The sequence below is a fragment of the Listeria immobilis genome, assembly GCF_014322845.1.
In the GTDB taxonomy this organism is placed as follows: Bacteria; Bacillota; Bacilli; order Lactobacillales; family Listeriaceae; genus Listeria; species Listeria immobilis.
The window spans coordinates 57,672-101,787 of record NZ_JAASUA010000010.1; the positions used below are offsets into that span (position 1 = coordinate 57,672).

The 44,116-nt window shown below is 36.4% G+C and carries 54 protein-coding genes, 2 pseudogenes and 1 riboswitch; of the genes and pseudogenes, 6 read left to right on the plus strand and 50 right to left on the minus strand.

Annotation, left to right across the window (positions count from 1 at the left end):
• Window positions 1-55: 55 nt before the first annotated feature.
• The 20 genes from HCJ45_RS12025 to pduA (HCJ45_RS12120) form a co-directional block, all read right to left on the minus strand.
• On the minus strand, window positions 56-931 hold the full coding sequence (locus HCJ45_RS12025; RefSeq protein ID WP_187124957.1) for a GHMP family kinase ATP-binding protein: 876 nt from the start codon (window positions 929-931) through the stop codon (window positions 56-58).
• A complete protein-coding gene (cobD, locus tag HCJ45_RS12030) occupies window positions 921-2,006 on the minus strand; it encodes a threonine-phosphate decarboxylase CobD (protein WP_187124958.1) in 1,086 nt (361 codons plus the stop codon). Before cobD ends, HCJ45_RS12025 begins: the two co-directional genes overlap by 11 nt.
• 12 nt (window positions 2,007-2,018) lie before the next feature.
• Entirely contained in the window at window positions 2,019-3,212 is a 1,194-nt protein-coding gene (locus HCJ45_RS12035; protein WP_187124959.1) for an acetate/propionate family kinase, read from the minus strand.
• A 67-nt stretch (window positions 3,213-3,279) separates the two neighbouring features.
• Window positions 3,280-3,984, minus strand: a complete 705-nt coding sequence (locus HCJ45_RS12040; protein WP_185347557.1) for an MIP/aquaporin family protein — start codon at window positions 3,982-3,984, stop codon at window positions 3,280-3,282.
• A gap of 26 nt (window positions 3,985-4,010) precedes the next feature.
• Window positions 4,011-5,129, minus strand: coding sequence for a 1-propanol dehydrogenase PduQ (locus HCJ45_RS12045; RefSeq protein ID WP_185347555.1), 1,119 nt, complete (start codon window positions 5,127-5,129; stop codon window positions 4,011-4,013).
• A 16-nt stretch (window positions 5,130-5,145) separates the two neighbouring features.
• Entirely contained in the window at window positions 5,146-6,549 is a 1,404-nt protein-coding gene (locus HCJ45_RS12050; protein ID WP_187124960.1) for an aldehyde dehydrogenase family protein, read from the minus strand.
• Window positions 6,550-6,555: 6 nt separating this feature from the next.
• Complete coding sequence (locus HCJ45_RS12055) at window positions 6,556-7,551, minus strand: cob(I)yrinic acid a,c-diamide adenosyltransferase (protein ID WP_187124961.1); 996 nt, start codon at window positions 7,549-7,551, stop codon at window positions 6,556-6,558.
• A gap of 14 nt (window positions 7,552-7,565) precedes the next feature.
• Window positions 7,566-7,829 (minus strand): EutN/CcmL family microcompartment protein, encoded by a 264-nt coding sequence (locus HCJ45_RS12060; RefSeq protein ID WP_185347550.1) that lies wholly within the window; start codon window positions 7,827-7,829, stop codon window positions 7,566-7,568.
• A gap of 4 nt (window positions 7,830-7,833) precedes the next feature.
• The gene (gene pduM, locus HCJ45_RS12065) at window positions 7,834-8,313 is read right to left on the minus strand and encodes a PduM family microcompartment protein (RefSeq protein ID WP_187124962.1); all 480 of its coding nucleotides are present in this window, start codon (window positions 8,311-8,313) and stop codon (window positions 7,834-7,836) included.
• Window positions 8,310-9,149: an ethanolamine utilization protein EutJ gene (gene eutJ, locus HCJ45_RS12070; RefSeq protein ID WP_187124963.1), complete on the minus strand. Its 840-nt coding sequence runs from the start codon at window positions 9,147-9,149 to the stop codon at window positions 8,310-8,312. Before eutJ ends, pduM begins: the two co-directional genes overlap by 4 nt.
• Window positions 9,150-9,168: 19 nt before the next feature.
• Window positions 9,169-9,804 carry a phosphate propanoyltransferase gene (locus tag HCJ45_RS12075; RefSeq protein WP_187124964.1) on the minus strand — a complete coding sequence of 212 codons (636 nt, stop codon included), beginning with the start codon at window positions 9,802-9,804 and terminating at the stop codon, window positions 9,169-9,171.
• A gap of 3 nt (window positions 9,805-9,807) precedes the next feature.
• Entirely contained in the window at window positions 9,808-10,083 is a 276-nt protein-coding gene (gene pduA, locus HCJ45_RS12080) for a propanediol utilization microcompartment protein PduA (protein ID WP_003719364.1), read from the minus strand.
• 24 nt (window positions 10,084-10,107) lie between these two features.
• The gene (locus HCJ45_RS12085) at window positions 10,108-10,554 is read right to left on the minus strand and encodes a BMC domain-containing protein (RefSeq protein ID WP_187124965.1); all 447 of its coding nucleotides are present in this window, start codon (window positions 10,552-10,554) and stop codon (window positions 10,108-10,110) included.
• Between the two features lie 12 nt (window positions 10,555-10,566).
• Complete coding sequence (locus HCJ45_RS12090; protein WP_185347540.1) at window positions 10,567-10,914, minus strand: glycerol dehydratase reactivase beta/small subunit family protein; 348 nt, start codon at window positions 10,912-10,914, stop codon at window positions 10,567-10,569.
• Window positions 10,911-12,737, minus strand: a complete 1,827-nt coding sequence (locus HCJ45_RS12095) for a diol dehydratase reactivase subunit alpha (RefSeq protein WP_187124966.1) — start codon at window positions 12,735-12,737, stop codon at window positions 10,911-10,913. Before HCJ45_RS12095 ends, HCJ45_RS12090 begins: the two co-directional genes overlap by 4 nt.
• 41 nt (window positions 12,738-12,778) lie before the next feature.
• The gene (locus HCJ45_RS12100; RefSeq protein ID WP_185347536.1) at window positions 12,779-13,291 is read right to left on the minus strand and encodes a diol dehydratase small subunit; all 513 of its coding nucleotides are present in this window, start codon (window positions 13,289-13,291) and stop codon (window positions 12,779-12,781) included.
• 16 nt (window positions 13,292-13,307) lie between these two features.
• Entirely contained in the window at window positions 13,308-13,967 is a 660-nt protein-coding gene (locus tag HCJ45_RS12105) for a propanediol/glycerol family dehydratase medium subunit (protein ID WP_185398321.1), read from the minus strand.
• A 37-nt stretch (window positions 13,968-14,004) separates the two neighbouring features.
• On the minus strand, window positions 14,005-15,669 hold the full coding sequence (locus tag HCJ45_RS12110; protein ID WP_185347532.1) for a propanediol/glycerol family dehydratase large subunit: 1,665 nt from the start codon (window positions 15,667-15,669) through the stop codon (window positions 14,005-14,007).
• Between the two features lie 18 nt (window positions 15,670-15,687).
• A complete protein-coding gene (pduB, locus tag HCJ45_RS12115; protein WP_185398322.1) occupies window positions 15,688-16,491 on the minus strand; it encodes a propanediol utilization microcompartment protein PduB in 804 nt (267 codons plus the stop codon).
• The gene (gene pduA / locus HCJ45_RS12120) at window positions 16,484-16,771 is read right to left on the minus strand and encodes a propanediol utilization microcompartment protein PduA (protein WP_185347527.1); all 288 of its coding nucleotides are present in this window, start codon (window positions 16,769-16,771) and stop codon (window positions 16,484-16,486) included. The genes pduB and pduA (HCJ45_RS12120) overlap by 8 nt, the downstream gene beginning before the upstream one ends.
• 302 nt (window positions 16,772-17,073) lie before the next feature.
• Here pduA (HCJ45_RS12120) and HCJ45_RS12125 point away from each other — a divergent pair, with 302 nt between their 5' ends.
• Entirely contained in the window at window positions 17,074-17,958 is an 885-nt protein-coding gene (locus HCJ45_RS12125; protein WP_187124967.1) for a PocR ligand-binding domain-containing protein, read from the plus strand.
• A gap of 156 nt (window positions 17,959-18,114) precedes the next feature.
• Window positions 18,115-18,307, minus strand: a riboswitch (cobalamin riboswitch).
• 64 nt (window positions 18,308-18,371) lie between these two features.
• Here the strand turns inward: HCJ45_RS12125 and cobC are convergent.
• The 9 genes from cobC to HCJ45_RS12170 all read right to left on the minus strand — a co-directional run bounded on the left by cobC (window position 18,372) and on the right by HCJ45_RS12170 (window position 24,526).
• Entirely contained in the window at window positions 18,372-18,947 is a 576-nt protein-coding gene (gene cobC / locus HCJ45_RS12130) for an alpha-ribazole phosphatase (protein WP_187124968.1), read from the minus strand.
• On the minus strand, window positions 18,948-19,694 hold the full coding sequence (gene cobS / locus HCJ45_RS12135) for an adenosylcobinamide-GDP ribazoletransferase (protein ID WP_187124969.1): 747 nt from the start codon (window positions 19,692-19,694) through the stop codon (window positions 18,948-18,950).
• A 1-nt stretch (window position 19,695) separates the two neighbouring features.
• Window positions 19,696-20,253: a bifunctional adenosylcobinamide kinase/adenosylcobinamide-phosphate guanylyltransferase gene (gene cobU, locus HCJ45_RS12140; protein WP_187124970.1), complete on the minus strand. Its 558-nt coding sequence runs from the start codon at window positions 20,251-20,253 to the stop codon at window positions 19,696-19,698.
• Window positions 20,241-20,999 (minus strand): alpha-ribazole kinase, encoded by a 759-nt coding sequence (cblS, locus tag HCJ45_RS12145; protein ID WP_187124971.1) that lies wholly within the window; start codon window positions 20,997-20,999, stop codon window positions 20,241-20,243. Before cblS ends, cobU begins: the two co-directional genes overlap by 13 nt.
• Window positions 21,000-21,024: 25 nt before the next feature.
• A complete protein-coding gene (locus tag HCJ45_RS12150; protein WP_185347516.1) occupies window positions 21,025-21,456 on the minus strand; it encodes a EutP/PduV family microcompartment system protein in 432 nt (143 codons plus the stop codon).
• A gap of 5 nt (window positions 21,457-21,461) precedes the next feature.
• A complete protein-coding gene (gene eutS / locus HCJ45_RS12155; protein WP_185347514.1) occupies window positions 21,462-21,812 on the minus strand; it encodes an ethanolamine utilization microcompartment protein EutS in 351 nt (116 codons plus the stop codon).
• A gap of 148 nt (window positions 21,813-21,960) precedes the next feature.
• Window positions 21,961-22,515 (minus strand): BMC domain-containing protein, encoded by a 555-nt coding sequence (locus HCJ45_RS12160; protein WP_185347512.1) that lies wholly within the window; start codon window positions 22,513-22,515, stop codon window positions 21,961-21,963.
• The gene (locus tag HCJ45_RS12165; protein ID WP_187124972.1) at window positions 22,512-23,867 is read right to left on the minus strand and encodes a 4Fe-4S dicluster domain-containing protein; all 1,356 of its coding nucleotides are present in this window, start codon (window positions 23,865-23,867) and stop codon (window positions 22,512-22,514) included. The genes HCJ45_RS12160 and HCJ45_RS12165 overlap by 4 nt, the downstream gene beginning before the upstream one ends.
• 188 nt (window positions 23,868-24,055) lie before the next feature.
• Complete coding sequence (locus tag HCJ45_RS12170; protein ID WP_187124973.1) at window positions 24,056-24,526, minus strand: precorrin-2 dehydrogenase/sirohydrochlorin ferrochelatase family protein; 471 nt, start codon at window positions 24,524-24,526, stop codon at window positions 24,056-24,058.
• 91 nt (window positions 24,527-24,617) lie between these two features.
• On the opposite strand from HCJ45_RS12170, the gene HCJ45_RS12175 reads away from it, so the two are divergent.
• From HCJ45_RS12175 to HCJ45_RS12185, 3 genes are all read left to right on the plus strand, one after another.
• Window positions 24,618-25,025: a VOC family protein gene (locus HCJ45_RS12175; RefSeq protein ID WP_185347506.1), complete on the plus strand. Its 408-nt coding sequence runs from the start codon at window positions 24,618-24,620 to the stop codon at window positions 25,023-25,025.
• A 137-nt stretch (window positions 25,026-25,162) separates the two neighbouring features.
• On the plus strand, window positions 25,163-25,735 hold the full coding sequence (locus HCJ45_RS12180) for an ATP-dependent Clp protease proteolytic subunit (RefSeq protein ID WP_187124974.1): 573 nt from the start codon (window positions 25,163-25,165) through the stop codon (window positions 25,733-25,735).
• Window positions 25,736-25,795: 60 nt separating this feature from the next.
• The gene (locus HCJ45_RS12185) at window positions 25,796-26,143 is read left to right on the plus strand and encodes a nuclear transport factor 2 family protein (protein ID WP_187124975.1); all 348 of its coding nucleotides are present in this window, start codon (window positions 25,796-25,798) and stop codon (window positions 26,141-26,143) included.
• Window positions 26,144-26,192: 49 nt separating this feature from the next.
• Here the strand turns inward: HCJ45_RS12185 and HCJ45_RS12190 are convergent, their stop codons facing one another.
• From HCJ45_RS12190 to HCJ45_RS12205, 4 genes are read right to left on the minus strand one after another with little or no spacing between them, the layout of a single operon-like run.
• Window positions 26,193-26,645 (minus strand): GNAT family N-acetyltransferase, encoded by a 453-nt coding sequence (locus HCJ45_RS12190; protein WP_187124976.1) that lies wholly within the window; start codon window positions 26,643-26,645, stop codon window positions 26,193-26,195.
• Window positions 26,646-26,664: 19 nt separating this feature from the next.
• Window positions 26,665-28,887 (minus strand): glycoside hydrolase family 3 protein, encoded by a 2,223-nt coding sequence (locus HCJ45_RS12195; protein WP_187124977.1) that lies wholly within the window; start codon window positions 28,885-28,887, stop codon window positions 26,665-26,667.
• A gap of 17 nt (window positions 28,888-28,904) precedes the next feature.
• Window positions 28,905-29,240, minus strand: a complete 336-nt coding sequence (locus HCJ45_RS12200) for an inorganic pyrophosphatase (protein WP_185347497.1) — start codon at window positions 29,238-29,240, stop codon at window positions 28,905-28,907.
• Window positions 29,241-29,246: 6 nt separating this feature from the next.
• Window positions 29,247-29,594 carry a MerR family transcriptional regulator gene (locus HCJ45_RS12205; protein ID WP_187124978.1) on the minus strand — a complete coding sequence of 116 codons (348 nt, stop codon included), beginning with the start codon at window positions 29,592-29,594 and terminating at the stop codon, window positions 29,247-29,249.
• A 68-nt stretch (window positions 29,595-29,662) separates the two neighbouring features.
• Here HCJ45_RS12205 and HCJ45_RS12210 point away from each other — a divergent pair, with 68 nt between their 5' ends.
• Entirely contained in the window at window positions 29,663-29,971 is a 309-nt protein-coding gene (locus tag HCJ45_RS12210; protein WP_187124979.1) for a putative quinol monooxygenase, read from the plus strand.
• Window positions 29,972-30,039: 68 nt separating this feature from the next.
• On the opposite strand, the gene HCJ45_RS12215 is transcribed toward HCJ45_RS12210, so the two are convergent.
• From HCJ45_RS12215 to HCJ45_RS12230, 4 genes are all read right to left on the minus strand, one after another.
• Complete coding sequence (locus tag HCJ45_RS12215; protein WP_187124980.1) at window positions 30,040-30,504, minus strand: hypothetical protein; 465 nt, start codon at window positions 30,502-30,504, stop codon at window positions 30,040-30,042.
• Window positions 30,505-30,528: 24 nt separating this feature from the next.
• Window positions 30,529-32,919: a WG repeat-containing protein gene (locus tag HCJ45_RS12220; RefSeq protein ID WP_187124981.1), complete on the minus strand. Its 2,391-nt coding sequence runs from the start codon at window positions 32,917-32,919 to the stop codon at window positions 30,529-30,531.
• A 245-nt stretch (window positions 32,920-33,164) separates the two neighbouring features.
• On the minus strand, window positions 33,165-34,811 hold the full coding sequence (locus HCJ45_RS12225; RefSeq protein WP_187124982.1) for an amino acid ABC transporter ATP-binding/permease protein: 1,647 nt from the start codon (window positions 34,809-34,811) through the stop codon (window positions 33,165-33,167).
• A 1-nt stretch (window position 34,812) separates the two neighbouring features.
• Window positions 34,813-36,528 (minus strand): ABC transporter ATP-binding protein/permease, encoded by a 1,716-nt coding sequence (locus HCJ45_RS12230; protein WP_187124983.1) that lies wholly within the window; start codon window positions 36,526-36,528, stop codon window positions 34,813-34,815.
• Between the two features lie 259 nt (window positions 36,529-36,787).
• Between HCJ45_RS12230 and HCJ45_RS12235 the strand changes: the two genes are divergently transcribed.
• Window positions 36,788-37,183: a GNAT family N-acetyltransferase gene (locus HCJ45_RS12235; protein WP_187124984.1), complete on the plus strand. Its 396-nt coding sequence runs from the start codon at window positions 36,788-36,790 to the stop codon at window positions 37,181-37,183.
• Window positions 37,184-37,218: 35 nt separating this feature from the next.
• On the opposite strand, the gene HCJ45_RS12240 is transcribed toward HCJ45_RS12235, so the two are convergent.
• The 13 genes and pseudogenes from HCJ45_RS12240 to HCJ45_RS12290 all read right to left on the minus strand — a co-directional run bounded on the left by HCJ45_RS12240 (window position 37,219) and on the right by HCJ45_RS12290 (window position 43,875).
• Window positions 37,219-37,746, minus strand: coding sequence for a DUF4303 domain-containing protein (locus tag HCJ45_RS12240; RefSeq protein ID WP_187124985.1), 528 nt, complete (start codon window positions 37,744-37,746; stop codon window positions 37,219-37,221).
• 1 nt (window position 37,747) lies between these two features.
• Window positions 37,748-38,197, minus strand: a complete 450-nt coding sequence (locus HCJ45_RS12245) for a MepB family protein (protein WP_187124986.1) — start codon at window positions 38,195-38,197, stop codon at window positions 37,748-37,750.
• Window positions 38,198-38,393: 196 nt separating this feature from the next.
• On the minus strand, window positions 38,394-38,924 hold the full coding sequence (locus HCJ45_RS12250) for a hypothetical protein (protein ID WP_187124987.1): 531 nt from the start codon (window positions 38,922-38,924) through the stop codon (window positions 38,394-38,396).
• A 73-nt stretch (window positions 38,925-38,997) separates the two neighbouring features.
• Window positions 38,998-39,087 (minus strand): annotated as a pseudogene (locus tag HCJ45_RS15010) (hypothetical protein); the annotation flags it as partial.
• Window positions 39,088-39,273: 186 nt separating this feature from the next.
• Entirely contained in the window at window positions 39,274-39,576 is a 303-nt protein-coding gene (locus HCJ45_RS12255) for a hypothetical protein (protein ID WP_187124988.1), read from the minus strand.
• Between the two features lie 113 nt (window positions 39,577-39,689).
• Window positions 39,690-40,193 (minus strand): DUF4274 domain-containing protein, encoded by a 504-nt coding sequence (locus HCJ45_RS12260; protein ID WP_187124989.1) that lies wholly within the window; start codon window positions 40,191-40,193, stop codon window positions 39,690-39,692.
• Between the two features lie 304 nt (window positions 40,194-40,497).
• Window positions 40,498-40,926: a hypothetical protein gene (locus HCJ45_RS12265; RefSeq protein WP_187124990.1), complete on the minus strand. Its 429-nt coding sequence runs from the start codon at window positions 40,924-40,926 to the stop codon at window positions 40,498-40,500.
• An 87-nt stretch (window positions 40,927-41,013) separates the two neighbouring features.
• Window positions 41,014-41,433, minus strand: a complete 420-nt coding sequence (locus HCJ45_RS12270) for a hypothetical protein (protein ID WP_187124991.1) — start codon at window positions 41,431-41,433, stop codon at window positions 41,014-41,016.
• A gap of 35 nt (window positions 41,434-41,468) precedes the next feature.
• Window positions 41,469-41,837, minus strand: a complete 369-nt coding sequence (locus HCJ45_RS12275) for a hypothetical protein (protein WP_185413834.1) — start codon at window positions 41,835-41,837, stop codon at window positions 41,469-41,471.
• A gap of 11 nt (window positions 41,838-41,848) precedes the next feature.
• On the minus strand, window positions 41,849-42,289 hold the full coding sequence (locus tag HCJ45_RS15015) for a hypothetical protein (RefSeq protein WP_270994026.1): 441 nt from the start codon (window positions 42,287-42,289) through the stop codon (window positions 41,849-41,851).
• A gap of 384 nt (window positions 42,290-42,673) precedes the next feature.
• Window positions 42,674-43,237 (minus strand): annotated as a pseudogene (locus HCJ45_RS15020) (T7SS effector LXG polymorphic toxin); the annotation flags it as partial.
• A complete protein-coding gene (locus HCJ45_RS12285) occupies window positions 43,234-43,590 on the minus strand; it encodes a hypothetical protein (RefSeq protein ID WP_187124993.1) in 357 nt (118 codons plus the stop codon). The gene HCJ45_RS12285 and the pseudogene HCJ45_RS15020, both read right to left, overlap by 4 nt.
• On the minus strand, window positions 43,591-43,875 hold the full coding sequence (locus HCJ45_RS12290) for a DUF3130 family protein (RefSeq protein ID WP_187124994.1): 285 nt from the start codon (window positions 43,873-43,875) through the stop codon (window positions 43,591-43,593).
• Window positions 43,876-44,116: the final 241 nt, after the last annotated feature.

Sequence of the window (44,116 nt, forward strand, 5' to 3'; positions counted from 1 at the left end):
TCATTTACCACCGTTATTATAGCACAAATACATTGCTATGCAAGAAAATTTTGCTTCAACTACTTATTTGAACTCCGCCAGTCGTCCATTCCCGAAAATAATATCTGCTGTAAAAAGTAGTGATATAGCGCCGTTCTAGTTCAAATAAAATTTCGAGCGGATTGATTTTCTGCTGTTCATAAAATATACCAACAACGGTTCCACTATGAGAAACATTAACACCTGGTAAATCAAGCTGTTCGATAACTTCAAGTATTTCTTTAAAAAAAGGTTTAGCTAAAATAGTTTGATTACATGTTGCGCTAATGGTGGCCGCTTCTCCAAGTAAGGAAATCGAGTGTTGCTCTACTGCTTGTTCAAAAAGCGCGAATCCGTACGCCAACTTCTCCTCATTTTGTAACAATTGCTTTTGATGACTTTCCTGCCTAAAAATGGCTGTTTCGAGAATAGTAAGTGGCTCTAAAACTACCACACCTAACTTTGGTAACCAATTAGTGGAATGAATCGTAGTCCCTTCTAAATGGTCAAATAGTGTGAGAGTTGAAAAAATAGTGCTATCAGTTGGTTCGAGTTGTAGACATAGTTTAGCAATTTCAGTATCTGTTACCGGTTGCTTTAACCAGCTAGCTGTTGCGCCAATTGTAGCAGCAATATCCGCTGTAGAGCTTGCCATTCCTTTAGCGACAGGAATGGTTGATTTTACTTGAAGTGAAACATTTGGTCGCTCATTTTCAGGCACACCAAAATGCTCACAAGTTAGATGAAATGCGCGCCATGCTTTCGTTTCACCTGTACTAGGAGCAACTATTTTATCGGATAAAGTGACTTCGGAAAACCAATTGATTGGATAGGAAATTAATTTTTCGCCACCTTGTATCCAACCCTGCAAAAGCTCGCCACATGAAGCTGGACATTTTGCTTTAACTTCCACTGAAAATCACCTCAAGCGCTTGTAAAAGTTGCTGATTATCGTTGCGGTTTTTGACTGCTACGCGGTAATAACGCTCGGATAAACCACGATAGTTAGCACAACTGCGGATAAAGATTTTTTTAAGTAATAATTCTGTTCGCAAGTCACACTTTTCCTCTAGATGAAAGAAAATGTAATTAACACTTGGTTTATATACCGTTAGTTCTGGAAATTTTTTTAGCCCATCATATAAGTATGCTCGCTCTTTTGAAAGCCAGCGATAAGTTTGCTCTATGTATTTTTCATCATCCAATAAACATTGTCCCGCGATGTCCGCAAACGTATTTATCGACCATGGTTCGCGAATTTGGAGCAATGCCTCCTGAATCATTTGATTTTTGGTTAGTAGATAACCTAGGCGTAACCCAGGTATTGCAAAAAATTTCGTAAAAGCACGAATTATAACTAAATGCGAAAATTCCGCTAAATAATGTACCATCGAAACATGCTCACTTGCTTCTAAAAAATCTATAAAAGCTTCATCAATAATTAGATAAATGTTTCTTTCTTCACATAATTTGGCAATCTGTATCATTTCTTTTTGACTGATTAACTGCCCTGTCGGATTATTAGGATTACAAAGACAAACGGCCTCTAAATCTGCTTCACGTTTAATTATTTCAAATACGGTTTCAAATGCAGCAAAATGGTTTTCTTTGGAAAGTTCGGCATAAATAATTTCCGCACCACAAAATGCACGTTCATATTCCGCAAAAGTAGGCGCAAGTATTAGAACTTTTTGCGCCTGTGTTACTTTTGCTATACCAAAAATTAATTCTGTCGCCCCGTTTCCAGGGATAACATTAGAGATTTCAAGTTGATGAAATGACGCAATACGCGCACGGAGCGCCAAATAATCAGGTTCTGGATACTCAGTTAACATATCCAGATTTTCTGTTATCTTTGTTTTTAAACTAGCGGGAACGCCTAATGGATTAATATTTGCGCTAAAATCAAGCACCATTTCTTTTGTTAATCCATGTTGTTTTGCCAGTTCACCGTAGTTCCCTCCGTGTGCAGCTGTCGTCATTTTCACCAAAAATCGCTCCTATCTTGTCGGTTGTTTCGCATAATTTTCCACATCACGGGCGATCATTAATTCCTCGTTAGTTGGAATGATACAAACTTTTACCGCTTGATTATTTTCGCTAATTATCATATCACCCGCATTATTTTTTGTCACATCACAAGTTACACCAAGATAGCTTAGTTGTTCTGTAACCATCTTACGGATTAATGGAGAATTTTCACCCACACCAGCTGTAAATAGTAGCGCATCACAGCCATTCATTGCTGAAGCATAGGCGCCAATATAATTACAAATTTGACCAGTGAACATTCTAAGTGTTAATAAAGCTCGGGAATTTCCTTCTCCAGCAGCAATTTCAATATCTCTAAAATCACTAGAAATGCCAGATACGCCAAGAACACCAGATTCAGTGGACATCATTTGGACAACTTCATCCAAGCTATAGCCTAGTTCATCCACTAAATACGGTATGATTGTCGCGTCAATTGTACCAGAACGTGTTCCCATCATCAACCCTGCATTGGGCGTGAATCCCATTGACGTATTCACAGATTTCCCACCTTCAATCGCACAAACACTAGCCCCATTGCCTAAATGACAAGAGATGATTTTTAATTTTTCTAAAGGCTTATCAAGAACTTCTGCTGCTTTTCCGGCAACATATTGATGACTTGTCCCATGAAAACCATATTTTCGAATGTGATGTTTCTCATAAAGTGCATAAGGAAGTGCATATAAGAAATTTTCTTCTGGAATTGTTTGGTGAAAAGCGGTATCAAATACAGCTACAGATATAGCATCTGGAAGCAACTCGCGGAATGTTTTAATCCCAATAATATTAGCTGGATTATGCAAAGGAGCAAGACTTGCAACTGACTCAATTCCTTTTACTACTTCATCTGTTACGATACAAGATGAAACAAATTCTTCCCCACCGTGAGCAACACGATGACCGACTCCAGCGATTTCTGAAAGATCTTTTATTACTTGGTGTTTTTTTAGTTGGTCAAGTAAAATTTCTACTGCTTCTCCGTGGTTCTCGATTTTACAAACTTCTTTCATTTTTTCATTTTGAAAGGACATGTTGAATATGGCACCTGGTAATCCAATTCTTTCAATTAAACCCTTCACTATCACTTCTTCTCCCGGCATTTCAAAAATCTGGAATTTCAGTGAAGAACTCCCTGCATTTATCGCCATAATTTTTTGCATAATGATCCGTCCTTTCTAATCTTTAAAGGAGTAAACAACGAATTGGTCGTTTACTCCATTGTTTTTTTTATAGTAAAATGTTATAAAGTCCAATGGCTAGTAAACCACCGATAATTGGTCCTACAATTGGAATCCAAGCATAGCGCCAGTCAGATCCACTTTTATTTGGAACTGGTAATAAGAAGTACGCCAGTCTTGGCCCGAAATCACGTGCTGGGTTGATTGCATAGCCTGTTGTTGGTCCAAAACTCATTCCGATTGCTACTACAAGAAAACCAAGAATAAGCGGGTTTAATCCATCAGTGAAATTATTTGCACCAATCATTAGTAAACCAAAAATAAACGCAAAAGTCGCAATGATTTCACTAATTAAGTTGAATGGTGTATTTCGAATGGCAGGTCCAGTAGAAAAAATACCATGTGTATCAATTTCTTTTGGCGTTGCTTTGAAGTGTGGATAGTAATGTAAAATAACGATGGATGCACCTACAAAAGCACCCGCAATTTGAGCAATAATATAAGGTACTACATCTGCCCAAGGAAAACCTCCGCCTACTGCAAGCGCAATAGTTACTGCAGGATTTAAATGAGCACCACTATATGCTCCTGCTATATAGATCCCAATCATTACTGCGAAGCCCCAACCAAATGTTACAACAACCCAATTGGCACCTTGTGATAAAGATTTATTCAAGTTCAGTCCTGCTAAAAGTCCATTCCCAAACATAATCAAAACCATCGTACCAATAAATTCCGCCAAATATGCTGACATAGTTTATCCTCCTTTTTTATCTTTCTTTAAATAATTTGTTCTAAAATCTCTTTTAGTTCTTGATGCGATGGTGTTGTAGGACTGGTTGGCAAACAAGCATCTTTAAGCGCATTGGTCGCAATTTCATCCATTTTCGCAAATACTTTTTCTTTTGCTACACCCGCCTCTGTTAATGTTCGTGGCATTTGCATATGCTCCATCATTTGACCGATTCGTTCTCGCAATAATCTAACAGCCGTTTCATTTGAGTCAGATCTAGAAGCAATGCTACAAATACGTGCCATTTCTGCATATTTTTGCTCAGTTTCTCGATTTTTAAATGCATTAAAACGAATAACGGCATCTAATAAAATCGCATTGGCTAAACCATGTGGAACATGAAATTGAGCACCTAATTGATGCGCAATGCTATGATTTAAGCCAAGATTAGCGCAATTAAAAGCCATTCCAGCCATTGTGGAAGCATTGTGCATTTTCTCACGGTTAAGTAAATTACGACCATCATCATAACAACTGGTTAAATATCGCAATGTTAGTTGAACACTTTTTTCACCTAGAGCATCTGTGTAATCACTAGCTGCTTTTGAAACATAGGCTTCAATAGCATGAGTTAATACGTCCATTCCTGTATTTGCAGTAATTGCCGGTGGTACAGTGACAACTAATTGCGCATCTAGAATAGCCATATCTGGAATTAATTCATCAAGGAACAATGGATATTTAATTTTCGTAGTCGGATCAGTAATTACTGTTGCGGCTGTTACTTCAGAACCAGTTCCACTCGTTGTAGGAATAGCGATAAATGTTTCAATATTGATTTTTTCTAATCGTTTGGCAAAATAATAAATCCCTTTTGCTGTATCAATGGCGGAACCACCACCAAAAGCAATCATCACTTGTGGCTGAAGTTTACCAGCTTCACTCACCCCACTCGCAACTTTCGAAATGGGAGGATCCGGAACAACATCTGTAAAAATATGCACATTATTAGTTGTATCAAGCTTACCAATTAAACCTTGCAAGCCCTCACCATCTGCTAAAAAACGGTCACAAATTATCCAAACATTTTTATTTTTAATTTCTGTTAAAACTTGTAAACTATTTGTGCCAAAAGCCACTTTTGTCTTGATTTGAAAGCTATTCATTTACTTTTGCCTCCTCTTACCGAATCGAAAAACCATCTGTTAAAACACAACGGCGACGTCTAGCAAAATGACGAGCAGTTGTTGTGCCTTCCCCAGTAGGTGTCGCGATAGTGAAAGTTGCGCTACCTTCTCCACCAAAGCCAAGACCTGCAAACGATGGTCCATTTTTCACGAAAATAGATGTTTGCATATCGCGCGCTGCTTTGTTTAATCTAGAAATATTTTGCGAATGCATGGTTGCTGTATGATGCAATCCTTGCTCTAATTCGATTGCTACTTCTAAAGCTTGATCAAAGTCTTTTACTCTTACAACTGGAACAATTGGCATTAAAAGTTCTACGGTCGCAAATGGATGTGATTTATCTGTTTCAACAATAATTAATCTTGGTGTAAAATCACAAGCTATTCCTGCTTCTTTTAGAATCTCCGTTGCACTTTTTCCGACTAATTTTTTATTGGTAGCTCCTTTTTCAGTAACAGCTACTTTTTCTAATTTTTGAATATCACTTGGATTAGTCACATGTAGTGCGCCATTTTTTTCCATTTGGAATAATAAGAAATCTGTAATACTATCGACTGCTACGACGCTTTTTTCAGCAATACATAAAATATTATGATCAAAAGAAGCTCCTGCTACAATATCCGCTGCGGCTTTTTCAATGTTTGCTGTTTCATCTACTATAGATGGTGGATTTCCAGCGCCTGCTCCAATCACTTTTTTCCCAGATTGCATTGCTTGAAGAACTACTCCTGGTCCACCTGTAATGACAAGTAGTGGGACTTTCGGATGGTTCATCATTTCTTGCGCTGCTTGAATGGAAGGTTTTTCTACTGTAACGACTAAATTATCAATGCCACAACTTTCGCGAACAATTGTATTTAATTTTTCGATTAACCATAAAGAAATATTTTTGGCACCTGGATGTGGGCTATAAAATACAGCATTACCCGCAGCAAGCATCCCAATTGTATTACAAATTAATGTTTCTGTTGGATTCGTACTTGGTGCAACTGCTCCAATAACACCATATGGAGAAAGTTCATAAAGCGTCATGCCATTATCTCCAGTTGCTACTTCTGTATAAAGATCTTCTACTCCTGGGGTTTTTTCAATTGCTAAAGTGTTTTTCAAGATTTTGTCTGCTACATTACCCATACCTGTCTCTGCAACAGCTCGTGTAGCTATATTTTCGATTTCTGGATAAAGTGCTGTGCGAATTGCTTGTACAACATTTCTACGCTCTTCCAGCGATTTTTCTTTAAAACAGTTTTGTGCGATTACTGCCGCTTGAACGGCTTCATCAACCGTGTCAAAAATACCACTTTTTGCTCCTGTTTTTATTGCTGGTTCTTCATTTTGACTGGTTAATTTCTCTAAAAGAACTTTTTTTACCAGTTGTTCAAGTTCTAATGCTTCCATACTGAATTACCCCTTCTCTATCATTGATAATGCTTTTTTGGCAATGCGTATATCTTGCTCCACAGATCCACCACTTATTCCAATTCCACCAATTATCGTTCCATTTGACGTATAAATTGGAACCCCTCCGCCAAACGTTACAATATCTCCGTTCGTCAAAGTTTCTAATTGATAAAGCTCGGCACCTGGCTGAACTGCTTCTGCTAAATTTTCTGTACTTGTTTTCATCGCTACTGCCGAATAGGCTTTTTTTGTTGCAAGTTCCGCACTTACTAGGAGAGCATGCTCCATACGATAATTAAACCTTGAATTACCGTGCGCATCAACTACTGCCAACGTGACTGGAACACCTTCTTCTTCAGAGATAGCACAAACATGACGCATTAATTTTTCACAAAAGGAAAAGGATAGTTCTGTCGTTTTGGACGGTTCTTTTTCAGTTTGCTTTAAGTATCTCTCAACAATTAATTTAGTTGCTTTATCGAGCATTTGTCTAAAATCTTCTTCTCTGGCAAGGATGTATAAGCAATCTGATAAACGATTGACATATTTTAATATTTCCATTCTAACTGGAGTTTGTTCTGCAAAACGAACTAATAATCGTTCCGCGCGTCTTGCTATTGTGCGAGCACTATGTAAAAATGCTCCTGCTGTACTAGAACCTGGTAAAACAAAACTGTCTACTTTGGGTAATTTGGTCGAATAATTGTCGATGATTTTTTCCAAATGACTAATGTCATCTTGTGTGATTATAATTTTGTCATTAAGTGCTGCTTCATTTTCTGTTGCAAGTTCTGCGCAAAGATAAAATAATTGTCGTTCGATATTTCGAAGTAACGTTTTATTTTCAGCAGAAGTTACAAATTTTTCAGCAACACTAATTTCGGCATTTAATTCATCAAAAGAGCCATATGTCTCCACACGATCATCATATTTTTTCACACGACTTCCATCAAATAGCGCAGTAGTGCCTTTATCGCCAGTTTTTGTATAAATACTCATGAGTTTATCACTCCTTACTTATCAAAACTATCAACAATTGCAATAATTGCCGAGTCAATTGCACTATTTGGTTCCATAAAGACACTTCTAGCAGCGTTTCCTCGAGCGACAAGGACATACTCACCAATACCAGCACCAACAGAATCACATGCAACTTCTTCAGAACGAACATTTTCTCCATTTGCATCTACTGGTTGGACAATCATTAATTTTTTCCCAACAAGCGAGTCTTCTTTTTTAGTAGAAACTACACTTCCAGTAATTTTTGCCATGTACATTCCATCACTGCCTTTCCCGCACTGCAATATTATTTTTCACTAAAAATTCATTTGCAAGCGGTGTAATAAGCTGCTTTTTATATTTGCAAAGTGTACTTCCGCTTGGGATTATTGCGCTATCACTATAACAAATAACGCCACCTTCTGAATGAACCAACAGCTCACCCGTAACACTAAAAATTGGAAACGGAATAGACGTGAGCATCTGATAATCAAGCCAAGGTTCCCCGTTATCAAATAGTTCTAGTTCTAGAGAAATCTCATAATCTACTGCTTTTTTTAACCAGCAAGATAAGAGCTCCGAGCGATTTCCACTAAGCAATCGTTCTAGAAAATGCTGGTTTACTTGTGTTAACCGAACTGTTCCGCTTTTCATAAAAATCGCAACTGGATCACGTGGCATTTTCGAAACAGGAATACTAGTTTGGTTAGCTGCTCGCATTTTCAAGCGTTCGACAATGATTTTTACTAATTCTTCTATCATAGATTTCCGCTCCCTGAACTCATTGCAATACCAAGCGGCGTAACATATTGTGGATAATTTGGTTGAAAAACAGGCATTTTCAAATAGCTTTCAAATGTGCCTTTAAATTGGCTATATGCCGAAGCCCCGCCAACAATATAAAGTGGTTCTGAAGGAGATTTTTCGAGATGAACTCGGGTGATTTCTGCCATTTTTTCAACTACAGGGCGCATCACAGAGTAGTGTTCGCTTGAATCTTTTTGTTTTCTTTTATTCTGTTCAGCTTCTTCTACGGTAACTCCATAGTAACCTGCTAAAACAAGTGTCATATGTGTTCCCCCAGTTGGTTCATCAGCGGTATAAATCACTTCCCCATCCTGAAAAACACTAATACCGGTTGTACCACCTCCGACATCCACTACTGCTCCATTGTTTAAACCAAGCACTGCAGCGGCGGCGGTTGGTTCATCAATCGTATAAAGTGCTTCCATTCCTGCACTTTCGATTACGTTAGCAACGACTTTTTTATTATTACCGATTGTGCCGGGTGGGATTGCTCCTGAAGCATGTGTTAGTGTTATCCCGAGGCATTTCTCTGCCCGTTCTTTAAGACGTGTTACCACTTCCACTGACTCGCGGTAATTAACAACCAGTCCATCCCTTACTGCATCAGCAAATTCAAATGCACCAAAAAGTGGCACATCGTCCTCATCTAATACAACAAATACAATGGAGGATGTACCTAAATCGACGCCAACTTTCACATTTGCTTCGTTAGCAATAGATTGTTTTTTGTCTTTATTCATTAATGCCGCAAGTTGTTCCATCCGCTCATTTGCTACTTGTAAAATGTCCATTTCTCCACCTCCTTATTAGTTACGGCTTGATTATTTTTGCAAAAGCATTGCCAGCAATATCTGCCGCATTTGCTTCATCGGTATCAATATGCATTTCTGGAATAAATTGGTTATTTACTCGAATCGTACAATGATGCAAAATGAGGCTACGCATTTCTGAACCAACTTGAACAGAAACTTCATCCCCCTGTTTTACACCATATTCCGTTGCTACACTTTCTGGCAAATGAATATGACGTTTTGCAATAATCGTACCTTTTGATAAAGTAAGTTCGTGTTCTTTTGAAACGAGTTTAATTCCGGGCGTTCCTTCAATATCACCAGAAATACGAATCGGTATTTGCATCCCAAGCATTCTTGCGTCAGTTTTAGAAAGTTCCACCTGCGAAAATTTGCGTAATGGTCCTAAAATTCGGACACGTTTTAATTCGCCCTTATCAGAAACAACCGTTAATGTTTGTTCTGCTGCGAATTCGCCTGGTTGTTTTAGCCATTTCTTCACTTGAATTGGCTCATTTGGGAATAATTGGTTGTAGTCCGATTCTGTAAGATGGATGTGGCGGTTAGAGACTCCAATTGGAATCTCTGTCTCCGCACCATCAAGTTTTGCTGCCACTATTTTTTTAATCAGACTTTTTAATTCTTCTCGTTCCACGGTTTATAGTCCTTTTGGTAACAATGTTTCCACATCATTATGAGGGCGTGGAATAACGTGGATAGATTGAACTTCTCCCACATTACGTGCTGCTGCAGCTCCTGCGTCTGTTGCTGCTTTTACTGCGCCAACATCACCACGAACCATTACTGTTACAAGTCCAGAACCAATTTTTTCATAGCCAACAAGTGATACGTTCGCTGCTTTTACCATTGCGTCAGCTGCTTCAATTGCGCCAACAAGTCCTTTAGTTTCAATCATTCCAAGTGCGTTATTCATTTTATTTCCTCCTTAAAATTGGGTTTATTTTTCTTCGTCAAAATGGATGCAGTCTTGTCTAGGATCCCCTTTTACTCGAGGGCAAGCTGGATCATGACATAAATTGCATGTTGCTTCTGCCATTACTTCTGGTTCAGCTGGTTTTTCTTGTTCTACCGGAGCTAGTTCCTCTTTTTCTGGTTCCGGCGCTACTTCTTCTTTTGGCCAAAACACCGTGAAAATTTCTTCTCCTGGACGAGGAATGACCTTTTTCGCAACAAAGCTATCTGATTGGATGGCTGTTTGCTCTCCTGCTTCTAATGCTGCATTGACCGCTGCGACATCGCCTTCAATTTTCACCGTAATCCAGCCAAAACCTTTTGCTTTTTCGGTGTCAATTAAATCAATATTTGCTACTTTAGCCATAGTATCAGCTACAGTAATTGCGGAAGCCAGTCCTTTAATCTCAATAATACCAATCGCTTGATGCATTCCTTCACCTCCTTATTTAAAAGGTACACCCTTAACAAGCCGCGCCGCATTCATCCCTATATTCCGCTTTTCTTCGGTAGTACTCGCTTCAAAACGGTACTCAGAAAAAAGTGGTTTATCTGGGGGTAAATTACGATAATGAATCACTAAATGATCATTTTTTAGTGTAACTCCGACTAAAAGCGGCGAACTTGCAGAAGCTCGAAATGCTGCCTCTACCTCATCTTTTAAGGGCATAATTTCTAACTCACAAGGAATGCCTTCTTCTTCTATTCCAAACAACACTTGCTTAATACAATCTGGATTCGCATCTGTATCTGCATGAAAATATATCGCTGGTTTACTTAGAACAGGAATCATGCAAGATCGCCTCGCTTATTAGAAAGTATTAACCCAGTTGCTACAGCATTCCTTGGACCTTCTTTTCCGCGAATATTTCCACGACCAGCCACAAGCGAATAATGCGAAAGTGCATCCGTAATTAATTGTGGAATTTCAAAATCAAGTGCAGATCCTCCAACAATTACTACAAATGGAATGTCGCGAATATTTCCAGTTGGGCTAACATATTCAAGTGCGCGGATAGTATTCGTTACAAAAACTCGCTCTTTAGCAGAACGGCGTACTAATTTAATTTTTTCGATTGATACATCTCCCGGAATTGGGATAAAGCCATCTGGTTTTACAATAACTACTTTGGCAAATACGCTTGGAGAAAGTGGGGTATCAAAAAACTGAACCGTGCCATCTTCATGACGTATATGGAAAATACTTTCTACTTTTGCTAGCGGATATTTTTTAATATCTTCTGCTAAATAGCGATCTTCCAAACCAATTTCTGACTGAATAATCATGGTTACCATATCACCAGCACCTGCTAAATGAGTTGCAATCATCTCTCCCTTACCATTAATGATGGAGGCATCCGTCGAACCTGCCCCAAGATCTAAAATGGCTAGAGGTGTATTTGTTCCCGGGGTTGTAAGCGCACCAAGAATTGCTGCTTCGGCTTCTGCGCCTCCGATTTTAACAGCTACTTTTAATTCTTGCTCCATCTCAGAAGCAATCGCAGCCATCTGCAAATGGTCACTTTTTACCATCGAGGCAATACCAACCGCTTGTTCCATCGAAAATTCACCAGCAAGTCCACCTTGAACATCCATAGGGACAAATGTATCAACCGCAAGTAAATCTTGTATAAAAATATCTGCTGGAAGTTTATCTGTTAGTCCAGCCATTGTTTGCCGTACTTTTTCAAGCATCCCACCAATGTTCGTCCCTGGTTCTCCGCTCGCATTATCCAGTTCTGATAAGGACCTAATTGCTTGCATAATTTTGTCGGATCCTTCTGCAACATTTACACGAAGCGTCCGATTCAAAGAGGTGAGCTCAATGTGACCAGCTGGAATAGTGCGTGCTTTTACATCCCCTTCAGGAGTTTTAATTACCACCGCAGAACGATTGCCAATTAAAGCTCGAGCGACTGGAATAATATTTTTTGTTTCATCAGAATTTAAATGAAATACCGTCGCAATACCATATGGATTTGAAATTGTTTCAATGACCTTACCTGGTGCCGCAACTTCAACCGCTGCTAACATATCTACAGGAACTTTATCAATAAAACTAACTTCATCTACTATCGGTATTTTGTGATTTAAGCGATTATGAACAAGGACGCCATCATCCGCTTGAAGAATTGCAGCTGTAATTTGATAACCGCGTTCAGCATAAGCATTTATCGCTAGTGCCGCATCTTCAAAGTCAACTGTTTTTGGAATGATAACAATGTAACTATCCTTATTTGGTTTGGAAGCTAACTCATCCAAAAGAACTGTTATACCGGAACCCATCCCTAGCCCACCAGGTGTTTTGGGATTATGCCCAATCATGGTCGATTCAGTGATGATTGTTTCGGTAATTGTTTCCATCGCTACATCACCAATTACGGGAGTTGCTTCATTAATCCGAATTTCGGCTAAATCAGCAGAAGTTGCACCTACCTGTTTTAAAGCAAGATTTAATGCTTTAAAAATTCCATGAAGATTTTGTTTTGTTCCCTTGATACCAGTCGTTTCCGTAATGGCACTTGCAACAAAAACTGGGTCATCCAAAGAATCATTTTTAGCAAGTGCTACTTCTGTCGTAGAGTTTCCGATATCAATGCCTGCAATATACTTCATTTATTTCACCGCATTTCCTTCGTAATCGAGAGCAAGATGTTTTAGTTATCACCTTTTAATTTTTTACGCTCTTGATAAAGTTCTGCTGCTTCACGTACATAATTTGAACAAATGGTTGCATGATAAACATTTTCTAACTCATCTGCAATGGCAAAAAGTTCTGCTTTGGAAGAACGATAAGGACGCATCGCATTATAAATTTCTAAAATACGCTCATCCGGAACAACCGTTAGTTCTGCTGCACGTTCAAAATTATTAGCAAGTGTCGCACGACCAGCATCTCTTGCTACTTGTGCTTGCATTTTTAATGTTTCGGCAGTTACTCGAACATCTTCTGGTTTAATCGTACCGTCTAAAACATTTTTTAAAGTAATATCATCTAATGATTTTTCGGTGGATGTTTTAACAAGTTCTGGACGTTTTGTTCCAAGTGGGTAATCACGAACTGTAAGCGAATCTCCGCTTACTTTCTGTGAAGTAGTTGTTTTAACCGCACCACTGTTCACTTCTTGCAAAATATCTCTAACCATATTTTCTAAAGCTTCTTGATTCATTTTTTTCACCTCACTATTAGTTTACTTGTAGTTCTACCGCATTTTTCCCTTGAACAACATGTTTCGTTTCTTTGATATGAAGTAACGCCGCTTTTGCTTGGAATTTAGGACGAGCCATTTGATCATTCACCATTGGTACTGGATTAGGTGATTCACCTTTAGCATATTTCGCAGCATTTTTTCCGATTGCACGATATGTTTCAAGTGTAATTAGTGGTGCTTGTGGGAAAAGTTCTAAATTTGAAAGTGGTTGTAAGTCTTTTTGGTGGATTAAAGCTGTTCCACGTGACTGAATTCCGATACAAATACCAGAACCACTTAATTTATCTCCTTCTACTGCCACAAAAGCAACGTCAGAAGAACGGAATACACGAACAACACGTGCCTTTAATCCTTCTTCCTCAATTCCAGCAATTACTTCTCGTAAAATTTGTTTATGTGGGACACCAACAATATTTTTCGTTTGGTATTTTCCAAAAGCTGGCGCAACAGCGATAACCACTTCATCTTTTTGTCTTCCAGGTTCAGCTTCCCCAACTTCTGTTAAAAAGCTTTCTTCTGAAACTGCAGCAACAGGTTTTTCCTTTTGAAAAGAAATTTTATCTTCTTTTAGCTGTAATTCATCTAGCACTTCGGATATAATTCCGCGAAGTACTTTTTCGTTAATTTCAACCATGTCTCTTAGTCCTCCTTTATAAAAAATGGGAAGTAGCTTAGTCTAATTCGTTTGCATCAACCGCAACAGCGATATCTTTTAATTTTTCCCAACGTTCGCCCTCTAAGCGATAACCAGTTCCTGGACCAGCATAATCATTTAAATCATTGACAGAACTAATAACATTCCAATCTTTGTCAATAATTGCAGATGTATGAAGGAAGTCTCCGGATACACGTTGTTTCAACATATTAAGTACGCTTTCGGCAACATCATCATATCCACCAGCAGATAAAGCTTTTACTACATCAAGACCTGTTACACCTCGATCCATCATTTCAGCTGCTGCTTTAATATCTTCTACCATATTACGTTCTGGCATATCTTTGCTTCCACGTGCATATGTTGCTGCTTCTACTTCTTCATCCGTTACTTTTGGAAGACCTAATTGTTCAAAAACAACTTGGATAACACGAGCCGCTTTATTTCTTACTGCAACAACTTCTTCTTCGGTAACTGGGGTTAAACCACCATCTACTTTTAAATCACGTTGTAAAATATTATAATCATCAAAATCATCTGCATCGAAATTGGAACCTGCAAACATATTGTCATAGTTTGGTGTTGCACTATAACCAGAAGAAATATAGTCAGTTCCAGGTAAAAATTGCATTAGTAAACGAGCTGTACGACGAATATCAGAATGCGAGAATGTTTGGTCATTACCAGATGCAACTTCCAGATCAAGCATTACTGCAATTAAATTCTCTGCAAGTACAGCACGAATTCCACTTGGTACTGCTCCTGGAATTCCGATACAACTAATTGATCCATTTTGTAATCCTTGAACGCCAGCTGCTTTTGTAATGAAAATACAGCGAGATTCTAGGTATAACATTGATTTTCCTTCTGCATATCCCATTTGTACTTCCGAACCTGTTCCTGAAGTGAAACGCATTTTCAGCCCACGGGAAGCATAAGCACTAGCTAAAATCCCTTTAGACCAAGGTGTGTCGTCTCCATCTGTGAATACTGGTTCTGTTCCATAAACGGAAATAGTTTCTGCATAACAAGTTAATCCACGCATACCAAGTTCTAACTCAGTTGCTTCTTCTAAAGAACATTGTGTAAGTACGCCGCCACGACCAGTTTGTGACCCAACTAGTAAGCTAAGTGCATTAAATGGTGCATAACGAACTACCGCAACAGTTGTTTCTTGTTCATCAAAACCACGAATTGCTGCTTCTGCTGCATCCGCTGCGATTTGTACTGGGTTATCACGTAAATTAGTTACGTGAGCTTGTGTTGTAGGTGTCCGACGAGAACGCATTTTTTGCATTGACATCATCATTTCTACTACGTTCATTTGTGATACTACTTCTACAATTTTTGCCGGTGTCATCGCAGTTGTAAGTAAAACGATTTTTTCACGTGGTACATTTGGATCACAAAGCATATTGGCAAGCTTCACAGAATCCATTTGCATAACTTCTTCTACACGAGATAAATCAATTCCATATTTAGCGATAAAATGGTCGATTAAGTCAAATTCAGCTAGTTTTTTGCTATCCATTTCGACTACTTTACCATTTTCAATTTTAATGCTAGGTTTTGGATCATTCGGGCTTTCCATTGCTATTAAGCCTTCTTCTATCCATTCCTTTACAAAACCATCTTGATTAACCGGGCGTTTTGCTAATTCTTCAAAGCGTTTTGATTTCATCAGTCGTTACCCTCCGTTCTAAATGTAGGATGGACGATCATTTTTCGGTTCATCCCCTAAAGCTCCAAGTAATTTTTTACCAATTTCACGTGCTGAAACAACTGCTTGACGAACAGCACCAGAATCTCCAGAAATGCATAGAATCACTTCATTAGAGAAACTAGTTCCGTCAGTTGGTGAAGAATAAGCAACTACATCAACATTTGCCGATTTCACTGCTGTATCAGCCATAACTACACCAATACCTGCAGGACCACCGACAATAATGCCGCAAGCTTTACCAACTGGAGATCCAAAAGCTTTTTCTAATGCATGACTCGCACGTGCAGTATATTGAAGTTCAATATGTCCAGCCTCGTTTCCGTATACATCACCGAAAGTTTTATCTAATTCATTAAGCGCAACTTCAACTGCGCGTTTTACGTCAGAAACATCATTTCCACCAAAGATAATTAAAGAACCGTGACCTGCGCCACCTTTTGTATCTCGTGGTAATTCAATTTTTACTACTTCTGTATTTGTTGCTTTTACAGCTTCATCTGCTGCCATAATATGTGGACCTGCACCTGTACGGGCTCCCAAAATACCAATAGAACGGTACGACTTTTCAAGCTTCATTGCTTCTAAAAGTTGACCATCTACATTCGCAATCACTAGGCCGATTGTATCTCCAATCGCTGTTCCTACAAACTCTGTTAATTGAACTGCTTTTTCACTCATTTGACGTGATCCTCCATCCTCTACTAATTTTTCCGGGTCATTTCCAACCGTTTCCATTACCTGTTTTAGAATTTCGTCAATCAGTTTATTCTGCTCACTCATCTGACTTCACCCTCACTGGCAAAATTTCTTCCACATCTGTGTGCGGACGAGGAATAACATGAGTACTCATTACCGTGCCAACGTTTCTTGCTGCTGCAGCCCCAGCTTCTGTTGCTGCTTTTACTGCGCCAACATCCCCGCGAACCATAACAGTTACAAGACCAGACCCGATTTTTTCGTACCCGTTTAATGTTACATTAGCTGATTTAACCATGGCGTCAGCGGCTTCAATGGCGCCAACTAGCCCTTTAGTTTCAACTAAACCTAGTGCTTCTTGCATGGGTGTACCTCCTTTGTAATAATAAGTATTTTACTCTCTCAGTATATGCAATTCAGACTATAAATAGTTGGCACTTCCGGGAATAAAAAAAGAAGACCCAAATCATGTTTTAACACAATTTTGCGCCTTTAAAAAAAATAACGACAAAAACCCATCCACTGATGCACGGTTTCAGTCTCCAACTATAAAATTTATCGTAGCAATATATTGTTATCTTCATGGCAAGAAAATGTAAGCGCATTATAAATATGATATACTTATAGCGACAAATCACGCTAAGTATCGCCGAAAGGGGAATCACTATGTTACTACAGTTCAAAAGCAACGAATTACTTATCGAAAAAGTCATGGATGAATTTTCAGCAGCCACCAGTTTAGCATCGGTTGTAGTTGATATCCATGGTACCGAAGTTTCTAGATTATGTAACTTTACTCCTTTTTGCCAACGCATTCGTTCCAATCCAAAATATCGCTCGTTATGCCAAAAATGTGATATGTTTGGTGGACTCGAAGCTTCCAAAACGGGCCAACCACTTATTTATCGATGCCATGCTGGATTAACAGACTTTTCCGTACCAATCGTTGTTGAAAATCAGCTTAGTGGCTTTTTATTAAGCGGCCAGGTCATTTGTGAGGAAGATAGTCAAGTTGGTAATATTCAAACGGAAGAAACTGACTGGAAAAATGATAAAGAACTCATTTCTGCTTTTCGTTCTGTTCCTGTATTTAGCGCCAAAAAAATCAACTCTTCTGCAAAAATGCTTACTATAATTTCGCAATATTACTTAAAGTCAGAGATGGAAAAAGGTCGCGAGGAACAAAAACAAAAAATCGCTTTTCATCATACAAAAGTCGTGCATCAAGAAGAAAATAAAGAAATTCGTAAAGCTCTGAAATATATTGAGAAAAACCTTAATCGTCCTATTACACTAGACGAAGTTGCCAGTCATGTATTTCTAAGTTCTTATTATTTCAGTAAGCTCTTTAAAAAAGAAATGAATGTGAATTTTATCAATTATGTTAACCAAAAGAAAATGTCTTTAGCAAAAGATATGCTTAAAAATCCGCGTTGGTCTATTGATAATGTTGCAAGAAACTTAGGCTTCACACAAACCAGTTATTTCTGTAAAGTGTTTCGCAAAGAATTCGATATTACACCAAAAGGCTACCGAGAAACATTAAAATAAATAGCTATAAAGTCATATTCTTCTATCAGAATATGGCTTTTTTTCATCCTTAAAAAACAAAAAAACTTTCATCCAAAATCGGATGAGAGTTTACATACATAGCAAATAACATTACTAGGTTTACTCACATACGCTTTTTAGGACCCCGAAAAAGAGCTGTTTCCATCTTATTTGGCGAGTATCCTGACTTGGCTTCATCCAAACATTGAACCTTCCCATACATAAAAATCATGTACAGTGGTTATCTCAATCTTTGTCCACCTTACAGTTGCGGGGGCAGTTTCGGCATCTAACCGAATTCCTCTTTCAGAAATGTTTATCCATTCCACCAACATAAGAACTATTTAATTAGTTACATCTTATCACAAATCCATTATAAAAAGAGCGCTTCCACCTAAAACAACAATATTATACTATTTATTTAAAATTAAAAAACGAGCAGAATCATTGTCCCACAAGGAATAACACCCTTGCTTAAAATCAGCATCCCAATATTGTGTTATTTGCTTTTTTTGCAAAAAGAGCGTGATTAATCGCAAAACACCTAGATGACCGACAATTAAAACCGTATTTAGGTTCTGCCAATTGCTCCATTCAGCCTCTATTTTTTTCATTACACGTTTATAAAAAAGCGAGAAATTTTCTCCGTTTGGAAAATCCGCCGTTTGCCAATCATGACAATATGCCTCCCAAGCTACAGGAAATAACGCATTAATTTCCTGATATGTATGCCCCTCGAAATCCCCAAAATTTAATTCGTTAAGTTCTGAAAAATGAACCACCTTTGTATCGCTCAAAATAGCAGCAGATTCTTTTACTCGTTTTAAATCACTTGTAACAACCAAATCAAACGAGTAGCTAGCCAACTTTTCTTTTAGCTGTTGCATCTGGATTTCCCCTGTATCATTTAGCGATACATCCGTTTGACCGCCATATTGTTTTCTTTTGTTCATTTCTGTTTCACCATGTCTCACTAAAATAAGTTGCATTTAAATCAACCCCCAAAGTAGCACAAGGCAAAATAAACAAACTAATTGTCCCATCTGTCCGCCCGCTCCTAGTGTATCCCCATTCATTCCACCAATTCTTCGGTAAACAAAAGTACGATAACCAATAACAAATAATAGCACACCAACGTATGCAATTAATCCTACATACGAAAAAAACAAGCCTAAAAACATAAGTACCATTATTTGCGATAAAATAATAATCCAAAGTGGAACACCTAAAAAAATGGCACCTAAACCTTCTTTAGATCCAGCATATTTCATATTTCCAAAAAGCAACATTGTTACTCCCTTAGCGACAATCGGTAACACAAAAAACAGCCAGCCAATTTGGCTAACATCAGGAACTGAAATAAATAATGCCGCATACAATAGAAAGTAAAAACTAATAGCAATCACACCATTGGCTCCAACCCGACTATCTTTCATAATTTCTAGCATCCGTTCCTTTTTACGAGAAGAAAAAAGCCCATCTGCAGTATCGGCAAGCGCATCCACATGAAACCCGCCTGTAATAATTATTTCTGCAAAAAGTCCCGTAATAATTGCGACTGGGAGCGGCATAACCAGATCAACTAATGTAAAAACAAGCCAGTTCCAAGCGCCAATTACAACGCCTACTAAAGGAAGTAACACGCTCCCTTTTTTTAAGTTAATCTCCGCCATATTAATTTCGATAGGTATTGGTATTCGCGTAAAAAATTGAATTAATAAAATAAATGTTTTCATGCTATTTCCACCTTTTCGGAATGCCACTTAAAACAAAATAAACTTCATCCGACTGAGCAGCGATTTGTTGGTTTACTCGACCAATTATATCTCTAAAAATCCGTGTCATCTTATTTTCAGGAACGACACCAAGTCCGATTTCATTTGTAACAAAAAGCAACTTCGCATCTGCTTTACTCCCCGCTAACAAAATCTCCAAAACTACGGATTGAATTTCTGCTTCTATTTTATCAGCCAAAGAGTTTGTTAGTTCCTGTTCACCAAGTGCTTGAAAGAACAAATTCGTCACAAGCATCGTCACACAATCCAGTAAAATTACCTCATATTTCTTAGCATGCGCATTTATATATTCCGGAATCCCTTGAAAAGCTTCTAATGTTTCCCAAGTTTTTGGTCTGGATGCTTGATGTTTTTTAATTCTTGCTTGAAATTCCATATCATCTTGAAAAGCGATACCCGTTGCAACATAAAGAACCCGTTCAGAGTTTGATGCCACTTTTTCAGCAAAACTACTTTTTCCACTCCTAGCTCCACCTGTTACAAGGATTATTTCTCCCATGTTGATACCTCATTTCTATGTATAGCTCCTAAACGTTTTGCACTAGGATATTCTTTCAAAAAAGGTGCGGCCAAATCGGCTCTAACTGCAGCTAAAATAACAGAAGCAGGTCCCGCAGTTTTATTCATTTTTTCATCATTTAATATGTCATCCGGAATAAAAACACCATTATTTAGGTGTGCCAACAAGTTCGCTTCATAAGCCATTCCTTTTGATCCAACAGGAACCACTTCCAATACTGCATTATCTTTAATTAGACGTTTTACCAATTGGTAGTCTGGCATTTGATCCATTTTTTGCAATACTTCTGCTCCGACAATTGGTTCTCCAAACGCAAATAAAATCGCAGCTTGATGCACATTAGTTATTTTCAGTGCCGCTCTAGTTGCGAATCCGGTTACAAGCACACCAACACTGGTCGCTGCTACTTCCATATTTTCTTCTGTACTACCATTTAATTCAATATGCGCTAAATTAGCTTTTTTTAATTCATTCTCTAATCCAGCGATAATACGTCTTCCAGTTGGCTCCATTTCAGCACCAACAACATCACTTACCGCTACAACTTCTGCGCCCGTTGCAATCATTTCAAGCAGTGCTACCCGCAATGTTAATTGGCCAGTTAACTCTGGCGCAACTGTTAGACTATCATGCAGTTTCTCGCCAAAGCCAGCACTTATATCACAGCTGGTTAATATACAACCACTTGGTAAATCAATGATAGATAAATCCCTCACTTGCGGCATGGAAAGCACCTCCACCTAATAAAAATTAATCTTCTAAATATGCGCGAAGTTCTTCGATGCCAGTTTCTTCTACTGAGGAGATATAAAATATTTTTTTCGCGCCAGCCAATTTTAATTCTCGTTCTGCTCGCTCAATATCTTTGTCCGATTCCGCTAAATCCACTTTGGTAACAATCCCAATAACCGGTTTAGCAAAAATACTAGCAAACATCGGAGAAAATGTTTGTTTTTTCTCAGTAACACTTTGTAAAATCGCAATAACCGCGGCATCAGCTGCAGTAACTGTTAGCGCACTATAAAGTTGTCTATGTTGCACAAATTCCCCTGGTGTATCTATCATTTCTTGAAAATAGTCCACCGCTTGCGTTTTCTTATATAAAATATCAAAACCATGTAATTTTTGGCATAGTGTTGTTTTTCCACAACCAACTGATCCCATTACCATCATTTTCTTCAAGTGACTCAGCTCCTAGTAAGTTTTGGAATCGAGAAATCTAAAATTTCATGTAAAGAATAAACCACTTGTTGTAGAGCCGATTCCACGGATGAAACATCTCCAGTAAGTACAACCGATCCACTAAAACGGTCAATAAAACCAATTTGAACATCCCCTGATTTAGTGGCGATATCACTGGCAATAATTGCTGCTTCACTTGGAGTTATCGTTAAAATACCAATTGCGCTAGCACCCTCTTCTAGACCTAATTTTATATAAATATCACGGTTAGGATTGGCAATTAAATGCGCAAGTGTCACCTGTTTACCTGGTACGTATTCTTGAATTACACGCTCTTTATTATCATCAAAACTCATTTTCCTCACTCCTTATCTAGACAAACTCTCTCAAAATAATCCTAACATATTAAAACACCACTATTTTGTCAGATTCTACAAAAGGCACGCAACCTCAGTCAGTGCGCACCTTTTTTTAAAAGTCCATGACAATATAGTGTTATCTTTTTTAATAAATTAAGCTCTCAAAAACTTCTTTGCGAGGACGTGGAATAACTACTTTATTAATTAACAGTGCCTCTTCCTTTGCAGCTGAAATGCCAGCTTCTACTGCTGCTTCACATGCTGCTGTATCACCAGTAAGTACTACAAATGACTTTCCAGCAATACCTGTCGCTAAACGAATATCCATTAGTTGGACATCCGCTGCCTTTACTGCTGCATCTGCGGCAATAATAGATCCAGAACAAGAATAATATTCCATCACACCTACTGCATTCATTTCATCAGGAACCTCTGTTTTGTTGATAGCCTTAATTACTTGATCTGATACTCGTGGAATCACTAAGTTTCCAACAATATTTGCTGCACCTAGTTGCGTTCCGGCTTCAATAGATTGTGCTACCGAGTCGACGGTTCCAGCAATTAGTATATAATACTTCCCTGGACAGCTGGCTTTGGCATAAATCAACTCTGAATTTGCTGCTTTAAGCATAGCATCAACTGCTTCAATGCCTTTTGAAATACTATTTAGTTCTAAAAATCCTAATGTATCCATTTTCATGACATCACCTTCTTAATATGAACTTTGTCTTCTGTAATACTTATGATTTGACCATCAATGCTGGCATGAATATTCGCGCCTAAAGCAGTATCAGGAATTTTAGCAATTAAGTCTCCTTTTTTCACTAGGTCTCCTTCGCTCACTACTGGAATTGACGGCGCACCTATATGCATTTTTGTTGGGATAAATACTTCCTCCACATCTAAATAATGCATTTTTTCTAAATGAACATCGGCATATTGCTGTAGACCCATTTTTATTAAAATATTTTTTGGAGCAATTGATTTATATTCTCGCATAGGATCTGGGGTAAACTCTTTTTTATCCGTTTGATAACGAATTCCTTGTTTTAAAAGTTCTTTTTTTACATGAATATTTACTTGACGCGGGGAAAGCCCCATTGGACAAGCAATTACTTCACAAATACCGCATTCACAACAAATCATTGCTTCTTCCCAAATAGGATCATCTTTAATCGCCGAAATGTCTTCTGCAACTGCAAAATGACGCATCACTTTATGGGGGTGAATATCGTGTCCAAGCTGTTTACGTGGACATAAATCTGTACAAAGTGTGCACTGGATACAGGCTGATTTAGTTTCATTAAAAATTTGCTCTACTGTTTGATAATGCAGTTTATGCAAATAACCCGTATCTTCTGCAACAATCAGACCAGAAGTTGTTTTTGTCACTACTTTTTCAGAGATAGTGGATTGATTGTTTAATTTTCCCATCATTGGTCCGCCATCTAGAAAAAGGTATTCTGATAAGTTTGTACCACCAGCAGCAGCTAAACATACTTCAAAAGGAGTTCCCACTGGTACATCTAATAGCTTTGGTTCGCCTACTGCCCCAGTAACCGTTAATTGCTTTCGGATCACAGGAGCATCGTCATCAATCGCATGGAAAACATTCCACATAGTTGATACATTCGAAACAATACAACCTACCATTAATGGAATTCCGCTTGGAGGTACAACTCGTCCGGTTACTTCAAACACCATTACTTGTTCATCACCGGTTGGATACACATTATCCATCTCATGAATAGTCACACTGGAATTAAGTTCTTGAATCGCCATGCGTAATGCTGCGATTTCTTCCGTGTAATAACGCTTTGTTGCAATAACTGCAAATTCTGCACCTACTTGGCTTTTAACCATTTCAATAGCTTTAACTGTTTCAACTGCATGGTTTCTCATAACAAAATGATCTGTTTTTAGTAACGGCTCACATTCAGCCGCATTAATGATTAAATATTCTACTTCTCCGCTAAATTTGGCATGTGTTGGAAACCCCGCTCCACCACAACCAACAACACCAGCATCTTTAATTTTTTCTAAAATGGACATTGGTTCAACACCCTCTTAATAGTTTTTCAGTATACTTCCATGATAGAGCGTTTACATTCCAAAATCTATAGTAAAATTTTGCAGATGGAAAGACAGCAATATAGTAGAACAAAATGATATATTTAACTCCATTCCTTTATAATGAAAAAAGCTAAAAATTCCTGAAAGTAGGTATTTTTAGCTTTTTTCTAATTCTTTTTTACTCGTTTAGCAATTTCTTTTGTATCAAAGTTATCAACTAGATCTTCTATTTCATTTTTTACTTTTTTAGCATAACTTGGATTTCCTCCATCTGTTGAAATCCCAATAACTAATTCCTTTTTCGTTATTGTCGCCATATTAAAAAAGGTAGAATTGGCTTGGTTTGTCGTATCATTTACCAGCTGATTAGCAGAAGCATCTTGCATAACTGCTTGATTTACTTCAAGATTATCTGTACAAATAAAAACCAGAAATGCGCCTTCCAGATGTTCTTTACGATAGGCTTCTTCTAAAAAATGTACATCCAATGTTTTAATTTCTGGCAATACAGTTATACCAACAACTAAGACATCCGCATCGGTCCCCACTAATCCCTTAGCTTTACGAAGCGCCACCTTCCCGCCACCGATAATCACTACTTTTTTCTCAGTCAAATCTAACATAATCGGATACTTCATCAATAATCCTCCGTATATTTTTCTTCATTTTAACACATAATCTACTTTAAAATCGGGTATATTAGAAATAAATCAAAAGGAGGTAGAACAAATGTTTAATCATGCAAAGCCCGTTTCGACTTTCCTGACCTTTAATGGAAATGCCGAAGAAGCAATGAATTTTTATCTAGCAACGTTTCCCGATATTAAACAAGTCGCCCTCACCTATTTTACCAAGCCAGAACAAGGAGGAGAAATTGGCAAAGTATTGAATGGTACTTTTGAAATTAAAAATGCTGCTTTTATGGTAATGGACATGACAGATAATGCTTCACCAGATTTTAGCTGGTCCGCCTCAACAATCTACTTTGCTGAAACAGAAAGTGAATTCGATGACCTTTTTAACAAACTTTCAAAAGAAGGAACTGTGATGATGGGACCGGAAGAAGTCGAACAGCTTCGAAAAGTCGCTTGGGTAACAGATAAATATGGGGTTACTTGGCAACTTGTTTTCCAATAATTTTTAGAGAAAGCGCGAATCATCGCGTTTTCTTTTTTTAGCAAACCATGCTATTCGAATTGTTTGACCATTTTCGACCATTATGCTAAGATACTTGTAATGCAACTAATACAAGGCTTTTAAAGGAGGACTTTTTCATGGCAGAAAATAAAAAAAATGAAAATATTACAAACATCCTTACGCAAAAATTAATTGATACGCGAACTGTATTAATCTACGGTGAAATTAATCAAGAGCTAGCAGAAGATGTTTCTAAACAACTTCTACTATTAGAATCTATTAGTGACGAGCCAATTACCGTTTTCATTAATAGCCAAGGTGGGCACGTGGAAGCTGGCGATACCATTCATGATATGATTAAATTTATCAAGCCAACTGTCAAAGTAGTTGGAACTGGCTGGGTTGCAAGCGCCGGAATTACCATTTACTTAGCAGCAGAAAAAGAAAATCGCTTTAGCTTACCAAATACACGTTATATGATTCACCAACCAGCTGGCGGTGTACAAGGTCAAAGTACCGAAATTGAAATCGAAGCAAAAGAAATCATCCGGATGCGTGAACGAATTAACCGCTTAATCGCCGAAGCAACTGGTCAAACATACGAGCAAATTTCCAACGATACTGATAGAAACTTCTGGTTATCCGTGAATGAAGCAAAAGATTACGGCATCGTCAATGAAATTATTGAAAACCGCGATAGCTTAAAATAAACCAAACGAGGCTAACTTAATCGAAGTTAGCCTCGTTTTTTATCGAAAGGATGGGTATCAATGGAATTAACAAAGGAAAATTTTCAAAAGTTAGACGAAATTCATTTATCCACAGACAACCGGCAGTCTATGGAAGAAATTATCGCTATTTTAAGCGAGTCTTATATAGAGATAACACAAAGCGGTCAAATAACAGACTACGCATATTATAAATCACTTACCTCTTTAAGTACCAATCCGCTAGAAATAATCGACTACGACATAAAAATAATGGATCCAACAAAAGTTCTAAGCTACTATAAACTAAAAGATACCGTGGAAAATACTTATACAATGAGAAGTAATTTATGGGTACTGGAAAACGACGCTTGGAAACTTACTTTTCATCAAGGGACTAGGATAGTGTGACAACTCCAACAATGCTATCTTCCTTACATTGTTATTCTTTTTTTAAAATTCAAACTAAATCCTTTCGAAATAAAACAGTATGCTCCATTTCAGATTTCTTTTCAAAGCCCATTTTTGTTAGAAATTGAATAGCCGCCACATTCTTTTTCCGCACTTCATCCAACATAACTCTGCCACCACATTCATTCACAAAATAAGCTAAAAACTCTTGTAAAGCTATTTTGGCGATAGAATAACCACGATATTTTGCGCCAACTTTGATATTTAAATGCGCAACACCATCTTTCAAATCTCGAAAACTTACTTCACCGACAGATTGCTTATTCCATTTTATAATAAAATAGGCGTTTGTTTTTAATGATTTTGATTGTAACCAGTCCATTCTAGTTTCTTTTGGAAAAGGAAATGGACCACCAAGAATTTGTGTGGTTGCAGGATCTCCCCATAACCATTCAATAAAGGGAAAATCTGCGGTAGTTGGTTTTTGTAATTGGATTTCCATGCTAGTCTTCCCCACCGTTCTAAATTTTTTTATATTTGCTGACACGTTCATCCTCTATCACACCAGAGAAATCTTGTCCGTATGCAAAATCATAGCGATTACCAAGTTCATCTGTGTAAGGCGTCATATCATGCGCAACATCTTCTTTTTGTGTTTCAACGACATCCATACTTGCTGGCATTTGGAATGGTAATAAGCCACTTGGTTCTGTTTCGCCGCAAAGAATCGTTAGTAATGCTTGCGTGGTGGCGGAAAAATGAACTAACAAGCCATCAACTGCTGTTTCGAACTCAGCGACAACTGTCGGATTGGCACTATCTAAACAAACAATTACTGGTTTATCTCCCATTATTTTTTTCGTTGTTAAAATGGCATCTAAATCAGCTTCGTTTGTCGTTTTATTCGTTTTGTTTTTATAAGAACGATTAGTTGACTCCTCAAGCGGATCTCCACCAGCAATACTGATTTCACGAGCAAGTTTAGCAGTATACGGACGATATTGTAAAGAAATTGGCAAGTAGCCATCTTGTTCCGTATAGGCAACAGACTGTGGTGATTCGATAAAGACAAGCGCAAAATCAGCTTCCTTTGGGTCTTCTACTAATTGATAAAATTTAGCTACTATTTGTTTATCTACTGGAAACTGTTTTGTTGCAGCAATCTTTTTGCCAAACCAATCAAACATTTCTGGACGAGTTCGCTCCGGAATATACACTTTTAACTTTTTCGCCAATGGTAAGACTTGTTTTTTATTTTTAAGAAGTACCACTGATTTTTTCTGTGCCTCAAATCCAGCTTCCATATAAGTAGGATTTCCACATATTTCTTTGGATTTTGCTAGCGATAAGTAAGGGTTTTCGAATAAGCCTGTTTGGAAAATGTTGCGTAATAAGCGGTGCGCACTTTGTTCGAAGCGGCTGCGCATCACGTCTTCACCAAATTGCGCTTTACCCATTTCATAGGCAGCAAGTATTGGTTTTAAATCATTGTTTCCACCAAACTGATCGACGCCTGCTAAAATCGATTGATAATGCCGTTCTTCCACTGATTTATCTTCCACACCCCAACTTTTCCCAGAAATAAATTGACTCATACTGTGATTGTCGTGCGTAATATTCCAATCAGTACAAACAACCCCATCATACTTATATTTATCACGTAGTAAATCTTGGACTAAATAACGGTTAAAGCCATTGCCAACATTACTAGGAGTTTGATTGTAGGAAATTGTATAATAAGGCATAATGGCGCTTGCGTAGCCCGTTTTATCTAGTTTAAAAGCGCCTTCTGTGAATGGTTTTAAATGCTCTTCAAAATTATCCCCCGGGTACACGGCATATTTTCCGTAAGCATAATGCGCATCTCGACCAGCTTCCCCACTACCGCCACCGGGCCAATGTTTCACCATCGCATTAACACTATCACTTCCAAAACCTTCGTCACTATTTTGGAAGCCTTCACAATAAGCTTTTGCCATATCCGCACTCAGCTTGCTATCTTCACCAAAAGTTCCGTTAAACCGCATCCAACGTGGTTCCGTCGCAATATCGACTTGTGGGGATAATGCCGTTGTAATCCCTAACGCGCGATACTCTAATGAAGCAATCTCACCAAATTGTTTTACTACTTCTGGATCGAAAGTGGCAGCAAGTCCAAGAGGTTCAGGCCATTTGGAAATATCGCCACCAGAACCTGCATTAAATTCTGTATTCGCTTCACTCGTATGGCGTGGATCGCTACTCATATTAATCGGAATCCCAAAATCCAAGTTTTCCACAAAAGCTTGCATTTGGTTATTCCAAGTCACCGCAGCTTCAGTGTTTTCCACTGCTGTTAATAACACATGGCGCAATCTATCCTCTTTTAAAAATGCCTTTTGCTGATCGGTAATATCAGAAATTTTTGCCTGCTTATTTTCCTTTAAAGGTAAGCCATCATAAGTCCCTGCAAACATCTCCGCAAATCGCCCGGTTGTTGCCACACTTTGATGCCCACTATAAAGCATTAATCCCGCAATCTCTTCCAGTGGTAATTGTGAAACTAAATCCGCAATTCGTTCCTCCATCGGTAAACGCCAATCTTCATAAGGATCTAGCCGTCCATTTTTATTTAAATCTTTAAATGCAAAACCATCTATTTCTAAAATTTCCACTGTGCTATCTTTCGCAAGGCCTAGAGTCGCTCCATTTTCATTTTCAATTAAAACATAGGTATCTTTGTCAGTTACTTTATATTTTTTCATCTTGAAAACTCCTTTTCTTAATCAATCAGTTCTATTTCCGAATCAAAATATTGTTCAATAAAATAAACTTTTTTTGTCATTTCTTCTAAGGAAAGTTGTTCCCCTGGAGAGGTCGCTATCCATTTTTCCTCGACATCATCTTTTCTAGTGATAGTTGCAATGAGTTCCCCTGTAAAAGTTGTCAATGGCTCATCCACTTTACTAGAAATAATATAAACATCCTGCTCTTCGTCATCCCCGCCGATAATTCCGCTTACAAAACCGTAATTTATTGGATATGTATTACCAAATTTATCTTTGTAACCAATTGGCCTATCAACCGTGATTTTTAACTTTAATTTTTTCATTTTCATCTGTATTCACAACCTTTTTTTGTATGTGTCCATTTTATTCCCTACAAAAGAAATAGTCTCAGCAAGATTTGCTTGCTGTTCATAAAGAGCTTCCAAATGCGTGTCTAGCATCTTCATCCTATCTGGCAATGAAGTATCTCCAAGCTTTTGCAATCTCGCAAACTCTTTCATATTTCTTAGTGTCATACCTGTTTGTTTCATTTTGAGCAATAACTGCACCCAACAAAAATCTTCCTCACTGTATATTCGGTAATTTTTTTCATTTCGTGCTGGCATTAATAATTTTTCTTCCTCATAATATCGAAGTGTATCAATGGATAGTCCCGTTTTATTCGAAAATTCTTTAATAAACATTGAATTCCTCCTTGCTACCCGAGTGTACTCCATACTTTAAGCTTAACATATTAAAAGGAGGAGAAGAAATGAAATTAAAAAAACAGTCAGATTATTTATATTGCACTGCCATCATTCAAACAACTGGAAAAGTGAGCTATGAACAACTGGTGGAGCATTTAGCAGATTTGCGTGATCAAACAGAAGCCGAACCTGGATGTGTGATGTTCCAAATTGTTCCACTCGAAAAAACATTGGGGCGTTTTGCTTTATGGGAAATCTGGGAAAATCAAGCTGCTTTTTATGCCCATCATAAGCAAACTTACACAAAAGAATTTTTCCAAGCAGGATACGATACAATCGAAATGTTTGAAAGCTCTGAGAAAGTGACGTTATAAATAAAAAGGCTAAAACTAGTAAATAAAAGGCGAACTCCTTCTATTTTCTAGTTTTAGCGATTGTCACTTCAATTGGTATTATATTCTTCTAAGTCAATACTATTAGGAAAATTTTCTTTAAAAAGAGCTGTTAATTCCTCCATTTTGCTAATGAACAATACTAGTGAGCTATCCCATGGAACTATTTCTATTGAAGCAAGTTGATGCTGGATCGATATTTTTTCTTTCCAAAAACCGAGATAACCATCCGCAAATGGTAATTCAGATTGCATTACTTCCTCCAAAGAAATAGCCTTTTCAAATCCTGAAAAAACACCCCAGATAAATTGGATATTATTCTCTTCTATCATTTTCGTTAATTCTTCCCCAGAAACCCAAATATATGCTTGCTTTAAAATATCAACTGGATAATGATTACATTCAAAATGACTAATCAACCAATTATAATTAGCTTGCTTATTTTGGATTGCCTTAAAAACCACGCTCATATCTGTATAAAAATTTTGCCCATTTAATGAAATAGCACCTTTCATCTTGCACTCCTTTCACATCAAGCATTATTCAAAAATAACTATAGGATTCTCCATAATTCTTTGATAGTCAATATAAGGATTTTCTTTAATACTTGCTTGATTTAAATATGCTTTTACTTTTTTTCCATTTTCTAGTTTGTCCCATTGAAAGTCTTTATCAAAATATAACTGTCGAGGTACTAATTGATTTGCCCGTTGATCATAAGGAATACTTCTTGTGTATATATCTTGAATATCTACATAACAGTATTTTTTTGCACGTTTTAAAACATCATAAGTCCACGCATCAAATATTTTTTGATGTTTTTTAGGTAAACCTGCTTTCACAAGACAGTATACTTCTGTGGCTGATTGTCCAAGTGTTCTTGCACTACTGCGTTTTATAGTATATCTACTCAAATTATAAATATAAAAATCAATTTCAGATAAATACGCTAGCTTGCTCATTTCCTTAGCATCAGTAATGTTCTCCTCAAGCTCTTTAGAAAAACCACCATGCCAATCATATTCATCGGTCAGATAAGCCATATCAACACTTGCTAAATATAGCGATTGGATTCTTTGTAAAAAAGCATTAAAATTAATCCTATTTTCCGCAACATCTTTCACTCGATATAAAGCCCATTCCATCATTGCTCCAGTAAAACCTAATAGAAAACTATTTTCATAATGTAGCATCGTTTTTAGTAATTCTTTTTGATACACTTTTACATAGTAGACATTATTCATATGATTAAACATCGTCGGAATTTTACCGATTTTATTTTTCAATGATACGATACCACTTTCTTCTATAATGAGTGGTATTTCTTCTTCGATACGATTTGTAGGCGTTTTTTTAGATAAGACTGGATTGATAGTTTCTGTGATTTTTCCGTCAATATCCACATAACCTAAATCAGTTAAGAAGCAAAGTTTTTCTCGATATATTTCTAGTGAATGAACATCTTTAAAATCATAATAATCTAAAATAGTATTGAAATCATTGGATGAAATTGGAATATAATTATTCGAGAGGAGTCCAAAATCCCAGAAAACACCAACCTCATTTTCCTTACCAATAAATTCAAAAATATTTTCACTGATTTCTCCTTTACTTGATAATAATGTACATTTTGATCCAATTTTCCCAACACAATAGCCCGGTGCCAAAAAACCAATTAAATCATATTTAAAATCAGTAACAACTTCACCAGCCTCATTAATAACCGCCCAATGCTTCCCTTTTTTCACATAACCAATTCCACCTAAAAGTGAAGCAGAAATTTTATCATATTCTACAGGAACAATAACTTCCCCCGCTTCATTTACTAATCCTTCTTTATTTTTGTAACGAGCAACAATCCCTTTATCTAAAAATGGATATGCTTCATCTAGACTAGTAATTGGAGCTTTATTACCCTGTTTATCATAATAAAAAAATGTTTTCCCTTCATCTTTTGTCGTTAGTAAATAACGATGATTATTTATATCTACTAAGCCTTCCTCTGTTTCTTGCATATAAATAAAGCCAGCCGGTTGTTTATTGGACAAAGCTCTATACTCCACTGGTAAAACAAGCTTTCCATGTACATCATATGCTCCCCAAAGATTGTCCTTTCTTACGAGTGCATAGCCATTTTCAAATGAATAACTATCTTCATACTCAAATGGGATAATAACTTCTTCTTTGGCATTAATAGCGCCAAATTTATCCTCTTTAATTACTTTAGCGATTCCATCTTTAGTAAAATCATTTGCGCTCTCATAAAGATTTTTTGTTATTATTTTACCTTCTTTATCCACGTAACCATAATAAAATTTACCTTCGTCATTTGGAATATTCACTTGCATAAATCCATTCGAAAATTGAGACCGCGAATTCATTCTGACGGTATCGTTAAGTAACTCCATTTTTTCATTAAAGAGTTTTTCTTTTACTTTATTTCCATCAAGATATTCCCGTGAATAAAGATAGCCTTCATTTAACACTTCAAATTTCCCTTTTAATTTTTCACCAGTTTTCTTATAGAGTACTGCTCTTTCGCTATTGTTTTTAGCTTCATAATAATTAGCTTCTATTGCCTTGATTTCCGTATACTTTGGTTCAACAATTATTTTTCCTTCTGTAGTTATTCTGCCAAAACCATTCTTTGTTTGGATATAATAACCATTCTCTAATACTTCTTTTAAATAGTGCCTTGTACTAATGCTAACATATTTTGGTTCAACAACTGTCGCTCCATCGGCATTTAAAATTCCATACTTTGCATTCTTTTTTACAATAAATTGATTATATTTTTGTACATAGAAAATCGCTTCATATTCGCAAGGGATTATTTCGTTATTACTGCTATTGATAACGCCTTGTAATTGAGTCCTTTTATCGTATTTAATTGCTAGTGACTCTGTGATTTTTTTCATTGCACTATTCAAGTTGTTAGCTCCTTCTAAAATGTATTTTTCTTTTAATGTTAAACAAATGGAACTTATAAACCGTTTATCTGCAATTAGAATATCATAGTACTTCTGGTATTAAAATCGCTTTAGATAACAAAAGATGGACGAAAATAGTCTAAATAGATAAAAATAACCGTTTTCTGTCACAGAAAAGCCATTACTTTATACTAAAACAGCTATGAAAAAAGCTTTTCATAACTGTTTTTTACTTCCTATTCTACTTATTTTAAAATATTGGTCCACTGCCCTTTTTCCAAATAAATTCGCTCATCTGCAAATGCCAAGGTTGTTTCTCGGTGGGAAACCATCCACACAGTTTTATTGTGTATTTCTGATTGCAACGTCCTAAGAATCGCTTGCTCATTCACGTAATCTAGATTGCTGGTTGGTTCATCTAGCAACAATAATGGCGCATCATGCAAAAATAGTCTTGCAAGTCCCATTCGTTGTCGCTCCCCGTCAGATAAATTACGTGACTGCCCACCGACTTTCGTATCATATCCTTCTGGTAATGTCTCTATCCATTGATCTAATGCCGCTTTTCTTGCCGCTACTTTCACTTCTTCTAAAGTTGCCGCTTTTTTACCCAAACGAATATTATTTCCAATCGTATCTTCAAATAAAAATGTGCTTTGTTCCATCACACCTTCTATTTGATGAAGAGATGATTCGGTAACCGTTGGAAGTTGTTCCCCATTTAGACGAATCTCCCCTTTTGGATCAAAGTAACGCATCAAAAGTTTCATCAATGTACTTTTTCCACTTCCACTTTTACCACCAATACCCAGCCATTTTCCTTTTAGTACTTCTAGTGATAATTCATTTAAAATTGGCTGTTTTCCATCATAGCTAAAACTAATACGATCAAATTGGACTTTTTCAAAATCGGTTAATGCCACCTCTCCATTAAAAGTAATAGTTGGCTTTTCTTCTGTTAAGGCATACAATCGTTTTCCGCTAGCAAAAGTAGTCAATAAAGATGTCCCTAAACCATTTAAGGCAAGCACTGAACCAAATGAACTTAAACTTAATACCGTTCCAAGTAAAACTGTTTCAAGTGGTAATTGCCAACTTCCAGCTAATATTAAAATTATAGTAGCTGTACCAATTACCATCCACTCACTAAAAATTTGCAATTGACTTCCTTGTTGCAGCTTTTTTTGGTACTCTTTATTCAACTTTTGTCCTCGTTCATTTAACCTATTAATACGTTCTTCTCCCAACTTAAATTGAGAAACATCTTGTAAACTAGCAATATTTTCCATAACCGCTTGATTTAAACCAACAAACTCTGCTTGATAAGCTGTCCCAATTGGCTCGTTTCGTTTATAACTTATCACTGGCAAAATAACGCCAATTAAAACTTGTCCAAGTAAAAGAACTAATGCTAAGCCAATATCATATATCGCTAAATATCCAACTGTTACAATGGTTGTCCCACATGCAATAAAAACCGGTGAAATAGTATGTGCAAAAAATACTTCTAAAGCTTCTACATCGGTCGTAATTGCGGTAATTAAATCCCCGCTTTTTTTACCAGATAAACGCGCAGGACCTAACTTTCTCAATGTTTCAAAAATCCGTTCACGAATAATTGCGAGTAATCGAAAGGCGATATCATGATTTAAGTACTGTTCCGCATATCTCGCCACCCCTCGAATAATACCACATGCAACCATTACTAGTAGCCATTTTAACGGATTAAGTGAATAACCTAAAACAACCGCCAAAATTCCATATGCTCCAATTAAAGAAATCGCAATCACCGATAAATTACTAATAATTCCAAGTAAAATTGCCATAATCATGCGCAGCTTTAACGGTTTAACAAAGCCTAATAACCAACGAACAATCACCCATTCTGTCATTTTAAGCACCCCCTTTGAGCAACTGTGATTCTTCTGAAAAGTAATTTTTAAAATAACTTGAATCTTGTTGTAACTGCGCCGGTTTGCCAATTTCCACTAATTTTCCAGATTCAAATACCAGCACTTGGTCCGCCTCCAAAACATTATATAAACGATGCGAAATAAAAAGCACTATTTTCTCTTTGGCTAATTTTTGTATAACTGCCAAAATAATTTTTTCGCTCTCTAAGTCCACGCCAGATGTGATTTCATCAAAAACATAAAGTTCTGCTTCCCTTAGTAACGCACGTGCTAGGATAAGCCTTTGTCGCTGTCCACCTGATAAGTTACTTCCATTTTCTTGTAAAGTTTCTGCCAATTGTCTTGGTAATTCTTTTACAAAATCTGCTAAACAAACACGCTCTAACACAGCCCATAAGTCAGCATCACCTATTTGCTTATTTCCCATTATCAAATTTGCACGAATACTATCTGCATAGAGATAACCATGATGATCTACCATTAGACTTTGCTCGCGAATAGTCTCCTCACTTAAATCTGTCAGAGCTAGATTGTTCCAACTAATTTCACCTTGATAACCAGTTAATTGTTGTAATAACACACTTGCAAAAGTGCTTTTTCCAGACCCCGATTTTCCAACAAGTGCTGAAAAACTACCACGACTAAAACTAGCTGTTATCTTTTGAAGGGTAGGCAAGTTTGCTTTGTTATATGTATAACCCAATTCGCGAGCTTCAATAATTTTCAATGGTGCTTTTAGTTCTTTTGTTCCGTACAGATGCTCTTCTAGTTCCAAATAAGCAAATAATTTACTACAAGCACTAATTCCGTTCATCGCAACATGAAACAACGAGCCCAATTGGCGCATTGGAATAAAAAACTCGGCACTTAGTAAAAGGAACATCAACACACCCACCGTACTAATTGCTTCATTTGTATAAGCAATTAATGCAATACCAATACCGAGAGCTGCTCCACTATAAGAAATAATATCCATAATCGTAATTGAATTTAGTTGCATCGACAAAAGACTCATCGTCACTTTACGAAACCGTTCTGCATCCATTGCAATTTCATCTTGTTTATACTTATCTTGGTCGTAAGCTTTTAAAATACTAAACCCGCTCAAATTTTCATGAAATTTAGCACCCAGGTTCGTATAATCCGACCAGTAACCACTCAAAATTTTCTTTGCCATTTTCATTACCGCCATAATTACGACTGGAATCATTGGCATACAAATAAGTAATACTACTGCTGGCTGCCACGCAAACTCAACCAAACTGCCAAAAATCATCAATGAAGCAATCAAACAATAAAATAACTGCGGTAAAAAGCGCGCATAATAAATTTCGAGCTGTTCAATCCCGTCCACCGCAAGCTGTGTTAAAGTGGACGCTTTTAATTGCCCCTCGTTATTCCCTAATCGAAATGCTTTTGCCATAACCGCCCGTCGCATTGACAAACGTAATTCCGCTGAAGCTTTGTATGTTTGCTTTTCCATTAATTTTGTAAGCACTGATTTGCCCATTAAAACGAGCACAACCGTGCCAACTAAAAAATATATATCGATCCTTTGTCCATCTAAATAATTCGTTAATTGTTGAGCAAAAATGAACCACAAAGTAATCATTAGCCCTAAATGGATAGTACGGAAAAGAACTAGCAAAATTAATGGCTTTTTTTCGACCAATTGGAAGAGACGTTTATCAATCATTATTGTTTCCCCCAATCATAAATGGATATTGCTTTTTCATATAACTTGTTTTTTTGGCTCTATTAGCCGTTTTCTTTATTGTTTTTCCCATGTTTTTGCATACCCCTTCTAATAAATCTTTGTTTATTATATCACAAAAAACCGTATTTGATAATGATTATCATTATCAAATACGGTTTTTATTGAACATACAATATTTAGTTGCTATACTATTTGGATACTTCCAACCAAAATAATATCTCTTATGAAGGAGTTAGACATGTTAGAAAAAGTAAATACTATTAATTTTCCACTCACACTACTAAAATTATTAAAACTATCAACTTGGCATTCTCAAAAAGCACTTAAACTATATAATAAAAATAACGCTGCCCTGTTCACTACCTCAGAAAAAAATGGCTTAATCGGCATACACATTTCAAAGAGTTTTTGTGAAATATTGCATTTATCGGTCTTACCTTCTTTTCAAAAAAAAGGAATTGGGAGCCATATGATTCGTCAAGTTATTGATGTAAACCCTCAACTAGAATTTATTTTTGCAGAAACGGATATGGATGCAGTCGAATTTTATCGTAAATTTGGCTTTCAAATAATTAAATTACCTACCAAATTTCCGAATACAATCAGATTTCTCTGTATATATTCTATCATCTAAGACCTTATAACTAATAAATTAGACTTTCTAGGTTTTTATTTATTTAATAGCTCTATCCTTTTTATAGCCGTTTCCACTTCTTCCTCATGGTCAATACAAAAAAACTCAAAATCTGCTGTTTTAGGAATTTGTTTAAATGCTTCTGTTTTGGAAAATGCAACAAGGCTTTTAGTAAACTCCATCAATAATTCATTGATAAAGCCTATCCAAGCCTGATAATCATCCTCGACCTCATTTGGATAAAGTTTATTAAAAACAGTGGTTAATTCTTCTTCAGTTAACACATAAAACGTATCAAAACATTGATATTTCCAATCTCCTGTATTATATTTTACATCTTGAATTTGTTCTACCGTTTGATATTGATTCGCATATTCTCCGCTTTGATAGGCACCTAAAGTTTCAGCAAAAGCTTCCTCCGTGTTCAAACATAAGTTGATTTCAGCAGCTTCCACATTACAATCAAAAGCAAATGCATAAAAGGTCAATGTTGGATTTTCCTTTAAAAATGTTTCTACACCTTTCGTTGCAAAATATACGATGTTTTGTATATCGATATTCATTTTAACTCTCCTCTGTAGTATAATCTTTAAAAAATACTAACTGCCAATCTTGTGTTTTCTGCGCCGTTTTATTTAAATCTCGACACCAAGCAGGATAAAATCTAGCTGCCATCTTCCCTTTAGCCCCCGCACTTCTCAAAATACCTTTCTCCACCAAGACTTGCTTCGGAAAGACAAATACACCTTGTAAGTGATTATCCGTAACAACAATACATAAAAAATCTGCCGGATTCTTCTTATCATAAGCAACATTAGTATTTTCGTTATTTTTCTCCCAAAAAGCAACAAAGTATCCTGCTTTTTTATCTGTTTTCTTTGCTAATCGCGTCCGAATTATTTGGCTTTTGGGGATAGTTTTTAATAACATACCTCGATATTCCTTATTTTGATTCTCATAATGAATTAACTCACTTGCACCAAACTCTTCATCTAAAAGCTCTTCATAAGTCATATTTCCCTCCATATTCGCTATATTTCAAATCCGTTTTATCAACATTTTACTCTGATACTTATTTAATCACTAGCAATATACTGTAATCTTCCACATATAACGCTAATGAAAATGACAATTAAAAATAATATTCAAGCAAGAATGGCTTCACGATCCTGCTTGTCACACACATCAACTTAAAAAATGCTAATAAGCTTTAAGCAAGTTCTTCACTCATAATTGAATAAGACTGACCATTTTCATCTATTGCAGTTATTTCTAGGAAGTCAAATCCATCAGCTTTAGTGTCTTCCCAAGAAATATATCGACCATCAATTAATAACACATTACCATCTTCATCAAAGTCGTAATTTTCTTTTTCACTTTCATAATCTATTCCTATCCCAACTAAAAAATTAATTTTAACAATGTTATTCAGAGGATACTGTATTAATTCCCGATTATCTATTGCCTTTTGGTCATAAACATCACAAAACATATTATCATATCCATAAAAGGCGCCATCAAAAAGTACTATTTCTTTATTTGTAAGTGTACTTTTAGCAACGATTTTAATGGGAACCTTCATATCTTCTGCTGTAATTAATTGATCATCCCCACTTTCCCAAATCGTTCCGCAATAAAAAATTTCAAAATATTCGTCTACATCCTTAGTTGTGATTTCCAAATGCAAATAATCATCGATAGTTACTTTTCTAGCTACATCTTTTAAATAAGATGGAATCATATTTCCTTACCTCCTTGGGTATTTTTTTTGTAGGATTATTGTTCTTTGTTAGTAGAGTTTTTGGTTTAACTTTCTCCATGTTACTTATTGTTACAATTTCTGCATTAAGAAAATCATTAATACTTATCTCTTTAATTGTGTTTTTCAAATATGATGGAATCAACTTTTTTCCTCCTCAGTAATTGTGTATACTGGTTATCCTCTAATTTTTCGTTTAATGGCTTTATTATGTATAAATTCACTACTTTCCACTAATATATGCTATCTCCATCAAAAAGTCTCTTCTTATAGTTTAATTATACTGTGTAAAATGCATAAATCAATTTAACTTTCATTTAACAATTGCTAGTTACAAATTAAAAGACACTACCGTCCCTTTCCCAACAATACTCACGCCTTCCATAACCATAAAAGACCTATTTGGCTGAATCTTACTATAATCTACGCCCTCTTGTTCATATAAAAAAGAACACATTGCATACCCCGTCAAATCAAGAGCATCCACTTCTATATCATAAATTTCAACACCTAAATATTCCTGTTCCTCATCCAACTCCATCACAAAACAAGACCGATACCCCGCTTCTGGAACCATTTTTCTTGCATTAGAATTAAAGGCAATCTCTACCATAAAGGTCTGCTGCGACTTCAAGCTATCCCTCCTAATCCGCTTTAATATTTTCAATGTATCAATAAGAAAAAAGTCGAAAACCTATCAAACGATTTTCGACTTTGAATTCCTTTTTAAACAATTCCGAATCAAGATTACTCCTCCACTGATTCAGCTAGTTCATTATACCGTTCTTGCAATTCAGGAGGAAGACCATCATCCCATTCCGCCGACTCAGAATCTTCTAGCCCTTTCAAAGGAACAAACATTTCGTTCGCAATCGCTCTTTTCATTTCCTCCTCTTGAAACTCGGGTGGTGGTGCGTAACCATAGACTTGATTTTGATAGAACTCAGCTAAGTACTTTTCTTCCAAAACAGTGACAATATCAAAATCTTCCGCATACCAACTGCTTTTTCCAAGCATCTCTTCTCTTGTTTCAAATTGATAAGCAAAGTCCGGCTCCATGATCCAAAATAACATTAACGCCGTCCCTTTATCCGTTTTCGGCGAATTAGCAATCCAATAAATCGGTTTCTTAGGATTATCAAAATTCCATTCTACAACCACTTGATGGATCTCTTCAGGCGTACATTTTTCTAGATAATTAATAAATAACTCCGAAACCTGTTCTTCAAATTCTTCTTCTGTAATACTCATTTGATAATCCCCTTTTCATGCTGTCATTTATGATAGTTTATTGGATACATGGGGCGTTTTCTTTTCCCCACCGAGCAAGATTGCAAGTATTAGGAAAATATAACGGTGTGCGAAAAGTAACACAATGAAGAATCCCATGATGTTTTTTTGAATTGTTAAAGGTATTAAATCATAAACATAAAGAAAGTGAAATCAATTTTACCCTTTTGTGTATGATTGATTTTCTTCTTTCATATTTGAATCTCCCATAATTTCATTTTACATTATTATTTGTGAAATAAAAAGCTGTTTTGTGAATAACCTATCATAACTGTTTGTGATATGCCGCATGCTCATCGGTGTTAATAGCTCTCGGCTCATTATAAAACTTATTCTCATTAAACTCCTCTATCCAATCATTTTGACCAGATAATAATTCAGGGAAATATTTACTTAAACCTCTCGCATGAATAAGTAAGCTATTAGAAATTTTGTCGGTCAAATTATTTGCAGAAGTTATATTGGCTAACAAATCTTTTTCATAATTTGAAAATAAAAAGTTGGTTATTTTTACTTTTTCTAAGCCGTGAAGAAACAGGTAATAAATATCAATACCTTCTCTACTTTTCCAAATAGTTAGCGCATAATTAGGGTGTAACAACATTATTTCATCTTCATTTACTTTAATTAAGTTAAATTGATATTCTTGAATTATATTCGCAAAGTTATTTTCTACTTCGTGCTTAAACTCCATTAATTACACCAACTTTGTTAATTTTTGTATTTAAGATTTTTAGCAATCAAATTCATGAAAAAAATGCGGTTCTCCTATTAATCAGTATTAATGAGACAAAAGTTCACGTTCAATAATACTCTTCTCCAAACTCGAAACAAATTCATTATTACCAAAGCCACTTAATGTTTCACCCATTAGCAATTCTTGAAAATGATTGTTGAATCCTCTTTCGCAGATTATTAATTCATTAATTATTTTCTCGTAAATTGTTGTACTAGGAATTAATCCGTCTCGTTCTCTGTGAGTTAGCTTTGCGTTCAATAAATTATCCAAACTAAATTTACAGAGCGTTGAATTATCTAGTTTGAAATAATGCAAATCAATTCCGTCTGTACTCCATCCTATACCTAAAGCATAATTTTCTCCGATGAAAGCAACTTCATTATTATCTATTTTAGCAAGCTTCAATTGATAATTTTGCTCATATCCTTTGAATATTTTTTCAACTTCTTTATAATAATCCAATTAATCACAGCCCTTATTTTCTATAATCCCAGTCATTATTCTTTCAAGAAGTCTTTTACCATTTCTCTACTTTCTTGGCAAAATTGTAAGTTAGTAACTTTATCATGATTTTTTTCAGCATAATCAAGTAACTCTAATATATTATCTAATTTATTCTGAGGAAGTGGCGTCTGATTTCTTCTTACAAAAGCAATCCAGCCAAGATTAAACATTTCATTTTCTTCCAAAAATTTTATATTAATATTACTTACATTATCATATCTTTCATAACCCATTACAAAAGCAATTTTCTTGTTTGAAAATGTGATAGTAGAATCCGTTATTTCTATTAATTTAAAATTATTATGGAGCAAAAATTCACTTTTTTTAAGGATTATTTCTTTTGAATTATCGTCTAATTTCATGCTTGAATTCCTCATTTCTTCAACTTCATTGTGCTTGTTTTTGCATCATAAGTATAACCATGTTGTAGTAAGTATTCATATTCACGGCCAAAACCCGTAAGTTGTTTAGTCCCAGCGATGTATAAGTTTTCTACAGTCGGTTTTGTAGCCATAGCTACATCATCTCCTCGCTGAATTGCTTTATCTAGGAAAGGCTGATTAAACTCATCCCAAAATTGTTTTGGATTAATATATAATTCATCCGGTGCATTTAAAAGATTGAATCTATTTTTTTTCATTCCAAAATCTAATGATTTTATATTGCCTAATTCTGTTAGTACATTTTGAGTATCGGAAACATAAGTCCCTAAAACCGTCGTGGTCTCCCATGGACTCGTTTTTAACTTTACGCCAGATGTTGGTAAATAGTCGAGTTTTCGTACTTGCCCAAACTCAGCATAAAAACCACTCACTCCAAAAGCTCCTACATATTGTAAAAACACCGTTGAGCCATCTACAATCCTTTGTCCGCCGCCAATCCTCTCAGCAGTAACTGCATCCAAACCATAAACCGCGCGATAAAAAGCTCCAACGCCAAACAACTCGCGCATACCGGTTTCATTTTGCCAATAAATCATCTGTTGATTAACTAAATCTAATGTCGCTTCCGTATTTAGTTTGCCATTAGTAATAACATATCCGGCACGATTTCCCTCTGGAATATAGGGAAGCATTCCAATATCTTCCATAGCTTTTACTTTGTCATCTATTGCTTTTTGAGATGCGTATAACTCAACAAGTCGTTCAAAGTTTGAAGCAGACAATTTATCTACTTTATACATCCTAGTTTGGCTACTAAAAGAAATGTTCGCCTGAATATCACGCACACCATGATTAATTGCTTGAGCTAAGTCACTTAATTCTTGGAAAAAATGACTATGTCCACGTTCAAAATCAAGAAATTTCTCTAAAAGTTGTTCTTTTTTATAACTAGCAAATATTTGCGTTTGAAGTGCATTAATTTCGCCCTGCCTAGAAACTGCTGTCATCGAACTCAATTCTAACTGAATGTGTTCTAATTTACTTTCTAATTGATTTATTTTCTGATCTAATTCATACAGACCATCTGCATCAATTTTTGCACTTGGAGAACTATCTACTTGGCTGTGAAAGTCGGTAATATATTTCCTTAAAGATTCTTCACTGACTTGTAGCGCTTGTTTGATAGAAGCACAAAGAGGCAAATAAGTCGCTGCATAATATCCTTTAGACGCACTAATTGCTTCCCCAGAGAGCGAATCATCTTGCAAATAAGCAGTGATAGCATTTTGGATTGCCGTAATTTGTGTTTTAGCCTGTTGATTGGCTATTTTTAATTCATGTGAAAAATGGTTTACTTCAGCAATATCTATTCGAGTCATAAACGCATCTCCTTTGTGATATCCTGTTGTTTAGTTTCGAGCGCGTGGAGATTTTGTTGATGCTTTTTTTGCTCATTATTTAGTTCGGTTTGAATATCGGTAGTCATGCTGGTAGTTTTCTGGTTGTAATGACTTACCTCGTCTTCTATTTGCCAAAAAGTATGCTCTGCGTGTTCTCCTAGCCAAACTTTTTTCATATGATAAAGGGTGTCATCCATTTCACGTCTAGCTTGATAAATATCTTCTTCCACATCCTCTAAATGTCTAATTTTATTTTTAATAGTGTATAGAGCGTCATTTTCTCGCTCCATTTCTTTTTTTATTTCACCTAATTCTTGGGTACATTTATCCACTTAACGCACCTCCAAATTCATCTTCTGGCTGATGGATTTATCTTGTTTTGCAAAAGCTTCTCCCATTTGCTTGATTCGAGTAGCATCATCTTGAGCAACAGATCCTAAATTTTCGATGCCTTCAAGTAATTCAAGTAATGATTCCCGAAAAAGGTGAATAGAATTAGTTTGCGTATAACTCATGTTTCCATTTTTCAGAGGATAGTAATCTAGCTTTCCCGCACTATCACCTAGGGTTGTAGCATGGTTATTCATTTTTTCTTTATTAATACGAATTTTTGTCATGGTTGTTTTCCCTTTCCGTATGTGAAGTTTGTATCATATTATTAGAATAATGCTATTTGGAGGCGGTGTCATTTAGAAAACTGTAAGATTTGTTATTTCAGTATAGAAAAGAAATCAAACTTGCAATACTTTATGCAACTATTAATAAAAAGTTTTTTCAGATATGTTTATGCTAATTTAAAAAGGGGCCACTTTTTATAGGTGCGATGGTTGAAAAAGGGACCACTACTAACTCACAATA

What these genes read in the sequence shown, in the direction of transcription:
- HCJ45_RS12035 (WP_187124959.1), bottom strand. Translation starts at nt 3,212, where the DNA reads ATGCAAAAAATTATGGCGATAAATGCAGGGAGTTCTTCACTGAAATTC.
- HCJ45_RS12040 (WP_185347557.1), bottom strand. Translation starts at nt 3,984, where the DNA reads ATGTCAGCATATTTGGCGGAATTTATTGGTACGATGGTTTTGATTATG.
- HCJ45_RS12045 (WP_185347555.1), bottom strand. Translation starts at nt 5,129, where the DNA reads ATGAATAGCTTTCAAATCAAGACAAAAGTGGCTTTTGGCACAAATAGT.
- HCJ45_RS12050 (WP_187124960.1), bottom strand. Translation starts at nt 6,549, where the DNA reads ATGGAAGCATTAGAACTTGAACAACTGGTAAAAAAAGTTCTTTTAGAG.
- HCJ45_RS12055 (WP_187124961.1), bottom strand. Translation starts at nt 7,551, where the DNA reads ATGAGTATTTATACAAAAACTGGCGATAAAGGCACTACTGCGCTATTT.
- HCJ45_RS12060 (WP_185347550.1), bottom strand. Translation starts at nt 7,829, where the DNA reads ATGTACATGGCAAAAATTACTGGAAGTGTAGTTTCTACTAAAAAAGAA.
- pduM (WP_187124962.1), bottom strand. Translation starts at nt 8,313, where the DNA reads ATGATAGAAGAATTAGTAAAAATCATTGTCGAACGCTTGAAAATGCGA.
- eutJ (WP_187124963.1), bottom strand. Translation starts at nt 9,149, where the DNA reads ATGGACATTTTACAAGTAGCAAATGAGCGGATGGAACAACTTGCGGCA.
- pduA (WP_003719364.1), bottom strand. Translation starts at nt 10,083, where the DNA reads ATGAATAACGCACTTGGAATGATTGAAACTAAAGGACTTGTTGGCGCA.
- HCJ45_RS12085 (WP_187124965.1), bottom strand. Translation starts at nt 10,554, where the DNA reads ATGCATCAAGCGATTGGTATTATTGAGATTAAAGGACTGGCTTCCGCA.
- HCJ45_RS12090 (WP_185347540.1), bottom strand. Translation starts at nt 10,914, where the DNA reads ATGATTCCTGTTCTAAGTAAACCAGCGATATATTTTCATGCAGATACA.
- HCJ45_RS12095 (WP_187124966.1), bottom strand. Translation starts at nt 12,737, where the DNA reads ATGAAGTATATTGCAGGCATTGATATCGGAAACTCTACGACAGAAGTA.
- HCJ45_RS12100 (WP_185347536.1), bottom strand. Translation starts at nt 13,291, where the DNA reads ATGAATCAAGAAGCTTTAGAAAATATGGTTAGAGATATTTTGCAAGAA.
- HCJ45_RS12105 (WP_185398321.1), bottom strand. Translation starts at nt 13,967, where the DNA reads ATGGTTGAAATTAACGAAAAAGTACTTCGCGGAATTATATCCGAAGTG.
- HCJ45_RS12110 (WP_185347532.1), bottom strand. Translation starts at nt 15,669, where the DNA reads ATGAAATCAAAACGCTTTGAAGAATTAGCAAAACGCCCGGTTAATCAA.
- pduB (WP_185398322.1), bottom strand. Translation starts at nt 16,491, where the DNA reads ATGAGTGAGCAGAATAAACTGATTGACGAAATTCTAAAACAGGTAATG.
- pduA (WP_185347527.1), bottom strand. Translation starts at nt 16,771, where the DNA reads ATGCAAGAAGCACTAGGTTTAGTTGAAACTAAAGGGCTAGTTGGCGCC.
- HCJ45_RS12125 (WP_187124967.1), top strand. Translation starts at nt 17,074, where the DNA reads ATGTTACTACAGTTCAAAAGCAACGAATTACTTATCGAAAAAGTCATG.
- cobC (WP_187124968.1), bottom strand. Translation starts at nt 18,947, where the DNA reads ATGCAACTTATTTTAGTGAGACATGGTGAAACAGAAATGAACAAAAGA.
- cobS (WP_187124969.1), bottom strand. Translation starts at nt 19,694, where the DNA reads ATGAAAACATTTATTTTATTAATTCAATTTTTTACGCGAATACCAATA.
- cobU (WP_187124970.1), bottom strand. Translation starts at nt 20,253, where the DNA reads ATGGGAGAAATAATCCTTGTAACAGGTGGAGCTAGGAGTGGAAAAAGT.
- cblS (WP_187124971.1), bottom strand. Translation starts at nt 20,999, where the DNA reads ATGCCGCAAGTGAGGGATTTATCTATCATTGATTTACCAAGTGGTTGT.
- eutS (WP_185347514.1), bottom strand. Translation starts at nt 21,812, where the DNA reads ATGAGTTTTGATGATAATAAAGAGCGTGTAATTCAAGAATACGTACCA.
- HCJ45_RS12160 (WP_185347512.1), bottom strand. Translation starts at nt 22,515, where the DNA reads ATGAAAATGGATACATTAGGATTTTTAGAACTAAATAGTATTTCAAAA.
- HCJ45_RS12165 (WP_187124972.1), bottom strand. Translation starts at nt 23,867, where the DNA reads ATGTCCATTTTAGAAAAAATTAAAGATGCTGGTGTTGTTGGTTGTGGT.
- HCJ45_RS12170 (WP_187124973.1), bottom strand. Translation starts at nt 24,526, where the DNA reads ATGAAGTATCCGATTATGTTAGATTTGACTGAGAAAAAAGTAGTGATT.
- HCJ45_RS12175 (WP_185347506.1), top strand. Translation starts at nt 24,618, where the DNA reads ATGTTTAATCATGCAAAGCCCGTTTCGACTTTCCTGACCTTTAATGGA.
- HCJ45_RS12180 (WP_187124974.1), top strand. Translation starts at nt 25,163, where the DNA reads ATGGCAGAAAATAAAAAAAATGAAAATATTACAAACATCCTTACGCAA.
- HCJ45_RS12185 (WP_187124975.1), top strand. Translation starts at nt 25,796, where the DNA reads ATGGAATTAACAAAGGAAAATTTTCAAAAGTTAGACGAAATTCATTTA.
- HCJ45_RS12190 (WP_187124976.1), bottom strand. Translation starts at nt 26,645, where the DNA reads ATGGAAATCCAATTACAAAAACCAACTACCGCAGATTTTCCCTTTATT.
- HCJ45_RS12195 (WP_187124977.1), bottom strand. Translation starts at nt 28,887, where the DNA reads ATGAAAAAATATAAAGTAACTGACAAAGATACCTATGTTTTAATTGAA.
- HCJ45_RS12200 (WP_185347497.1), bottom strand. Translation starts at nt 29,240, where the DNA reads ATGAAAATGAAAAAATTAAAGTTAAAAATCACGGTTGATAGGCCAATT.
- HCJ45_RS12205 (WP_187124978.1), bottom strand. Translation starts at nt 29,594, where the DNA reads ATGTTTATTAAAGAATTTTCGAATAAAACGGGACTATCCATTGATACA.
- HCJ45_RS12210 (WP_187124979.1), top strand. Translation starts at nt 29,663, where the DNA reads ATGAAATTAAAAAAACAGTCAGATTATTTATATTGCACTGCCATCATT.
- HCJ45_RS12215 (WP_187124980.1), bottom strand. Translation starts at nt 30,504, where the DNA reads ATGAAAGGTGCTATTTCATTAAATGGGCAAAATTTTTATACAGATATG.
- HCJ45_RS12225 (WP_187124982.1), bottom strand. Translation starts at nt 34,811, where the DNA reads ATGACAGAATGGGTGATTGTTCGTTGGTTATTAGGCTTTGTTAAACCG.
- HCJ45_RS12230 (WP_187124983.1), bottom strand. Translation starts at nt 36,528, where the DNA reads ATGATTGATAAACGTCTCTTCCAATTGGTCGAAAAAAAGCCATTAATT.
- HCJ45_RS12235 (WP_187124984.1), top strand. Translation starts at nt 36,788, where the DNA reads ATGTTAGAAAAAGTAAATACTATTAATTTTCCACTCACACTACTAAAA.
- HCJ45_RS12240 (WP_187124985.1), bottom strand. Translation starts at nt 37,746, where the DNA reads ATGAATATCGATATACAAAACATCGTATATTTTGCAACGAAAGGTGTA.
- HCJ45_RS12245 (WP_187124986.1), bottom strand. Translation starts at nt 38,197, where the DNA reads ATGACTTATGAAGAGCTTTTAGATGAAGAGTTTGGTGCAAGTGAGTTA.
- HCJ45_RS12250 (WP_187124987.1), bottom strand. Translation starts at nt 38,924, where the DNA reads ATGATTCCATCTTATTTAAAAGATGTAGCTAGAAAAGTAACTATCGAT.
- HCJ45_RS12260 (WP_187124989.1), bottom strand. Translation starts at nt 40,193, where the DNA reads ATGAGTATTACAGAAGAAGAATTTGAAGAACAGGTTTCGGAGTTATTT.
- HCJ45_RS12265 (WP_187124990.1), bottom strand. Translation starts at nt 40,926, where the DNA reads ATGGAGTTTAAGCACGAAGTAGAAAATAACTTTGCGAATATAATTCAA.
- HCJ45_RS12275 (WP_185413834.1), bottom strand. Translation starts at nt 41,837, where the DNA reads ATGAAATTAGACGATAATTCAAAAGAAATAATCCTTAAAAAAAGTGAA.
- HCJ45_RS12290 (WP_187124994.1), bottom strand. Translation starts at nt 43,875, where the DNA reads ATGACAAAAATTCGTATTAATAAAGAAAAAATGAATAACCATGCTACA.